The organism is Actinomadura spongiicola, from assembly GCF_003432485.1.
In the GTDB taxonomy this organism is placed as follows: domain Bacteria; phylum Actinomycetota; class Actinomycetes; order Streptosporangiales; family Streptosporangiaceae; genus Spirillospora; species Spirillospora spongiicola.
The window spans coordinates 113,772-171,442 of sequence record NZ_QVNQ01000008.1 but is presented as its reverse complement, the minus strand read 5'-3'; the positions used below and the strand labels follow the sequence as shown (position 1 = coordinate 171,442).

Below are 57,671 nucleotides of genomic sequence, written 5' to 3'. Positions count from 1 at the left end.
CGCGCTCGCCAGGCTGGACCCGCACGTCCGCGTCGCCTACGTCCTGCGCCATGTCGAGGGCCTGCCCCGGTACGCCGTCCGCGACCAGCTGATCGAGCTGCGCGTCCGCGACCCGTGGCCGGTGATCCGCGCCGCCGACGCCGCCACGCTCCCGTCCGCGCGGCGCCCCGAGCGGTTCGAGCCGGTGCTGCCGCGTCCGGTCCGGACCCGGTCGGCGGCGCCGCTGGTGCTCGCGACCTTCCTCACCGGGGTCCTGGCCGCCGTGCTGGTGATGACCGAGCACGACGAGCCGGGGGCGGACGCCCCACGCCTGGTGTTCGCCGAGCCGGACGCCTGGACCCGCGCCCGCACGCTCGACGCCTGGCCGGTGCGCGGCGACCTCGCCCGCGACCGGACCTTCACCGGCCGCGCCGCCGCCGCGTGGCCGGGCTCCCGACGCTCCGGCGGCGCGCCGCAGCTCCTCTACGCGGGCCGTGTCGACGGCGTGCCCGTCGCCGTGCTGCGGCGCGGCGACCGGCTCGCCCGGTACTCGCCCGGCGGCCTCGTCGTCACCGCCGCGGGCGCCGACCCGTCCGCGCCGATCGCCCTGGGCGGCGGACGCTACCTCCTCGCCCCGTGGGACGCGCCGCCGCAGACCCTCGAAGGCGGCCCGCTCGCCACGTCGGACGGCGTGACCGCCCCGATCCGGGGCCGCGCCGGCTGCGGCCGGGGCCCGCTCTTCCACCTCGGCACGAGAACGGTCGGCGACCTCGGCGGCCCGCGCGCCGCCGTCCTCACCTACCACTCGCCCGCCTACCGCCCGGACGGGACGGACCGGCTCGACCGCCTGGGCCCGGAGGGGCGCAGGATCTGGGACCGCCTGGCCTGCGTCGCCCCGTCGCCGCGGCCGGTGTCGGAGGCGATGGCGTGGCGCTTCTGGTCGGGCCGCCTCCCGCACGGCGGCGGCCGGGCCGACTGGGTCTGCACCCGCCTCACGCACGCCGCCGGCACCATCGCCCGCGCCACGCTGCTCGCCGCGAAGGACCAGGCCACGGGACACTGCGACGCCCGTCGCCCGGCCAGCGGGACGTGGTGGCGGGCGCCGTCCGACCGCTGGTACTACCTGGCGGCCGCCGGACGCGGACTCGTCCCGCACGTGACCGGCGTCGACCGTTCGACCACGGAGGACCGCCTGCTCGTCGCGCCCGGCCCCCGGACCACCCCGCTCGCCGTCACCGCCCGCTGAGCCGCCCGGATCGGGCACACTGGGGGACCGAACGACATTCAGGGAGTCGCGGATGGGCAGCGGGCCACTCTCCGGAACACGGGTCATCGAGCTGGCCGGGATCGGGCCCGGACCGTTCGCCGCGATGCTGCTGGCCGACCTCGGCGCCGACGTCGTCCGCGTCGACCGCGCCACGGCCGTGCGGGACGGGGAGGCCACCGGCGGGACCGACTTCACGAACCGCGGCAAACGGTCCATCGCGATCGACCTCAAGAGCGACCGCGGCCGGGACGTCGCCCTCCGCCTGGTCGAACGGGCCGACGTCCTCGTGGAGGGGTTCCGTCCCGGGGTCGCCGAACGCCTCGGCCTCGGCCCGGACGACTGCCTGGCCCGCAACCCGGCGCTCGTCTACGGGCGCATGACCGGCTGGGGTCAGGAGGGGCGCCTCTCCCACACCGCCGGGCACGACATCGCCTACCTCGCCGTCACCGGCGCCCTGCACGCCGTCGGCCGCGCCGACGGCCCGCCGCAGGTCCCGGTTAACCTGCTCGGCGACTTCGCGGGCGGCAGCATGTACCTCGTCGTCGGCGTCCTGTCGGCGCTCCTCGCGGCGCGGACCTCCGGGCGCGGGCAGGTCGTGGACGCCGCCATCGTGGACGGCGCCGCGCATCTGTCCACGTTCGTCCACGGCCTCCTCGCGGGCGGCCTCTGGGAGGACCGTCGCGGCGTCAACCTGCTCGACACCGGCGCCCCCTGGTACGACGTCTACGAGACCTCCGACGACCGGCACATGGCCGTGGGCGCCCTCGAACCGCGCTTCTACGCCGAGCTCCTCCGCCTCCTCGGCCTCGCCGACGAGGACCTGCCCGCCCGGCACGACCGCGCGGGCTGGCCCACGTTGCGCGCCCGGTTCGCCGCCGTCTTCCGCACCAGGACCCGCGACGAGTGGACGGAGATCTTCGTGCCGAGCGACGCCTGCGTGGCGCCCGTCCTCTCCCTGACCGAGGCGGCCGACCACCCCTGGAACACCTCCCGCGGCGTCTTCCCCACGCTCGCGGGCCACCGCCAGCCCGCCCCCGCTCCGCGCTTCTCCCGAACCCCCGCGCGCACCGACGGCGTCCCCGTCCTCCCCGGCGGCCAGTCCCGCGCCGTCCTGGACGACCTCGGCTTCCCCGACACCGAAAGCCTTCTCAGGGACGGCACCGTCACACAGGCCTAATCCGCCGGTTCACCGGGGCGGACGTCGGGACGTCAGCCGACGGCGTCCGCGACCGCGCCCGACCACAGGGTGAGCGCGTCGTCGACCTGCTCCGCGGTGACGATCAGCGGCGGGATCATCCGGACGACGTTGCCGTGCGCGCCGCAGGTCAGCAGCAGCAGCCCGCGTTCGGCGGCGGCCCGCTGCGCCCGCTGGGCGGCGGTCGTGTCGGGTTCGCCGTCCGGCGTGGTGAACTCGCTGGCCTGCATCAGCCCGAGGCCGCGCACGTCGCCGATCGCCGGATGGTCGGCGGCGACCTTGCGGAGGCCGTCGGCGAGCCGCGCGCCCTGCCGGGCGGCGTTGGCGACGAGGTCCTCGTCCCGGATGACCTCCAGCGTCGCGAGCGCGGCGGCGCAGGACACCGCGTTGCCGCCGTACGTGCCGCCCTGCGAGCCCGCCCAGGCCCGCTCCATCAGCGAGGTCGGCGCGGCGATCGCCGACAGCGGGAACCCGCTGGCCAGGCCCTTGGCGGTGATGAGGACGTCGGGCCGCGCCGCCGCGTGCTCGTGCCCCCAGAACCGGCCGGTGCGGCCGAACCCGGTCTGCACCTCGTCCATGATCAGCAGGATGCCGTGCCGGTCGGCGCGCTCGCGCAGACCCTCCAGAAACGCGGGCGGCGCGGGGATGTAGCCGCCCTCGCCGAGCACGGGCTCGACCATGAACGCCGCCGTGTCGGACGCGGGGCTCGCCGTGGCGAGCAGGTAGTCCAGCTCGCGCAGCGCGAACCGCGTCGCCTCCTCCTCGGGCCACCCGTACCGGTACGCCTGCGGGAACGGCGCGATCGCGACGCCCGGCATCAGCGGGCCGATCCCGGCGCGGAACTTCGTGCCCGCCGTCGTGAGCGCGGCGGCGCCCATCGTCCGGCCGTGGAAGGAGCCGTGGAACACCACGATGTTCTGGCGGCCGGTGGCGTGCCGGGCCAGCCGGATGGACGCCTCGACGGCCTCGCTGCCGCTGTTGAGGAAGAACAGCGAGTCGAGACCGTCCGGGAGCACCTCGCCGAGCGCGTCGGTGAGCCGCAGCAGCGGCTCGTGCATGACCGTCGTGTACTGCCCGTGGATCAGCGTGCCGACCTGCCGGCGCGCCGCCTCGACCACGCGCGGGTGGCAGTGGCCGGTGTTCGTGACGCCGATGCCCGCGGTGAAGTCCAGATGGCGTCCGCCGTCGGTGTCGTAGAGGTAGACGCCCTCGCCGCGCTCGGCCAGGACGGGAGTGGCCTGCTTGAGCAGGGGTGACAGCGTTGCCATGGCGGCCCTCCGGTAGATTGTCGACAATCTGCAATGTAGGTGGGGCGGTCTCCGATGTCCAGCGCGGTGGCCGGTGCGGTGGCCGGTGCGGTGGCCGGTGCGGTCAGGTGGCGCGGAGACGGTCGATGGAGTCGGTCATGTGCTCCTCGATGAGGGTCAGCAGCCGCTCCTCCTCGCCATCGCCGATCGCGTCGACCAGCCGCCGGTGCTCCTCGACCAGCTCGGACGGCTCCGGGTAGGTGTCCTGGAGGGCGTTCAGGCACATGCGGGTCTCCACCAGCAGCGTGTGCGCCATCCGCTCCAGCCGGGGGCTGCCGGACGAGCTGACCAGCACCTCGTGGAACGCCTGGTCGGCGTCGCTCATCGCCACCCGGTCGCGTTGCTCGGCCGCGTCGACCAGCGCCTCCAGGGCCTCGGTGAGCCGGGCCACCGCCTCGCCGCGGTTGCGTTCCATGATGAGCCGGCAGGCCTCGCGCTCGATCGCGAGGCGGGCGAGGTAGACGTCCTCGACGTCGCCCTCGTCCAGCGTGCGGACGAACAGCCCGCGGTGCGGCTCGCTGACCAGCAGCCCCTCCTGGACGAGCCGCTGCATCGCCTCGCGCAACGGGCCACGGCTGATGCCGAGCCGGGCGGCCAGCTCGGCCTCGCCGAGCTGCGCGCCGGGTTCCAGCGAGCCGTACATGATCGCCGAGCGCAGCTCGTCAGAGACGATCTCGACGGTCGACTTGCGGGGGACGGGTTCCAGCTCACCCAAACGGCCCATGCCGCGGGCCCCTTTCGTTATTCCGTTATGGCTGCCAGGCATGTCGTCCCGGCCCGGCGGGGACGGCGGCGGGCGCGGCGAACAGCCGGCCCAGCCCGGGGCGCGGTGCGAGCCCCCCGGTGCCGGACGCGAGCCGCAGCCCCTCCCACACGCTCACCTGGTTGGCGGTCAGCACCGGCTTGCCGACGACCGCCTCCAGCTCGTCGAGCCAGGACACGGTGTGCAGCGCGGTGTCGGGCACCAGCACCGCCTCGGCGTCCGGATGGTCGTTGGCCGCGACGAACGCGAGCACCTCCTCGCGGCCGAGGGTGCCGACCTCGGCGGCGGTGACGATGCCCCGGCAGGACAGCGCCACCACCTCGACGCCGGCCCGGCCGAGGAACGCGACGAACCGCTCGGCGACGTCGGACGGGTAGGTCGCGGCGACCGCGACCCTGGTCAGGCCGAGCGCGCGGGCCGCGTGCACGAACGCGAACGATGTACTGGACGCCGGCACGCCCGCCGCCGCCGCGACGCCCTCCACCTGCCGTTGGGCGCCGTCCCAGCCGAACACGAAGCTGCCGCTGGTGCAGGCCCACACGGCGGACCTGACGCCCATCTCCCGCAGCGTCCGGGCGCCGTCGGCGAGGACGTCGGCGCCGCCGATGTCCAGCAGCGCGTCGACGCGGTGGGCGTCCTCGCGCATCAGCGTGTGCACGACCGGCAGGCGCACCCCGCCGAGGGCGCGCTCGATGGCCGGGTAGTCGTCCTCGGCGCTGTGCCCGGGGTACAGGAAACCGGCGCTCAACCCGTTCTGGTGCATGGAGTCGACAATCCTAACGCTCGGGGCGATCATGCCGCCGTGGACGGGGCCAGCGCGACCAGCGACTGCCCGGGACCGGCCGCGGACCGGCCCATCGCGCGCAGCGCCGAGCACATCGTGACCTGGTTGGCGGTGAGGACCGGCTTGCCGATCATCTGCTCCAGCGGCGCGATGATGTCGTAGGTGGGCACGTTGGTGCAGCTGATGAAGACCGCCTCGGCCTCCGGGCCGTCCACCGTCGACACCGCCGACACGATCTCGCCGTATCCGACCTTCCAGATGTGGCTGAGCAGCCCCATCCCGACGGACGACACGACCTCGATGCCGTACTCGCCGAGGAACGACACCAGCCGCTCGGTGACCGCGTCGATGTACGGGGTGACGACCGCGATGCGGCTGACGTTCAGCAGCCGCAGCGACTCCACCAGCGCGCCGGACGTCGTGGTGGACACCGGCGCGCCCGCCGACAGCATCGACTGGTGCAGTTGCAGCTCGCCCGCCTTGCCGCCGATGAAGCTGCCCGAGGCGCAGGCGTAGGCGACGGCGAGCGGTTCGGGGGCCAGCACGTCCCGGGTGGCCTGCCGGACGATCGACTGGTCCGACAGCGCGGACGCCATCTCGACCGTGACCGGCACCGGCACGTACGGGAGCCGCGTCATGAACAGCGACACGTCGTCGGGCGTCCACCGCCACAGCTCACGGTCGAGGGCGAAGTCGAACGGGGCGACCACGCCCACGCCGTGCTGGGCGAGCAGCTCGGGCCCGACGACCAGCGTGGGGTCGAATGTCATCTGCGCAGCCACCGCTCTATGACTCGGCGCGGCTGTAGAGGAGGCGCTCGCCGACCCCGCCGGAGCGCCAGACGTCGTTGCACGCCTCCGCCATCCGGTCGAGCCCGTCGACGATCGTCGCGTACACGTTGCCGGGGACCCAGCCGACGTCCCCGTTGAGCAGCAGGTTGTTGCGGCCGTAGAAGATCGCGAGATCGATGACGCCGGGCAGCGCGTGGATGCCCTTCTCCTCCTTGAACCTGCGATCCAGCATGCCGCCGGCGAACGAGAAGTAGACGACGTCACCCGGGATCGGGGTGACGGTGGGGTTCTCCAGGCCGACCTCTTCCTCGGAGAACCGCTCGACCATCGTGTACACCTCGTTGCGGGCGTACTTGGCGTGGTACGCGTCGCCGCCGAGGGGCAGGGCACGCCACACCGCCTCGCAGGTTCGCGGCGCGTCCTTTTCGAGCAGCTCCGCCACGCACGAGACGCCGCGCCGCTCCAGTGTGATGGTCATCAGCTTGGGCATGCTGGACCTCCCCGCGAACAGGGGTGAGCGAGAGCGTCGCCACCCGAAGGACTCTCCATGTTTGTGGGGGGAACACCCCCACACCCCTCGGAAGGGGTGCAGTCAGAGCGCTCTGGGATCCGTCCTGGCCTTGCGTGGGCAGCGGTTGCGACGGTCTTGCAGCACACAGATTCCCAGTGCGGTTCCCCGGGCCGAGCGAACCGCGCTGATTGTTGACAATCCTACGAACCCTTCCTAGCGTGTCAATGCCTCCTTGAGTTGCCTTCACGTAAACTCCGAACTCCCTGAAAGTGGCGCCGATGGAGCCTGTTCCGCCCGCACCCGGCGGGCCGCCCGACGTGGTGGTTCTGACGGGGGACGTCCCGCCGTCCGGCATGGCCGCCGCGGAGCGCCTCGCCCGCGTCCGCCACGTCGGCGAATCCGGGCTTGCGGAGGCCCTTCCGGACGCCGACGTCCTGTTCGTGTGGGACTTCCTGACCGACGCGCTCGCCGACGCGTGGCCCTCCCGCGGCGGGCCCCGTTGGGTGCACATCGCGAGCGCGGGCGTCGACCGGCTGATGTTCCCGGAACTGGTGCGGGGCGACACGGTCGTCACGAACTCGCGGGGGGTCTTCGACGAGCCGATCGCCGAGTACGTCCTCGGGCTGGTGCTCGCCTTCGCCAAGGACCTGCACACGACGATCCGGCTCCAGGGCGCGCGGCGCTGGCGGCACCGCGAGACCGAGCGGATCACCGGCGCCCGCGCGCTGGTCGTCGGCACGGGGCCGATCGGCCGGGCGATCGGCCGCCGGCTGACCGCCGCGGGCCTGGAGGTGTCCGGCGCCGGGCGCACCGCCCGCGACGCCGACCCCGACCTCGGCACCGTCCATCCGATGGAGCGGCTGGACGGGGCGCTCGCCGCCGCCGACTACGTCGTGCTGGCGGCGCCGCTCACGCCCCGGACCCGCGGCATGATCGACGCGGCGGCGCTGGACCGGATGCGGCCGTCGGCGCGGCTGATCAACATCGGGCGCGGCGCGCTGGTCGCCGAGGCCGACCTCGTCAAGGCGCTGCGCGACGGCCGGATCGCGGGCGCGGCGCTCGACGTGTTCGAGGACGAGCCGCTGCCGGAGTCCTCGCCGCTCTGGGACCTGCCGAACGTCGTCGTCTCGCCGCACATGTCGGGCGACGTGGTCGGCTGGCGCGACGAGCTCGTCCGCGTGTTCGTCGACAACCTCGACCGTTACGTGTCCGGCCGCCCGCTGCGCAACGTCGTCGACAAGCGGCTCGGCTACGTCGGCTCCGACCAGAGGGGGTAGCCATGTCCGATGCGGCCGACCTGACCGCGACCGAACTCCTGGCGGCGTACGAGGCCGGGACGCTGTCCCCGGTCGAGGCGACCGAGGCCGTCCTCGCCCGGATCGGCCGGGACGACCCCGCCCTCAACGCGTTCTGCCTCGTCGACGAGGAGACCACCCTCGACATGGCCCGCGCCGCGACCGACCGGCGGCGGCGCGGCGCGACGCTCGGGCCGCTGGACGGCGTGCCCGTCTCCATCAAGGACATCCTGCTCACCCGGGGCTGGCCGACGCTGCGCGGTTCCGCGACGTCCGACCCGGCGGGCCCGTGGGACGAGGACTCCCCGGCCGTCGCCCGCCTCCGCGAACAGGGCGCGGTGTTCGTCGGGAAGACGACCACCCCGGAGTTCGCGTGGAAGGGCGTGACCGACAACCCGGTCGACGGCGTCACCCGCAACCCGTGGGACATGACCCGCACGCCCGGCGGGTCGAGCGGCGGCGCGGCCGCGGCCGTCGCGGCGGGCATGGCGCCGCTCGCGCTCGGCACCGACGGCGGCGGCTCGGTCCGCATCCCCGCCGCGTTCACCGGGATCTTCACCCTCAAGCCGACCTACGGCCGCGTCCCGCACTATCCGGCGAGCGCGTTCGGGACGCTCGCGCACACCGGCCCGATGACGAACACGGTCGCGGACGCGGCGCTGCTGCTCGACGCGGTCTGCGGCGCCGACGGCCGCGACTGGTCGTCGCTGCCCCCGCCGGACACCGCGTTCACCGAGCCCGGACCGGACGACCTGACCGGCCTGCGGGTCGCGTTCAGCCCCGACCTCGGGTACGCGCGGGTCGATCCGGAGATCGCGGCGTCCGTCGCGGCCGCCGCCGAGGCGTTCGCCGAGCTCGGCGCGAAGGTCGAGCAGGTCGACCCGGGATTCGGGGACCCGGTGGAGGAGTTCGAGGTCCTGTGGTTCGCGGGCGCCGCCAAGGTCGTGGAGCGGCTCTCACCGCAGGAACGAGCCCGCCTCGACCCGGGGTTGCGGGAGATCTGCGACCAGGGGGCCCGGTACTCGGCGGTCGAGTACCTCACCGCGACGGCCCGCCGCATGGAGCTGGGCCGTCTCATGGGCGTGTTCCACGAGCAGTACGACCTGTTGCTGACCCCGACGATGCCCATCGCCGCGTTCGAGGCGGGCGTGGAGGTCCCGCCGGGGTCGGCGTCCCGCCGCTGGACGAGCTGGACCCCGTTCACGTATCCGTTCAACATGACGCAGCAGCCCGCCGCGAACCTGCCGTGCGGTCTCACCTCCGAGGGCCTGCCCATCGGCCTCCAGGTCATCGGCGCCCGCCATGCCGACGCCCTGGTGATGGCCGCCTGCGCCGCCTACGAGAAGGCACGGCCCTGGAAGCGGCTCATGGGGAAGCGGCCCACGGGAAGGTGAGCGTCGAGGGCCGCTAGTCGGAGTCGGGCCGCTCCAGCTCCTTGCCGTGCCCCTTCCGGCGGCTCGGCCGGCGGCGCTTCACCCCGACCCCGCCCCAGAACGCCAGGCCCTTGACCACGACCGTCGGGGCGCCGGGCACGCCGGGCCCGCTCGCCCCATGGTCGAACCCGCCCATGATGCCGAGGCCCTTGACGTGGACGGTGAGGTCGTCCGGCACGATGACCTCGAACCCGCCCATCACGGCGAGCGCCCGGATCGTCGTCACCGGCTCCTCGAACCGCGCCTCACGCAAGTCGATCTTGCCGCCGCCCCAGAACGCGAACGCGCGGAACCTGCGAGGGACGTTCCACACGCCGGTCCGCCGGAACCCGCTCATGATGCCGATACCGGTCTTCCACGACGGCGCGGCCTCGACCGGGCTCCAATCCCTCCCGGTCGTCGGAGACGGCGGCGTCGCACCCGGCGACGGCAGGTCACGGGTGATCGGCTCCAGCTCCGCGTACGTCTTGGCCGCGTACACCGCGTCCAACCGCTCGTCGAGCTCCGCCAGCGTCAACCGCCCCTCCCCGGCCGCCTCGCGCAGGATGTGCGCGACCCGTTCGCGGTCCGCGTCACCGGCCCGCATCTCCGGCGTTCCGGAACGCTCCGGGAGGTTCGTCATGGCCCAAGCCTAGAACCTGTTCCGAACTGGCCCCAGCCCCACGCGCGAACGCGTAACCGCCCGGTGCAGCGACGCCGAAGGCGAGCGGATCGCGAAGCGATGCGCGTTCGCACGGGAACGGTCACGCAGCGAGCCGCCGGGCGAGTGGAGTGGGCCGGTCCTGCAATCAACACAGCGACCTCAGCCCGCACGCGAACGCGTTACCCGTCCGGTGCAGCGAAGCCGGAGGCGAGCGGAGCCGGGCGGATCGCGAAGCGATGCGCGTTCGCCCAGACACGGTCACGCAGCGAGCCGCAAGGCGAGCGAAGTGGGCCGGGTCTTTACAACACAGCCTCTAGGCGGACGACGACCGACTTGGACGTCGGCGTGTTGCTGATCTCGGCGGTGCTGTCGAGCGGGACGAGGACGTTCGTCTCCGGGAAGTACGCCGCCACGCAGCCCCGCGCGGTCGGGTAGGACACGATCCGGAAGGACGGCGCCCGCCGCTCCACCGTGCCGGTCGACGGCCCGGCGGACGGGTCCGGCCACTCCGAGACCAGGTCGACCACGGCGCCGTCGCGCAGCCCGAGGGCGGTCAGGTCGGCGGGGTTGACGAACACGACGCGGCGCCCGGCCTTGATGCCCCGGTAGCGGTCGTCCAGGCCGTAGATCGTGGTGTTGTACTGGTCGTGGCTGCGGACGGTCTGGAGCAGCAGCCGCCCCTCCGGGACCCGCAGGACCTCCAGCTCGTTCACCGTCAGGTTCGCCTTGCCGGTCGCGGTCGGGAACCGGCGCTCGTCGCGCGGCGCGTGCGGCAGCGTGAACCCGCCGGAGCCGCGGATCCGGGCGTTGTAGTCGTCGAAGCCGGGCACGACCCGGGAGACATGGTCGCGGATCACGTCGTAGTCGCGCTCCATCGCGTCCCAGCCGATGCCCGAGCCGGGCAGCGTCGCCTTCGCGAGACGGCAGACGATCGACACCTCCGACAGCAGGTGCGGCGACGCGGGCGCGAGGCGGCCCCGGGACGCGTGCACCATGCCCATCGAGTCCTCGACGGAGACGAACTGCGGGCCGGAGTCCTGGACGTCGCGTTCGGTGCGGCCGAGCGTCGGCAGGATCAGCGCGGTCTCGCCCGTGACCGCGTGCGAGCGGTTGAGCTTCGTCGACACCTGCGCGGTCAGGCGGCAGCCCCGCAGCGCCGCCTCGGTCACCGCGGAGTCGGGGGTCGCCCGGACGAAGTTGCCGCCCATCCCGAGGAACACCTTCGCGCGGCCGTCCCGCATGGCGCGGATCGCGTCCACGGTGTCCAGGCCGTGCTCGCGGGGCGGCTCGAAGCCGAACTCGGCGGCGAGGGCGTCGAGGAACTCCGGTTTCGGCTTCTCCCAGATGCCCATCGTCCGGTCGCCCTGCACGTTGGAGTGGCCGCGCACCGGGCACACGCCCGCGCCGGGACGGCCGATGTTGCCGCGCAGCAGCAGGAAGTTGACGACCTCCCGGATCGTCGGGACGGAGTTGCGGTGCTGGGTGAGGCCCATCGCCCAGCAGACGATGATCTTCTTGGCGGCCAGCACGTCGCCGACCGTCGCCTCGATCTCCTCCCGGGTCAGGCCGGTCGCCTCCAGCACGTCGTCCCAGTCCAGGCCGCGGACGTGCTGCTCGAACGCCGCGAACCCGTGGGTGTGCGCGTCGAGGAACTCCCGGTCGACGGCGTCCGGCGCGTCCGATTCGAGGAGCATCCGGTTGATCGCCTGGAACAGGGCGAGGTCGCCGTTCAGCCTGATCTGGAGAAACCGGTCGGCGAGCGCCGTGCCGCGGCCCGTCATCCCGGACCGGCGCTGCGGGTTCCTGAACCGCATCAGTCCGGCCTCGGGCAGCGGGTTCACGGCGACGATCCGGGCCCCGCCCTTCTTGGCCCGTTCCAAAGCGGAGAGCATCCGCGGATGGTTGGTGCCGGGGTTCTGGCCCACGACGAAGATCAGATCGGCTTCGTGGAGGTCGTCCAGCCGCACCGAGCCCTTGCCGATGCCGATCGTCTCGACCAGCGCCGAGCCGGACGACTCGTGGCACATGTTGCTGCAGTCCGGGAGGTTGTTGGTCCCGAACGCCCGGACGAACAGCTGGTAGGCGAACGCGGCCTCGTTGCTCGTCCGGCCCGAGGTGTAGAAGACGGCCTCGTCCGGCGAGTGGAGCGCGTTGAGCTCCGCCGCCAGCAGCCCGAACGCCTCGTCCCAGGACACCGGCTCGTAGTGCTCGGACCCGGCGCGCTTCAGCATCGGCTCGGTGAGCCGTCCCTGCTGCCCGAGCCAATGGTCGGACCGCTCCGCCAGTTCGGCCACGGTGTGCCGGGCGAAGAACTCGCGGGTGACGCGCCGTGTCGTGGCCTCCTCGGCGACGGCCTTGGCGCCGTTCTCGCAGAACTCGGCGACGTGCCGGTGGTCGCCTTCCGGCCAGGCGCACCCCGGGCAGTCGAAACCCTGCTTCTGGTTGACGCGCAGCAGCGTCAGCGCGGTGCGCCGCACGCCCATCTGGTCGTAGGACTGGCGCAGCGCGGCCGTGACCCCCGGCACGCCCGCGGCCCACTCCTTCGGCTTCGACACCTTCATCCGGGCGTCATCGAAGTCGTCGGCGGGCGCTTTGCGGGTCATCGCTCACATCCTTGAAACTCGGTAGGACTTGTCCCACTGTCGCACGTGAACGGCGGTTTCACTGAGGCGGGCCCTCCACGAGCCGGATCGTCGCCCCCACGCGGGCGCCCTGCGGGGTGGTCCACTCTACGCGGACGATATCGCCCGGCCGGTGCGCCAGGACCAGCGCGGTCAGCGTGGTGGGGGAGTCCACCGCCCGGCCGCCGAGGCCCACGATGGCCGCGCCAACGGGAACGCCCGCCGTCTCGGCGGGAGCACCGTGAACGATCTCCGCGACGACCGCGCCGGGAACGCCGCCGGTGGAGCGTACCTTGACGCCGAGCATGGCCGTCGGGCCGATGTGCACGGTGGGCGACGACTCGCCGCGCTGGATCTGCCGGGCGACGGCCAGGGCGTCGTCGGACGGGATGGCGTACCCGCGGTGGTCCTTCTTCGGCGTGGCCCCGTTCATCGCGAACCCGGCGGACGCGGCGGTGTTGACGCCGATGACCCGGCCCGCGGTGTCCAGCAGCGGGCCGCCGGAGTCGCCCGGCCGGATCGGCGCGCTGGTCTCGATCAGCCCGGACAGGCGCTCGGACGTGCCGTGCGTGTCGTCGCGGGCGGTGACGGACTGCTCCAGCGCGGTGACCTCGCCGGTGACGACGGTGGGAGTGCCGCCCTTGCCGCCCGCGTTGCCGACGGCCGTGACCGTGTCGCCGACCCGCACGTCCGTCGCGGACGTGAACTCGGCGACCTTGAGCCGGGTCGCGTCGGTCAGCCGGATCACCGCGATGTCGCCCGCGCGGTCGTACCCGACGACCCGCGCGGAGTAGGTGCGGCGGTTGTCGGTGTCGGTGCCCTTGATCTCCGTCGCGCCCCGGATCACGTGGTTGTTGGTGAGGACGAGGCCGGACGGGTCGAGGACGATGCCCGTCCCGGCGGCGCGGGTGCCGTTCAGCGACTGCCGGGTCTCGATGTTGACGACTCCGGGCCGCCGCCCGCTGGGCCGGGTGTCCTCGGCGGTCGGGGTCGCCGTGACGGGCGGCGGGACGTCCCGGCCCCCGCCGACGTCGACCGCGCGGCACCCGGCGGCGAGCAGGGACAACAGCGTGACCAGAAGTATCAGGATCGCGGTACGGGCGCCGCGACGCGCGGTGTCCTCGCTCACTCGGCCTCCTAGCGCCTTCCCCCAGCGCTTTCGGCATTTGTTCCCCTTTTTCGAGGATTAGCCCGAGACGAGGGAGGCGGTGCCGCGCGACCGGGCGGCGGACGCGGTGGCGGCGACCGCGAGGAAGGCCAGGGCGGCGATCGCGAGGGCCATGGGCACGGCGGTGTCCGGCCCGGCGATCCCGGCGAGCGGCGCGGCGGCGCCGCCCAGCGCGAACTGCGACACCCCGAGCAGCGCCGAGGCGGTCCCCGCCACCTGCGGCGGGCGGCCCGACAGGGCCAGCGCGGTCGCGTTCGGCCCGATGAGGCCCTGCCCGGCCGCGACGAGGAACAGCGCGGTCAGCACCGGATAGAGGCCGCCGCCGGCGAGCACCACGGCGAGCAGCCCGATCGCGCCGGCGGCGACGATGGCGAGCCCGACGCCGAGCAGCCTGCGCAGCGCCACCCGGCCCGCGAGGACGCCGCTGACCTGCCCGGCGGCCACGATGCCGACGGAGTTGACGCCGAACACGAGGCTGAACGCCTGCGGCGACAGGCCGTAGATGTCCTGCAGGACGAACGGCGAACCGGCGATGTAGGTGAACATCGCCGCGAACGCCAGACCGCTCGCCAGCCCGTGCCCGACGAACGACCGGTCGGCCACGAGCGTGCGGAACGTCGCCGCCGTGGCCCGCAGCCCGCCCGTCTGCCGCCGTCCGGGCGGCAACGTCTCCCCGAGCCCGGCCAGCGACGCGAGGAACAGGGCGACGCCGATGCCCGCGAGGACGGCGAACACGCCCGGCCACGGCATGAGCCTGAGCAGCTGCCCGCCGACCGCGGGCGCGAGGATCGGCGCCAGCCCGTTGACCAGCATCAGCAACGCGAAGAACTTGGCGGCCGCGACGCCGTCGTACAGGTCCTGGACGATCGCTCGGGCGATCACGATCCCGGCGGCGCCGGTGGCGCCCTGCACCAGGCGCAGCGCGATGAGCGTCTCCACGGTCGGCGCGGCCACGCACAGCAGCGAGGCCACGGCGTACGCGGCCATCCCGATCAGCAGCGGCCGGCGCCGGCCGAACGCGTCGCTCAGCGGGCCCGCCACGCCCTGCCCGATGGCCAGACCGACGATGCACGCCGTCAACGTGAGCTGCGTCTGCACCGGGCCCGTCCCCAGGTCCTCGGCGAGGCTGGGCAGCGCGGGCAGGTACATGTCGATGGACAGCGGGGCGACGGCCGTCAGCGCCCCGAGCACCATGATCATCCAGAGTCGTCGGCGGCCCGGATCGTCCTTCGCGGTCGCGGCTGCCGATGGTGCCGTCTGTGTCATGGGGGTCTCTCCGTACGGGCGCGGGGGCTGGAGCGGGGCGTCCTGAAGAGATAAAGGTTGTGACCGTCCGTTATCTTCCGCGTCAGGAAGTGGTGTGCGTCACACTGGTCCGGAGGGGTCAGAACGGGAGGCGGTCGGCCGCCGCGACGACCGCGCCGGTCACCGACGCGACGGTGAGGACCGACAGCCCGGCCAGCACGGCCCAGCGCCCGACCGTGTACCCGACCGGCACGCGGGACGAGCCGCGTCCCCGCACCGGCCACGGGGCGCGCAGCGGGGCCGTCCCGGGAAGCTCGGACTGCGCGTCGACCGCCGGGCCGTCGCCGTTCCCCGAGCCCGCGACCGTGAGCCCCGTCACCCAGCCGAGCAGGTCGGCGACCTGCTCCGGGTCGGTCGCGAGGCCGGACGCGAAGTACCGCACCTGCCCGGCGACCTGGTCGAGAGTCCGGACGGTGTTGCCCAGACCGACCCGGTCGAGCCAGGCGCGCAGGTCACCGTCCTCGGCCAGGCAGCGGCCGATCTCCGTGCGGGTCAGCAGATCGGTCTTGGTGACGATGACGGCGACGCGCTTCTGGCGGCCCTGGTCGGGACGGGAGCGCAGCTCGTTCAGAACTCGCTGGAGCGTGTCGGCGGGGTCCTCCTCCGACGACACGGCCGCCTGGTCGACGAACTTCCGCTCGTCCCCGGTCAGGGCCCTGCGCAGTTGGGGGAGGGCGAACGGGTCCAGGACGAACAGCAGCGCCTCGCCGTGGTCGAGGTAGCGCAGCGACTCCACCTCCGTCGCGCCCGTGTAGTGCTCGCCCGCAGGGTCGAACAGGTAGAGGATGCGGCGTGCGCGTCCGGGCAACTCCACGTCGACCATCGTGGCGAGGGGCAGTTCCGGCCCGGTCTTGGCGAGCCGCCCGCCGCGCTGGAACTCGTGGATCGCTCCCGCGTACGCCTGCGCGTGACGTTGCTCCACGAACGCGAGCCGTCCATGGACGGCGCGGGCGCGGGTGTGCAGGGCCCGTATGCCGAGGACCATGAACGTCGTCTTGCCCGCCGCCGGACCGCCGACGAACGGCAACGGCTCGACACGGACGCGCCCGATCCGTTCCGGCAACCGTCCACCGCAGTGCGGGCAGTACGCGGCGAGCCGGAAACGTCCGAGCGGCACGGTCGTCGGCAGCCGCGCCCCGCACCGGCACACGTGCCGGAACGCTCCGCCCGATCCGGGGACGAGACGCCGGTGCCGGGCGCCGCACCCCGGGCATTCGTACTCCGGCAGGCCGATCCGCTCGTAACAGAACGGATGCGGACACGTCTGAAGGATCCGCCCGTACATCATGACAACGCGTTCGACCGCGGCGAGGACCAGCACGCACAGCAGCCACACCACGAGCCCGGCCGCGGCGGCGACCCCGTACAGGACGGTCAGCGCCACCACGAACCCGGCCGCGGGCACGGCCGCGGCGACGATGCCCGCGCACAGCGCCAGCCACACCGGGAAGACGAAGAACCCCCACAGGCCGCCCAGCAGCAGCCGTGTCAGCCGGATGATCACGCCGCTGGCCGTCCGGTAGACCTGCGGGACGACGGTGCTGCTGATCGTCCACCAGTCGCGCCACACCTGGCCGAGCAGGTAGTGGCGGTACGCGATCTTCGGTTCGGCGACCGGCGACGGCCCCTCCAGCGTGGACGGCGCCAGCGCCCGGCACGCGTGCAGGCAGTACAGACCGAGCGCGGCGATCCCCGCCACGACCAGCGTCGCCGCGAACAGCACGGGGAACACGTACAGGAACCCGAGCCACATCACGGCGGCCCACGCCGCGATCAGCAGCAGCACGATGACGGGATGCACGGGCTCACCTCCCCTCGCGGGCGGACGCGTCCTCCGCGAGGAGGTCCCGGAGCACGGCCCGCAGCTCCGGGCTGCGTGACAGGCGCCCGTCGAGCTGTTTCGCGGCGAGCCACCGCCCGGCCGCCGTCCGCGCCCACGCCTCCAGGGCCGGGTCGCCGCCGCCGCGCGCCCGCAGCCGCAGCACGACCTCCACGAGGTCGTTGCGTCGCTCCAGGTCGTCGCCGCGCAGCGGGACCCGCCCGGAGCGGGCGCGGGCGGGCAGCTCGGCGGTCCACCGCGCGCCGAGGCGGGCCCGCGCGCCGGTGGGCAGGCCCGCCAGCAGCTCCGCCCGGTACGCCGGGGGCCGCCGGGCGAGCCGCCGCGCGGCCCCGGCGAACGCCTCGCCCGCGAGCTGCGGGGTCGCCCCGTCCGCGGCGGCGATCTCAGCGACGGCGCGTGCGGCGTCCGGCGGACCGGCCGTGATCGCCTTCGCGTACGCCTGGACGAGGGCGGCGTCGCGTCCGGACCGCCCGTCCGGCACGAGGTCGCGGACCCGCCCGGCGAGGCGCAGCGTCTCCGCGTCGGCGAGGCGGTCGCCGCCGGGGAACGCGAGCCGCGTCAGCGTCCGGGACGGGAGCGCGGCCAGCGCCGGACGATCCGCCACGGACGTTCCGTGCGCGTCCAGCAGCTCCGCGCACTCGGCGACCGTCGGCGGCGTGGCCCACACCTCCCGCAAGGCCGTGTCGAGGACGTCGGGGTCGCAGCCGTCCAGCCGGAGCAGGTCGCCGGTGACCGCGATCCGGCGGCCCGGACCGCGCCGCCCGACCGACGCCAGCACGGCGCACGCGACGGCGGGCGCGGTCCGCAGCCGCTCGGCGTGCGCGTACAGCAGGTCGCAGGCGGCGGGCGTGAGCGCCGCCGTCCGTTCCGCCTCGCCGCTCTCCGCCAGCCCGCCGACCACACCGTCGAACAGCGCGTCACGGAGCGCGGTCGGGCAGCCGGAGAGCGCGTCGGCGACGTCACCCGCCCCGGCCCGCGCGCACCGCGCCGCCGCCTCCGCGACCCGCGCCGGATCGGGCGAGACGCCCGCCCGCTCGGCGACCCCGGCCGCCGCCACGACCGCGACCAGGCCGGACGCCCGCGCCATCGCCTCGGCGACCCGGTCGGCGACACGGCGCGCGCACTGCCGCGCCACCTCGGCCGCGCCCGCGTCCCGTGCCCGCTCGTGCACGGCGAGCGCCAGGTCGAGACCCATCGACGGGACGCCGGGAACGAGATCGCGCCACACCCACTCGGGGATGCCGGACCCGTGCCGCGACAGCAGCTCCGCCGCCGCGCCCTCCTCGTCCACGGTGACGGTCGTGTCGCCCCGGCACAACGCCAGCAGCGCCGCCGCGCCCTCCCGCGCCGGATCGTCGAGGGGTGCCAGCTCGGCGAGGGCGTCCAGGCCGCCGAAGTCGCCGTCGCGCCAGCAGGCCGCGACCGTCCGGGCGAAGCGGCTCGCCGTGCCTGCCGCGGTGCCGCTCCCCGTGCCGCCGCGCAGGTCGAACGCCTGGGCGTGCGAGGCGTGGTGCTGCGCCGCTGCCCAGATCGCGGGCGTCGTGCCGACGAGGCGCTGCGCGGCGCCGCCCGGATCGCCGGTGTAGGTGACGAACGACAGCCGCGCCGCCGCCTCCACCGGCACCGAGTACGACACCACGGCGATCCACCGCGCGATCAGCTCGACGTCGTCGGCGACCAGCACCACCCGGCCGTGGCCCCGGTCGAGGACGTCCGCGACGGCGTCCACCAGCCGGCCGAGCAGCGCGTACGGGTCGTCCGGGCCGCGACCGGCGAGCCACGCGGCGAGCGCCTCCGGGTCGAGCGCCGCGCCGGGCGTGAGCTCGTCCAACCGGTCGAGCGCGGGGTCGGGCGCGGGATCGTGCGTCCAGTGCGGAGCGTGCCACAGCTCGGCGGGACGCAGACCCTCCAGATCCTCCGGCTCCGCCACCACCGCGTGGGCGAAGAAGTTGCCGTAGCGGCCCGAGTAGTCGCGGCCGAGGTAGCGGCAGCGCAGCAGCAGCGGCCGCCCGTCCACCCGGTCGTAGAGCAGCGACAGGGGGAACGCGGCCAGCTCCGCGTCGTCGGGGGACAGCGGCGCGTCCGGCGGCGGACGGTACGACAGGTACGGCGTCACGCCCGCCCTGACCCCGTCCGGCAGGCCGGGCGTCTCGGCGACGAACTGGAACCCGGCCCGGCCCGTGGGCCCGCGCCGCGCCGACGTGTAGTGCAGTTGCCACGCCACGGCTAGCCTCCGCTCCGCGACTCGGGACGGACGCCGTCGAGCATCCCGAACCGGTACAGCAGCCACAGCAGCGGGTCCTCGGCCCGGTAGGGCCGGACGCCGCCCGCGCCGACCCGCCCGTCGTCCGGGACGGCGCCGAGCGCCGACAGCCCGAACAGCGCGTGGTCGGCGTACTGCTGCCCGAGATAGGTGTCGAGCTGCCCCGCCCGCCAGTCGTGCAGCAGCGCGCGGACCTGCTCGTCGACCGCGTCCCTGTCGTCCAGGTCGAGGACGCCCGTCCCCGACCGGGAACGGTGCAGCGCGGACTGGCTCAGCAGCCCCGGCCGCAGCACGTCGATCTTGGTAAGCGCGACCGCGACGGGAACGGGCAGCGGTTCGCCGGGCCGGGTCCCGTGCCGCAGCCGCAGCGCCTCGGTGACACGCGCGATGACGTTCAGCGGCTCGCTGTCGGGATCGTCGCCGGCGCCGGGCGGGGCCGCGACGGCGTCCCGCAGGCCCGTCCGCGCGCCGGGCAACTCCAGCGGATCGACCAGGAAGATGATCGCGTCGGCCGCCTCCAGGTACCGCAGATGCAGGTCGGTGACCTCGCGGCTGCGCAGGTCCTCACCTGCGGTGTCGAACAGCACCAGCGCGAGGGAGTCGTTGCGGGCCCGCGAGAAACGCCCCCGCCGCGTTCGCGTGAGCAGGTACACCAGGGGTTCGCGGGGGGCGGTCGCGGCGCTCGCCGTCGTCGGCAGCAGCCGCCGCTCCTCCAGCAGAGGGCGCGCGAAGTCGCGTTTGTACCGTTCGATCGTGCGGTCGTCGCACGCCACCAGCGACGCGTCCAGCTCCGTCCCGACGCGGTTCATCAGCTCGTGCAGCAGGACGGCGATGTAGGTGCTCTTGCCGGCGTTCTTCGCGCCGACCAGCGCGACGATCCGGCCCGGCGAGTCGCAGTACGCGGACGGCAGCGGGTTGTGGCATTCCGGACAGGCCCGGTTGCCGGTGGGGAGGTCACAGTCGGGGCAGTCGGCGCGCCCCTTGCGGCCCGACGCGGCGAACACCGGCGGCAGCGACGCGCCCGCCGTCGACCCGGTGTACGCGGCGAGCGCCTTGTCCAGGACGGGCGCGCAGCCCTGCCGCCGCCCCGCCTGCCCGCGGCACCGGAACAGGATCCGCTGCGGCGCGACCGACGCGAAGCAGTACGGGCAGGTGACCCCCCGGGATCTGGTCATCGCGTGACCTGGAGAGTGCGGACGGGCGGATCGGCCAGCTCCACGACGTCGTCGTCGGCGAAGCAGCGCAGCCAGTACGGCCTGGACGCGTCCGGCACGGCCAGGGACAGTTCACCGGGAACGGGCACCTGTTCCCACGCGCCGAGCGTCTCGCCGTCCGCGGCGCGGTGCGGCATGACCCGCCCGGCGCGCAGCACCAGCGACAGCCGCGCCACCCGCAACGGCCGCGACGACGTCAGCCGGATCGTCAGCGACCGCCGCCACGGCGGGCCGGACCGGAGCACGTCGTAGCGGACCACGGCCCGAGCCGCGACCCGCGCGGTGACCGGCGGACCCGTGACCCGGGAACCGCCGACGGTCCCGGCCGCCGCGACCGACAGCGCGACCGGCTCGTCCTCGGGGACGGGCAGCCGGATCCCGCCCTGGGTGTCGTAGGCGGCGCGGGTCACGGTCCGCGTCGACGACGACTCGCTGCCATGGAGCGCGTCCCCTCCGACCTGGTAGACGACGTCGACCTCCGCGACGTCCGGCGGCCAGTCGAACCCGACGTGGACGTGGTCGCCGCGCCGGTCGGCGACGAGGCGGCGCGGCGGCGGCAGGTTCACGTGCCGGTGGTAGGCGCCGATCGCGGCGCCGCCCTCCGCGACCGACACCGCGAGCAGCCAGCCGCCCGCCCCCGGCCGCACCTCCAGCCCGCCCGGCACCGGCGCGCACGCCAGCCGCCGCGTCTCCCGCCGCACCTCCTCCAGCGGGACCAGCGCGCTGCGCGGCCACGGCGGCGGGCCCGGCGACAGCACCAGCTCGACCGCCCCGTTCCCGGGCGGGTCGAACCGGACCCGGACCAGCCCCGGGTCGTCTCCGTCGACCTCCGCGTCCAGCTCGTACACCGGCTCGGGCGGCGCGCTCGGCGTGACCGACGTCCGCACCCCGTCCGTCTCGACCTCCCGGCCGGACGGGTCGAGGTAAACGGCGGCGACCCGGTAATGGTGCGTCCGCCCGTTCGGGACGCGTTCGCGGAACCCGTCGCGTCCCGCCGGGACCGGCGCGCCGTCCCGGACGACGACGACCCGCGCCGCCTCCGCCGGGCACCGCCACCGCCCCGTCACCTGACCGTCCCCGGCCACCAGTTCGACCTCGGCGGGCTCGGGCCGCACCACCACCGGCCCCACCACGGCGGGCGCGGCGGCCGCGTCGCCCCGCACCGCGAACACGCCGTAGTACACCGGCGCGTTCACGGGCGGACGCTCGTCCACCGCCCCCTCCACCGCGTGCCCGTCCGTGGGCGTTCGCGGCGCCCGCGCCGCCCGCCGCACGACCCGGTAGGTCACCTCGCCCGCGGTCGACGGCGACGGATCCCACGACACACGCACCACGGCACCGCCGTCCCCGCCACCGTCGACGTCGGCGCGGACGGCCGGGACCGGGCGCGGCGGCAGGCGACGCTGCTGGTTCAGCGCGCCGGGAAGGTCGCGGACGAGCCGGAGCGCGTCGTCGAGGAGGCGATGGGCGCGGTCCGGGTCGGGTTCGGCGGCGGCGGTCTCGCGCAGCCGCAGCGCCGTGTCGAGCCGGTGCCGGGCCTCGGCGGCGAGGACCTCCTCCTCCGCCGGCTCCCCGCCGGCGGGCGGCGGGGGCACGGTCGCGGCGTCCGCCAGCTCCGCCGCCGCGAACACCTCGCCCGCGTCGAGCAGCGCGCGGAGCCGTCCGGCGAGGCCGCCGCCGCCCGGTCCCGTCTCACGGACCACCGAGAACACCAGGCGGCGGGCGTCGCGCCGGTCGACGCCGAGGTCGTCCACCGCGTACCGCAGCAGGGCCTGTTCGGACGCCCGCTGCCGCAGCCGCTCACGGAGCCGGTCCGCCACGTCGAACAGCAACAGCTCGGGCAGCGGCGCGTCCGACCGCAGCGCGGCAAGGATCGTGTCGGCGTGGGTGGTGCTGGTGTCGCGACCGCGCCGCGCCCACCCGGCGGCGGCCGTCGCCACCGCGTCCCGGTCGAGGCTCAGGTTCCCGCCGGGCGCGGCGAACCCGTCCAGGATCCGGAACGGGCCGACGAGCCGTTCGCCGAACACGAAGTCGGCGAGGTGCCGGTGGCCGAGGACGTCCAGCGACTCCTGGACCTTCCGGTACGCCGGGTAGGGCGCGGTGGACGGCAGCGGGTCGGGCTCGCGGATCTCGACGCCGTCCGCGGCGGCGGCCCGCTCCAGCTCGGCGCGGGTCACACCGCCCGCGCGGGCGATCCCGTCGACCTCGGCGGGCGTCGCCATCCGCAGCGTCCCGGCGGCGTCGGCGAGCCGGGCGCGGGCGTCGTCGCGGCGCCGCTCGGTGCGTTCCCGCCCGCCGCGCAGCCGCGCGTCCAGGGGACGCGGGTCGCCGCGTTCGGCGGCGGCGAACAGCGGCGCCAGCTCCCGGTGCTCGGCCTCCAGCCGGTCGATCAGCTTGCGGTACTTCAGCTGTCCCCGGGCCCGCCGCCAGCACTGCCGGACCTGCTTGACCCGCGCCGCGACCACCGCCCCGGTGAGCGGCTCCGCGAGCGGGCCGGTGAGCGCGTACCGGACGCGCAGGTCCTCGGGAGGCCGGTCGCCCGCCGCGCGTGCGGGCTCCAGCACCTCCCGCCGGTAGTCGTCGTCGAACGCCACGGGCGCCTCCCCGGTCAGCTCACCCGGACCCGGGAGAGGGCCTTCCGGGAGCGCTCGACCTCCTCCTCGGTCATCCCGCCGACATCCACCTTCAGCTCCAGCCGCTCGCCCGTCTCCTTCTCCACGGCCGTGACGTTCAGCAGCCCGGACGCGTCGAGCGCGAACGTGACGCCGATCGGCCAGCCCGCCTTCTTGCCCGGCGGAACGCGGATCTCCCCGGTCGCGATCTCGGTGTTGTCGATCAGGTCGGTGGACTCCACGACCCCGGCCTGCTCCATCACCCGGATGTCGGCGGACGTCTGGTCGTCGTACACGGTGAAGAAGTCCTCGGTCGGCGCGGCGGGCAGCTCGTCGTTGGCGTGGACGAGGTGCGCGACGCTCTCCGCGCCCGTGTCGCGGTCGACGACGACGATTCCGAACGCGTGCGACGCGACCGTTCTGATCTGCCGTCCGGCGATCTGCTCGCGCTGCTCGGTGGACAGGCCCGCGCGGTTCGCCATCTCCTCGGCGCGATCCTCGGCGCCCTCCCGGACCAGCCGCCGGTACGTCTCCTCGAACGCGTACAGCGCCGCCCCCTTGGCGACCGCGAGATCGGGGTCCTGGAGGCGGGGCGGCAGGCCCAGCTCGGTCGCCAACCGCGCCGCGACGACCGGCATCTTCGTCGACCCGCCGACGAGCACGAGGTCGTCGTAGTCGTGCACGCCCCGCTCCGCGGCCGTCGACAGCGTCCGGCCGGTGATCTCCACGGTCCGGTCGAGGAGGTCCTTGGTCAGCTCCTCCAGCTTCTCCCGCGTGATCTCGACCGTCGCGACCCGTCCGTCGTGCATGACGCGGACGGTGTGCGCGGTCCGGGTCGTGAGGGCCTTCTTGGCGTCCTCGGCGTCGCGGCGGAGCTGCTGCTCGGTCTGCTTGTCGTCGAGGGGGTCGACGGCGTCCGGGTGCTCGGCGCGGAACCGTTCGGCGAGGTACTCGACGAGCCGCGCGTCCCAGTCGGCGCCGCCGAGCTCGTGGTCGCCGTCGGTGCACACCACCTCGATGTGCCCGCCGCGCAGCGTGATCACGGTGGTGTCGAACGTTCCGCCGCCGAGGTCGTACACCAGGATCGTGCGGTCCTGCTCGGGGTTCAGGACGCCGTAGGTGATCGCGGCGGCGATCGGCTCGGACACGATGTCGATGACGTTCAGGCCCGCGATCCGGCCCGCCTTGCGGGTCGCGTCGCGTTCGGCGGCGCCGAAGTAGGCCGGGACGGTGATGACGACGTCGCGGGCCTCGTCGCCGGTCGTGGTCCGCGCGTCCGTCGCCAGCTTCAGCAGGATGAACGCCGACAGCTCCTCCGGCGTGAAGTCGATGCCGTGGATGGGACGGGACACGTCCCGGCCCATGTCCCGCTTGATCAGGCTGACGACGTTGTCGGGCTCCAGCACCGCGGTGTCCTTGGCGGTGGCGCCGACGACGACGTTCTCGCCGCTCTCGAAGTAGACGACGGACGGGGTGGTGTCGGTGCCCTCCAGGTTCCGCAGGACCGCCGGCCGCCCCACGTCGTCGATGGAGGCAATGCAGGAGTACGTGGTTCCCAGGTCGATCCCGTAGACAGCCATGTCCCTCTCACCCATCGGTGCCGAGTCCGGTATTCCCTTGCGAGTCTGTTGTGTTCTGCGTGACTGACGCGTTCTGCGTGCCTTGTTCGTTTTCTGTGTCCGATGTGTTCTTTGTCGCGGATGTTTTTCGCGTGCCGGACGTATCCGACGTGTCGGACGTGACGGCGGGCCCGGCGCCGTTGGACTCGGCGCCCGCGCGCCCCGAGTCCTCCCGCTCCGAGCCCGCCCGCTCCGAGCCGGCCTGCTTCGACCGGGCCTGTTCCAAGTCCGCTTGAGTCGGGTCCGCTGGTGTCGGGTCTTCCTGTTCGGTGGGCTCCGCCCGCTCCGTCGCGGCCGTCCCGGCGCGCTCCGCGACGAGCCTCCCGACGCTGACGACCGCCTTCCGCAGCACCCTCCCGCCCTGCTCGAACCCGTCGGACTCGATGGCGGTCACGGTGCCGTCCCGCAGCGGGTCCTCGACGGGCGTGACCGCGACCGGACGGTGCCGGACCGCGTCGTAGGGCGTCCCCGGCTCGACCGTGAACCGTTCGACGCCGAGCCGTGCCAGGGCGTCCGCGACGTCGTCGGCCACCGCCGCCAGCAGCAGCGCCGTCCGCTTCGGGTCGGGCGGATCGGCGAGGTCGGGCGCGGCGAGGCGCGCCGACTCGCGGCGCGCCTGGTCGTGCAGCCGGTACAGCGCGGCCCGGACCGGTTCCAGCATGGCCTGCAGCTCACCGCGCCGCAGCCGCTGGTTCTCCTCGTGGAGCCGGTCGATCACGGCCTCGCGGTGCGCGGCGCGTTCGTGCTCGCGGTCCAGTCGCGCGGCGAGCCCGGCGAGGGCGGCCTCGACGTCGCACGGCGCCCGCCGCGAGCCGGCGCCCGGCTCGGGCCCCGGCTCGGTTCCGGAGTCCTCGCCGACTCGGGGTTCCCCGTCCCTCGACACGTGCAGTTACCTTAATGGTGGGCGGCATGGGGCGACAGGCCTGCTGATGACCTTCACCGGACTCTAGTTTGACCTGTGCCCGCCATTCCAGCACCGGACCCGGCAGCGTTTTCTCGCGTCGTCACTTCGGGGTAACACCAGGGAAACGTGTCTCGTCGAGACTGGGGGACGCGCAGGGAAGTGGAGGTGGCGATGTTGCTGCGGATACGCATTCGCCTGCCCGACCGTCCGGGGTCGCTGGGACAGGTGGCGCGCACGCTGGGGGCGGCGGGCGCGGACGTCGTCCAGATGGCGGTGCTGGAACGTGACAACGGCCGGGCGATGGACGATTTCACGGTCGTCTGGCCCGTGGGCGCGGGGCTGGAACGGCTGACCGAGGGGCTCGGCGCGGTGCCCGGGGTGGAGATCATCGGGGTCTGGCCGACCGTCGAGCCGCAGGGCGCGTTCCCGGACGCCGCCGTGATCGGGCAGATCGCGGCGGTTCCGGAGCGCGGCGCGGAGATCCTCGCGGACGCCGTCCCGGCCATCCTGAGCGCCGACTGGGCGGGCCTGGCCGAAGTGACCATGGACGGGGACGCGGTGCTGGTGCACGCCAGCGTCGGCGGCCATGCCGGCGCGCCGGAGGGAGCGGAGGGTCGTCTCGCGCCGGGAGGCGTGACCGCCGAACTGCCCCTGCTGGCGCCGCTGCGCCCGCGCGCCTTCACCGCGCCGGACGGGACGCGGTTCGCGGTCTGCCCGCTGGCCGGGGGCACGGTCGCGCTGATCGTCGCCCGGGTCGAGGCGCCGCCGTTCCACCGCACGGAGGTGTCCCGGCTGGAACAGCTCGCCGAGGCGGCGGACGCGGTGCTGGCCGGGGCCCGCTCCGGACGGTCGCCGGTCTGATCCGGCGGCCCCGTCAGAGGGCGTCGAGCAGGCGCAGGACCGCGTCGAGGCCGGTGAGACGGGCGTCGGAGCCGAGTCCCTGCGCGACGACCGCGGCCGCGGCCGTGCCCCAGCGCGCCGCTTCGAAGACGTCGCGTCCGTGCGCGAGGCCGGTGATGAACCCGGCGCAGTAGGCGTCGCCGCAGCCGGTGGTGTCGACGACGTCGACGGGCGGCGCGGGCAACCGCCGCACGTCCCGCCCGGTCGCGACGAGGCTGCCGTCCCTGCCGAGCGTGACGATCACCGTGTCGGGGCCCCGGGCGAGCAGCGCCTCGGCGGCCCTGGCGGGGTCGTCCTCGCCGGTCATCGTCGCGGCCTGCTCCTCGTTCGGCAGGAAGTGGTCGACGTACGGCAGGAACGCGGCGGCGGCGCCGAGCGGCTCGGGCCGGGTGGACAGCGGGTCCATGGTCACGACGGTGCCTGATCCGCGGGCGGCGTCGAGCATCTCGAAGAACGCCGGATCGTTGAGCCCGAGCGTGACGTCGGGCCCGCCGAGGTGCACCAGGCCGGCGGCGCCGAGCAGCCCCGGTCCGACCGCGCCCGGGGTGAGGGTCAGGTTGGCGCCGGGGGCGTGCAGGCCGGGGCGTCCGCCGTCCGGCCGGATCGGCAGGATGGACGCGGCCGTCTGGACCGCCGTCCGGCGGACGAGGCCGCTCACGTCCACGCCGTTCCGGGACATGATCGTGACGAGCAGGTCGCCGAGGTCGTCGTCGCCGATCGCGCCGACCGAGATCACGTCGTTGCCGAGCCTGGCCAGCGCCACCGCCGTGCCCGCGGCGGCTCCGGCGGCGGACACCCTGATCTCGTCGACGATGACGGTGTCGCGGCCGTCCGGGACGTCGGGCACGGGCCGGGCGAGCACGTCCAGGGTGTGCGCGCCCAGTGTCACCACCGTCATGACCGGACCCCTTAAAGATCGTCAGGAGCGTAGCGTAACCGTGCGAACGCTAGAACATGAAAGGTATTCGCATGCTATTGGCGGACGAAAGGGACAAACTCACGGTGATCGGCCGGTCGCTGGCCGAAACCGGTCTGGTCGGCGGAACCTCCGGCAATGTCAGCGTCCGGTCGGGCGACCTGGTCGCCGTCACACCGGCCGGAGCAAGGCTGGACCGGCTGGACCCCGCCGACTGCCCGGTCGTCACCCTCACGGGCCGTCCGGTCGACGGCGAGCGCGTCCCGTCCTCGGAGACGCCGATGCACCTCGCGCTGTACGAGGCGACCCCGGCGGCGGCGATCGTGCACACCCACTCCACCTACGGCGCCGTCGTGGCCTCCACCCTGTCGGAACTGCCCCCGATCCACTACAACATCCTTCTCCTCGGCGGCGTGGTGAGGGTCGCCGAGTACGCCACCTACGGGACGCCCGAACTGGCGCGCAACGTCCGCGCCGCGATGGCGGGCGGCAGGCGCGCCGCGCTGATGGCGAACCACGGCGGCGTCACGATCGGCCGCGACCTGGACGAGGCGTTCGAGAACGCGCGGCTCCTCGAATGGCTCTGCGGCGTGTACGTCCGGGCCAAGATGATCGGTGAACCGCGCGTGCTGACCGACGAGGAACTGGCGAAGGTGGTCGAGCGCGGCCTCACGCCACCCGACATGGCAGGCTGAGGGGGTGCCGAAGCTCTCTTCGGACGACGCGCGCCGCCTCCTCACGACGGTCCCGGTCGCGCGCCTGGCGACCGTGGGGGAGGACGCGCGCCCCCACATCGTCCCGGTGACGTTCGCCGTCCACCGGGGCGCCGTCTACACGGCGGTCGACCAGAAGCCGAAGAGCACCAGGGACCTGCGGCGCCTCGCCAACATCCGCTTCAACCCGCGCGTCGCGCTGCTGGCCGACCACTACGAGGACGACTGGGAACGGCTGTGGTGGGTCCGCGTGGACGGCCACGCGTCCATCGTCGAGGATCCGGCGCGGACGGCCGAGCCCGTCCGGCTCCTCACCGAGCGCTACGCCCAGTATCGCGACCGCCCGCCGGAAGGGCCCGTCATCGCCGTCACCATCGACACGTGGAGCGGCTGGACGGCGTCCTGACGCCCGGCCCGCTCACGCCGCGGCCCGCTCATTTCGGCGCGCTCACTTCGATGCGTCCCAGGCCCCGCCGATCCGGCGCAGCAGGTCCGCGTACTCGATGCGGCCGGACCACTCGTCCGGCCAGGCGTCCATGCCGAGCCGCGCGCCCGCGAAGGCGCCCGCCAGGCACGCGATCGAGTCGGAGTCGCCCGAGCTGACGGCGCCGCGCCGGATCGCCTCGACGGGCTCGTCCGGGAACAGCAGGAAGCACAGCAGCCCGGTGGCGAGGGCCTCCTCGGCCGTCCAGCCCGCGCCGGTGATCTCGCAGGGGTCGGCCGCGCGGTCGCCGCGTGCGAGGGCCTCGTCCAGCGCGTCGAGCCGGTCGAGGCACTCGTCCCAGCCGCGGGCGATGAACGTCTCCGGGGCGTCCACGCCGGGTCGCCGCCACAGGTCGCCGAGCCAGCGCTCGTGGTAGGCGGTCCGCTGGTCGTGGCACCGCGCCCGGAGCGCCGCGGGCAGGTCGGCCGGGTCCATGCCGTCGACCAGCCACCGGACCGCGAACGCGGTCAGCTCGCTGGCGGTCAGCCCGGTCGGATGGCCGTGGGTGAGGGCCGCCTGGAGCTGGGCCGCTCCCGCCCGAGTCTCGTCCGAGAGCCCCGGCGCGAGGCCCACCGGCGCGACCCGCATGTTCGCGCCGCAGCCCTTCGACCCCGTCACGGTGGCCTCCGGCCACGGCCTCCCCGCGGCCAGCCCCTCGCACGCCCGCAGGCACGTGCGGCCGGGCGCCCGGTCGTTGTCGGGGCTCCTCAGCCAGTCGACGAACCGCCGCCGCCACATCGGCGTGATCAGGTCGGGGGTGAACGGCGGGTTGTCCAGGGCGTCCAGCAGGGCGAGACCGACTGCTATCGCCATCTGCGTGTCGTCGGTGACGAGCGCCGGGTCGCCGGTCGGCTCCACGGGCCCGTGCTCCCCGAAACGGCGGTGAATCCGCTTCATGTCGAGGAACTCCGTCGGAGCGCCCAGGGAGTCGCCGTACGCCAACCCGAACATGACCCCGCTCGCCCGCCTCATGGACGGCATTCTTCCCTAATCGGTACAGGCTTCGCGGTAGCCGCCGGGGGTCACGCCGTAGCAGCGGACGAACCAGCGCGTCAGATGGGACTGGTCGGCGAACCCCGCCGCCGCCGCTACGTCCCCGATCGCGTCGCCCCGGGCGAGCAGCCGGCGGGCGGCGCGGAGGCGCAGCAGCCGCTGGTAGTCGCTCGGCGCCATCCCGTAGGCCCGCCGGAACCCGCGGTAGAGCGCGAACCGGCTGCACCCCGCCGCCTCGGCCAGCTCGTCCGCGCCGATGTCGTCCAGGTACGCCTCGTCGAGCCGCCGCCGTGCCCGCTCCACCGGGCCCGGCGCCGACACCGTCCGCAGACGACGCGTGGCGGCCCGGTTCACCATCGCGCCGACCGTCGCGGTGAGCAGCTCGTCCCGCCGGAGCGCGGGCGCGCCGCCGAGCAGCGCCGCGTGGAGACCGCGCAGATTCCGTGCCAGGACCGGATCGGTCACGACGGGGGAGTCGAACAACGGAAGCCCCGCCGGACGGTCCCCGATGTCGGCCAGCACCTCGGACACCAGCTCCGGTCCGAGGTGCACGATCCGGTACGTGAAGCCCAGCTCGTCGGCGGCGTGCCCGTCGTGCGGATCGTCGGGGTTGAACGCGATGACCATCCCGGCGGCGCTGGTGTGGGCGTCACCCCGGCACCGGAACGCCTGGTATCCGTCCTCGGTGACGCCGAACGAGTACGTCTCGTGGCTGTGCCGATGGTAGACGTGCCGCTCGAAATGCGCGTGCATCGCCTCCATCGGGCGGCTGGACGACCGCCAGTACCTGCTCCAGTCCACGTTCCCAGTGTGGCGCACGAGCGTTCAAGACGAATTCCCCAGGCCACGGAACGCTGGACCGCATGCGTTTCGACACCAAGATCGGCATCGTGGTCCGCGACGACCTAGCGGCGTGGCAGCGGCTCAACGTGACCGCGTTCCTGGCCAGTGGCGTCGCGGGCGGCATCCCCGCCCTCGTCGGCGAGCCCTACGAGGACGCGTCCGGCAACACGTACCTGCCGATGTTCCGCCAGCCCGTCCTCGTCTACGAGGCCGACGCCGCCACCATCCGCGACGCCCACGGCCGCGCCCTCGCCCGCGACATGCACATCGCCGTCTACATCGAGGACATGTTCAAGACGGGCCACGACGAGGCCAACCGGGAGACCGTCCGCTCCGTCACCGCCGACGACATGCCGCTCGTCGGCTTCGCCGTCCACGGCCCGAAGAACGGGGTCGACAAGGTCCTCAAGGGGCTACGGCTGCACCCCTGACCCCGACTCAGGGCGCCCAGTCATGCGGCCCGAGCACATATCCCTTGCTGGTCGAATGCAGGTGGTTGATCGACACCAGATGCCCGAGGGCGGCCCACAGGTCCTCCTCGGGCCCGTCCACGAGCCGCCCGATCGTGTCGAAGTCCGCCGCCCCACCCTCCTTGTCGATCTCGGCCACGGTCTCGTACACGGCCAGCTCGAAGTCCGACAGCTCCTGAACGTCCCCGCGCCGTGCGTCTCGCTCATCCATCCCCCACCCATGCCCACCCTCACCCGTCCAACCGCCCCGGGACACCCCGGCGCCGTAGGCTGAGACCACAAGGCTCGATCACTACGATTCGTATGCGACGGGTGGCGCTCCGCTCATAGACTCGTGCGCGAGGACAGGAGCAGGGCATGACCGTGAGGGTTGATGAGTCGCTGGCCGAGGAGGCCGACGTTCTCCTCGAAGGGTTCCTCGCCCTCGACACCCCCGAGGGCTTCCGAGCCGAACTGATCGACGGCGAGATCGTCGTGACCCCACCCCCGGTCGGCGATCACGAGCACTGTGTGGCCCCGATCATCGAGCAGATCATCCGGAACAGCGCGATCGAACTCGAATGCTCGGGCAACAAGGGCCTCCGGGTGCCGGGCGTCGACGGGCACCCGGACAACCGGGTGATCCCGGACATCACCTTCGTCTGTGCCGAGCGCGACGCCTTTCGCGGGGCACCGGCGTGGATGCCCGCCGCGGACGACACGGTGATCATGGTCGTTGAGGTGACTTCCGCCCGGCCCGAACGGGATCGTGTGGCCAAACGCAACGGGTACGCGCGGGCGGGGATCCCGTTCTACCTGCTGGTGGACCCGGAGCGAGGACAGGGTGGTCCTGTTCGGTCGGCCGGACGGAGAAGAGTACGGGCAGATCGAGCGGTTGCCCATTGGCAAGACTCTGTCCCTGCCGGAACCGTTCGAGGTGGAGTTGGACACGTCGAGGTTCGGCTGAGCCGTCGGGTGTCGGTGGAGCCCTCGTCTTGATGCACGTAGATCGCGGCGAGGGCTTTGTCGTGCCCGGGTTTCGCGGGTGGGTAGGGCGGTCGTCCGGGGCGGTCGGCGTGGCGTTGTGTGATGTTGGACACGGAGTGGAGCGGTCTTGCGGCGCCGTAGGGTGATCTTCGTACAGGGACGGAACTCCCCGCAGGAGTGATCCAACGGATCTCTCTCCGTCCGGTTCTGCGCCCACTCCTCGAACTCCTGTCTTGTTAGCAGAAGGGGAACACGGTGAGGCGTTTACGCACAGGTCTGGTCGGCATCGCCGCGCTCGCGGCACTGCTCGTCCCCGTTCAGGCGGCCGCGGCCGACCCGGGCGGTCGTGAGGCTCCGCCGCGCGGCGGTCAGCCCTTCTTCAAACTCGGCCACAGCAAGACCAAGGCATCCGCCGCCGCCCGCCGGGCGGCCGACCACACCGTCACGATCCACGGCATCGACGCCGGCGGGACGCCCGTCGCCCCGCTGGGCACCCTGATCGACCCGGCGACCGGCGTGGAGTACCCGCTCACCGAGAGCGGGGACGCGCTCACCGCCGTCGTCCCGGCCGGTACCTACAGCCTGACGAACATCGTGCTCACGGGCGCGGCCTACGACCCCAGCAACCTGGCCCTCTACGGCAACCCGGCGCTGACGGTCGACGACGACGTCGAGTTGACCCTGGACGCCAGGACGGCGACCGAGATCCAGGCGGTCAGCCCCTCGTCGACCGCCACCGAGGTCCACAGCCACGCCCAGATCGTGCAGACGATCGCCGGTCAGGACATCTCCACGATCGTGAGCGGCAGGCCCGACGTCGGCCTGCGCGCCTGGCCGTCCGCGAGCACGACCCGGCCGTACCACTTCGTGTACGCCGAGACGCAGGCCGAACCGCTGAGCACGCCACCGAACCCGCGCGTCTACAAGATGGTGTTCCCGACGGCCGGACAGGTCCCGAGCGACCTGACGTTCGAGGCCGCGCCGGAGAGCCTCGCGCTGGTGAACACCACCTACAACACGCAGGGCGTGGCGTCCACCGAGGCGGGTCCCCACTCCGTCATCGCGGACGTCCAGGGCGTCGGCGGTGAGGTGCTGGGGCTCACCCACCCCGCCGTCGCGCCCGGAACCCAGCGGGTCTACTACACCGCGAACGGGGTGAAGTGGAGGGGCAGCTTCCTCTACAAGGTGGGCACCGTCCAGGTGAACGAGCGGCAGGTCGCGCCGCGTACCTACACCGCGGGCGGCACCTATTCGGAGGCGTGGAACAAGGCCGCGTTCGGACCGACGATGAAGGTCGGGCACGGCCAGGGGCTCCTCCTCGGTCGTCCGGCGATCGCCGACACCGGGCAGCCCGGACACGAGAACTTCGGCGGCAACTACAGCGCGGGCCTCACCGGCACGCTCACCCTCTACCGGAACGGGCAGCAGGTCGGCGTGAGCACCAACCCGCTGGGCGCCGACTGGAGCGTGCCCGCCGATCCCGCGTCCTACCGGCTCGATCTGTCGCTGACTCGGAACGTCGCCTGGTCGAAGTACGTCACGAAGGTCACCGGGCGCTGGACGTTCCCGTCCACCGAAGGCCCCGATGACCCGTTCGACAACCAGCGCCACCTGCTCCAGCCTCGGGTCAGCGGCGCCTTCGACAGCCAGGGGCGCGCGCCGGTCGGCACGACGTTCCCGCTGGACGTCGTCGTCCAACGGCCCGCGGGCGGAAGCGCGGTGACGTTGACGTCGGTGGAGGCGTCCTTCAACGACGGCACCACCTGGACCACGGTGCCGGTGACCGCGTCCGGCACGGACCGCTGGACCGCCAACATCCTGCACTGGTGGCCACACAACGGTTACGTGGCCCTGAGGATCAAGGCGACCGACGGCTCCGGGAACACCGTGGAGCAGACGGTGATCCGCGCCTACGGCCTGCAGTGACCGCCGCCCCCGTGGTCCCGGGAGTTCCGGGACCACGGGGGTCGCGCCGGGGCGCGGCGGCCTACGATGGGCGGGATGACCGGCACGGACCCTCGACGTCCGCCCCCCGCCCGAGGAGTTGATCGAGTGAGCTGGTTCCGCTGCGCCGAGCACCGTCCGTGGGCGTCGACGCGGCTGTTCTGCCTGCCGCACGCGGGCGGGTCCGCGGTGTTCTACCGGTCATGGGCCAAGGAGATCGCCCCGGCCGTCGAGGTGCACGCCGTCCAGTATCCGGGCCGCGCCGACCGGCTGGCGGAACCGTACGTCACCGACGCGGAACGGCTCGCCCGGCTCATCGCCGGGGCGATGGCGGCGCTGGACGACCGTCCCGCCGCGCTGTTCGGGCACAGCATGGGTGCCGTCGTGGCGTACGAGGTGGCGCGGTTGCTCCAGGAGCGCGGCACCGCGCCGGCGCACCTGTTCGTGTCCGGTGCGCGCCCGCCGCACGACCGCGGCGACGACCGCGTCCACGAGCGGGACGACGACGGCCTGGTCGCGGAGATGCTGCGGCTCGGCGGCACCGACGGCGAGGCGCTGCGGGAGCCGGAACTGCGGGAACTGGTCCTGCCGTACGTGCGCAACGACTTCAAGCTGATCGAGACCTATGTCCACCGGCCCGGGACGCGACTGACCGTCCCCGTCACGGCGATCATCGGGGACGCCGACCCGCATGTGACCGAGGCGCAGGCCGCGGGCTGGGCGGACGTCACCGACGGGGAGTTCGCGTTGACGGTCATGCCCGGCGGCCACTTCTATCTGGCGGAACGGCAGGCGGCCCTCATCGCGGAGGTCGTCCGCGCCCTGGACGTCCCGGCCGTCTCCTGACACGCGGCGGGCCGCCTCCGCGGAGGTCGATGCGGAGGCGGCCCTACAGCCGACGGTCGGTACTGACGGCGGGTACCAGAGGATCAGTAGACCTGGACGCCGTACACCTGCATCGCCTCGGTGACGGGCTGGAAGTACGTCGTGCCGCCCGACCGGCAGTTGCCGCTGCCGCCCGAGGTCAGACCGAGCGCGGTGGACCCGGCGAACAGCGAGCCGCCGCTGTCGCCCGGCTCGGCGCACACGTTGGTGCGGATGAGGCCGGTGACGCTGCCCTCCCGGTAGTTCACCGTCGCGTTGAGCGCGTTGACGCTGCCGTCGTGGAGCTGGGTCGTGCTTCCGCTGCGCTGGACGCGCTGGCCGACGGTGGCGTTACCGGCGCCGGTGATGTCCTGGGTGCCCCGGCCGTAGAGGCTGACGGCGCCCCGGGTGTCCTGCGGGGTGGACGTGTACTTGACGAGGCCGTAGTCGTTGCCGGGGAAGCTGCTGCCGGCGGTGTTGCCGAGCGTCCGCCCGCTGCTGTCGGTCCAGGTACGGCTGTTGTTGGTGCAGTGCCCGGCGGTGATGAAGTAGTACTCGTTGCCCTTCTTGGCGTTGAAGCCGAGCGAGCAGCGGGACCCGCCGGTGCGGATGGCCTCGCCGCCGAGCGTGAACTTCTGGAACGTCCCGGCGACGTGCTCGATGCGGACGGCCGCGCCGTGCTTGGCCGCGGCGGCCTTGACCCGCTTCAGCTTCGCGCCGGTGACCGTGCTGTCCACGGAGAGCAGCACCTGGTTGGTGTCGGGGTCGACGGCCCAGGCGGTGCCGGGGATCGTCGCGTCCCGCTGGAGCGTGTCCTCGACCTTCTTCAGGTACGAGCCGCTGCGGGAGACCGTCTCCGGCACGGCGCCCGCGGCCCGCACGGTCCGCGCGGCCTCGGCGTCGGTGACCGTGACGACCAGCTGGCCGCCCTTCAGGTAGGAGCCGGCGGACCGGCCGCCGAGCTGCTGGGCGAGTTTGGTCGACAGGTCGCCGGGGCCCGCGGGAGCGGCGGCGGCGACGGGAGCGGCCGAGCCGGAGGTGGCGGACACGGAGGGAGCGATGGCGAGGGCGCCCGCCACCATGCCGGCCGACGCCGTGGTGACGCCGACGGCGAGCACACGCCTCTTGGTGATCTTCACTGCACAAGCCTCCACGGGGGGTTGGGTGCGCCCTGCTGGCACACCGGAGGTCCTGCACATGGTGTGGGAACCGTCAAGGCAGGCGTAAGACGCAGAAGGTGACCAATTCGGAACAGAGCGATTGTCACCCTGACGATGGATCCGTGGTCAGACCGGGAGGGGACACGGCCATCGGACCCGTGGAACGTGATGGGAATTCGGTTCAGTAGATCGTCACGCCCTCCCTCTGGAGCACCTCGTCGACGGGTTGAAAGAACGTCGTGCTCGCGGAGGAATTGCAGTGGCCCACGCCGCCCGATGCCAGACCGACCGCGAGGTTTCCGAGGAAGAGCGGGCCGCCGCTGTCGCCCTCCTTGGAGCAGATGTCGGTACCGATCAGATCGCGGACGGCGCCCTGCTGGTAGTTGACGGTGTAGCCATAGCCTTTGATCCTTCCGGTCTGGACACCGGAGGCCTGGCCCACGAGCGTCACCGTCTGCCCGACCGGGGGTCTTCCGGCGCCGACGATGTCCTGGTACTGGTCGCCCGCGCGGACGCCGCCCTGGAGGTCCCCGGGCGTGGACGAGTACTTGCCCTTGACGACGCCGTAGTCGTCGCCGGGGAAGCTGAAGGAGGAGGTGGTGCCGAGCAGCTTGGTCAGTTCCGGGTCGGAGTACCAGGAGGTGACCCCCTTGGCGCAGTGGCCCGCCGTGAGGAAGAAGTAGTCGGATCCTCGTTTGACGTTGAAGCCCAGCGTGCAGCGGACGCCTCCGGCGGCGTAGATGGGTTCGCCGCCCGCGGTGAGCGGACGGAGCGTCCCGGCCACGCGTTCGACGTGGACGGCCGTGCCGTGCTTGGCCACGGCGGCCTTCACCCTCTTCAGTTTCGCGCCGGTGACCGTGGAGTCCAGGATCACGGAGACCTTGCCGGTGGCGGAGTCCACGCCCCAGGCGGTGCCGGGGACGGTGGCGTCGCGCGTGAGCGCGGCCATGATCTTCGCGGGATCGGCGCCGCCTCTTCCGGCGGGAGCCGTGCTCGCGGTGGCCGTGGTGCCGAGGACGGACGCCACCAGGCCGGAGGCCGCGACGGCGGCGGTGACGCCGCGGATGCGCGGAGGACGGATGCTCATGAAGCGCCTCCTGTGGGAGCGGGCGCGCCCGGACGGCGCGCCGGAGGTCACCGCACATGCTGAAAGAACGCTGAACGCGACGTAAGGGAAAAAGGTGACCAATTGCCCGAATGCGAATTGTCACCCCGGCGCGCGGGTCGATCATCACCTGCGGGATGAGGCGTTCGCCGACGTCATGATGATCAGTGAGCCGGTGGTGACGCCGCCGCGCCGAGGCGGGAGAATAGTCCGGTGACGTTGCTTTTGACCCGTTCGGATCTGGAGATGTCGCTGGACCCGGCCCGGTGCCTGGACGCGCTGCGCCGCGGCTTCACGTCCGAGGAGTACGAGGTCCCCGCGCGGCGGGTGATCGGACGGCTGCCCGGCCAGGGCTCCGCGACCGCGTTGCTGCCCGGCCTGGTCCGGGGCGTGCCCGCCTACACGGTCAAGGTCAACGCCAAGTTCCCGGGCAGCAGGCCCGCGCTGCGCGGCGTCGTCTGCCTGCACGACCTCGGCACCGGCGAGCTGCTGGCACAGTTGGACTCGGCCACCGTGACCGCCTGGCGCACCGGGCTCGCCGCCGCGCTCGGCACCCACGCGCTGGCCCGTCCGGACGCGCACACGGTCGCGGTCGTCGGCGCGGGGGCACAGGCGGAGCTGGTGATGCGGGGGCTGCCGGAGCTGCGGGAGGTGCGCGGCCTCACCGTCTGCGACCTGGACGCCGGTCGCGCCGCCCGCTTCGCCGAGCGGCACGGAACCCGGCTCGGGATCCCGGCGGACGTCGAGCCAGACCCGCGCGCCGCCGTCGCGGACGCCGGCATCGTCGTCATGGCGACCTGGGCGCGCCGCCCCATCCTGCACGCCAGGGACGTGCCGCGCGGCACGCACATCACCTCGCTCGGCGCCGACGAGCCCGGCAAGGCCGAGTTGGGCGCCGATCTCTTGGAGGGCGCCCGGGTCGTCGTCGACGACGTGCCCCTCGCCGTCGAGATGGGCGTGCTGGCCGAGGCGGGCCTGGACGTCAAGCACGCGGCCGGGACGCTCCGCGACCTGCTGTGCGGGCAGGTGCCCGGACGGGTGCGGGGCGGCGAGATCACGGTGTACGCGCCGGTCGGCCTGCCCTGGCAGGATCTCGCGGTGAGCTGGGTGGCGTACCAGACGGCTCGTGCGTCCGGCACCGGAATCGAGTTCGATTTTTTGGCGTGAGTACAGGTAACGGGCTTTTCGGGAGATAAGGGCATCCGAATTGTCCGTTTGTTTCGGTCTTTACAATGACGCCATGCATAGTGTTGACTCCGGGCGGTAGATCCTCCGCCTGACCCAGCCGTCCAGGTGGCCCATGGAAGCTCGTTGTCGTCCCGCCCCGACCGGGCGCTCCTTCCCGGTCCCCGCCTTAGCCCCGAGGCCGGAATGCGGTTCGGTAATGGCGTTCCCGCGCGCCGCCGGGGGCGGCAGCGCCACGGTTCACGCCAGGAGACGAAAATGATTCGGATTCTTCTCGCCGAGGGGGCGCCTCTCCTCCGTGGCGGGCTCGCCGCCCTGTTCGACGGGATGAAGGACCTCGACGTCGTCGCCGCGATCGGCTCAGGTGAGCAGATGCTGCGGACCGCGCGCAGCCAGCGGCCCGATGTCGCGCTGATCGACGTCGGGCTGCCCGGCATGGACGGCTTCGCCGCGGCGCGCAAGCTTCGCGAGGCCGTGCCCGAATGCAGCACGGTCCTCATGGCGGGCCGATGTCGCAACGGCGACCTGCGGCGCGCGGTGGCGGCGCGCGCCTCCGGCTTCGTGCTGAAGGACACCTCTCCCGGCGACCTCGTCGACGCGATCCGCCGTGCCGCGAACGGCGCGCGGGTCGTCGACCCGGACGTGGCGTTCCAGGAGCTCTCCTCGGCGAAGAGCCCGCTCACCGAACGGGAGTCGGAGGTCCTGTCCCTCGCGTCACGGGGCGCTTCCGCGGCCCAGATCGCCGAGGACCTCTTCCTCACGATCGGCACCGTCCGCAACCATCTGTCCCGCATCAACCGCAAGGTCGGGGCGCAGAACCGTATCCAGGCCATCCGGATCGCCGAGGAGGCGGGCTGGCTCTGAACCCGTCTCCCAGTGCCCGATGAGGTCGCGGTAGAGCGGCGACACCGCGGGCAGGTCGATGTGCCGTCCGATCTGCGCGCGGGTCCCGTCCAGCACCAGGACGCGCCGCGCCCGCGCCGCCGAGCTGATCCGGTGCGCGATGACGATCAGCGTGCCGGGGCGCCGCGCGAACGCCTCCTCCGCCCGCGCCTCGGCCGCCGCGTCCAGCCGGTACGCGGCCTCGTCCAGGACGACGACCGGCTGCGGCGCCAGGTAGGCCCGGCACAGCGCGATGAGCTGCCGGTCCGCCTCCGACAGGTCCGCCGGGACGATCCGCGCGTCGTATCCGCCGAGGTCCCGGACGAGACGCGCCAGCCCCACCGCCTCCACGGCCCGCTCCACCCGGTCCGGCGCGGCGTCCGGCGCGTAGTAGGTCAGGTTGTCGCGCAGGGAGCCGGAGAACACGTACGCCTCCTGCGGGATGAGCACCCGCCGGTCGGGCGGGCCCGGCGGCAGGCCGTCCACCAGCACCTCGCCGGCGGTGGGGTCCACCAGGCCCGCGATGAGGGCCGCGAGGGTCGACTTCCCGATGCCGCTGGGGCCCACCACCGCGAGATGGTCGCCGCGCGGGACGACGAGGTCCAGATCCTCGATCACCGGCCGCGCGCCCTGACCGTAGGCGAACGAGACCCCGCGCAGCTCGACGGCCGGGGCGTCCGGGACGGCCCGCGCCGTCTCCGGCCGCGCGGGCCGCGCGGGCGCGCTCGTCTCCAGGATGCGGCCCAGCGTCACCACCAGGCGCAGCCCGCTGCCGCCCATGCCGTGCAGCAGCGTCCGCAGCGCGGGCTGCAACCCGTGCAGGACATAGGTCAGCGCGCCGATCAGCGTGCCCGGCGTGGCGCCGCGCCGCATCAGCCACGGCGCGGCGGCGAGGACGAGCAGCAGCGGCAGCCAACCGCCGACCGCGAGCGCCACGGCCCGCAACGCCGCGAACCGCGCCACCGCGCGACCGGCCGCCGCCTGCGCCTCCACCGCGGCGCCGAACCCGGCCCGCAGCGTGTGCTCGCCGCCGCACGCGACGGCGTCCCGCAGCCCCTCGGTCAGCGCCGTGGTCCGCTCGGCGATGTCCTCCTCGCCGACGACCAGGTCCCGCTGCCGGACGGCCGCCGCGCCGAACATCGCGCCGAACAGCAGCAGCCCGAGCAGCAGCGGCGGCACCACCAGCAGCGCCAGCTCCGGCATCAGGGTGAGCAGGCCGAGCAGCGCCGCGCCGGTGGCGAACAGGAAACCGCGCACGATGACGAGCAGGCCGCCGAACGTGTCCCGGACGATCTCCACCTGGTGGGTGAGCCGCGCGACCGCGCCGGTGTCGGGCCTGCCGCGCATCGACCGGCGCAGCGCCCCGTCCGTGACCCGCCGGACGAGGTCGTCGCGGAACGGCTCCACGATCGCGGCCAGCGCGGGATACAGCCGGCGGCTGCCGAACGCCCCCGCGAACGCGGCGACGGTGAGCAGCCCGAGCCAGCTCGCCGCGTCGACCGTCCGCCCGGTGCGGAACGCGTCGGTCGCCCCGGCGACGGCGCGCCCGAACAGCGCGGTCGGCACCGCCTCGACCAGCGACCACGCGGCGGCCCGCGCGACGGCGCGCGGGCGGGCCCGGACCGCCTCCCCGACCGTCCGGCGCAGCACCGCCCTGTTCGGGGGTGCCGTCTCGCGTCCGCTCCTCATGCCGCACCCCGGAACAGCGCGCGGTAGTCGGGGTCGTCCCAGAGCGTCGCGTGCGGGGCGAGCGCGCGGACGCGGCCGTCCTCCAGCCAGGCGACGAGGTCGGCGCGGGCGGCGGTGGACGCCCGGAGCGTGACGATCAGGCGGGTGCGCCCGGCGAGCCGGTTCAGCAGCGCGTCGGTGATCTGGAGTTCGGTGACGGTGTCGAGGCTGGAGGTCGCGTCGTCCAGGACGAGGACGCGCCCGGCGTGCGCGAACGCCCGCGCGAGCCCCATGCGCTGCAACTCCCCGCCCGACATCGGCGCGTCGGGGAGCGGGGTGGCGTAGCCGTCCGGCAGGCGCCGGATGAAGTCGTCGGCGCGCGCCGCCCGCGCCGACTCGCGCAGCCGCGCGTCGGGAGGCCGCGCCGGGCCGAACGCGAGCGCGTCGAGGACGGTGTCGCCGAACAGCGCGGGCCGCGCGAAGGCGTACCCGATCTCGCGGCGCAGTGCCGTCCGGGAGAGGCGGGGGAGCGGCGTCCCGTCCAGCAGCACCTCGCCGCGGTCGGGGTCGGTGAGGCGTCCGGCGAGCGCGGCGAGCTCGGAGGCGCCGGTGCGTCCGGTGACGGCGACGGCGAGACCGCCGGGGACGGCCAGATCCAGCCCGTCCAACACGCCCCCGGCGGCGCTGACCCCGCGGAATTCCAGGTGGCCGGGGCCGGACGAAACGGGCTCCGCGCCATAGACGGGCGCGGGAAGCGCGAGGACCTCGGCGGCGCGTGCGGCCCCGGCGCGGGCGCGGCCGAGGCGCAGCAGCTGCGTGAGGACGGGCCCGAACCCCGCGGCGAGCCCCGCGTACTGGACGGTCGCGACCAGCTCACCGGGGGTGATCCGGCCCGCCGCCAGCTCCGCGCCCGCGACCGCCACGGCCGCGATCTGCAGGAGCAGCAGCGCCAGCAGCCCGCGCGCCGTGATGCCGCCCTGGACGCGCCACATCCGCTCGCCCTCGCCGCGCAGTTCCGGCAGCGGCTCCAGCACGCGGACGGTCTCGCGGTCCGCGGTGCCGGCCGCGGCGATCGTCCGGCATCCGGCGAGGGCCTCGCCGAGCCGTCCCGCGATCGTGCCCTGGATGTCGAGGTAGCGGTGCACGGTCGCGCTGATGTCGCGGACGAACGCGCGCATCAGCAGCGCGATCACCGGCAGCGCCACCGCGATCGCCGCGGCGACCCGCCAGTCGATGAGGACCAGCGCGACCAGCGCTCCCACGGCGGGCAGCAGTCCCACGGCGGCCTCCGGCGCGGCGGCGGGCGCCACCCCGGCCTCGGCGGCACCGCCCACGACCCGGCCCGCGACGTCGCCCGGCGGAATCCGCAGTGCCGGGCCGACCGCGAGGACGTGCCGGACCAGCGTGTGCCGCAGCCATGCCGTCGCCCGCGCCGCCGCGCAGCCGGTCGCGAGTTCCGTCAGCACCTCCGCCACGGCCGACGCCACGACGAGCGCGACGCACGGCCACACCGCCGCGGCGGCGGGAGCGCCACCCGGCGGGACCGCGTCGATCGCGCGGGCCAGCGCGTAGGGGAGCAGCACCGCCGCGACCGCGTCCGCCAGCGCGGCGGCGGCCACGAGGGCGGTCCAGCCCCGGGCGCGCCCGGCGGCCCGCAGCAGCAGCCGGTTCGCGCCGGCCGTGACAGGTTGGGTGGTCATCGGTTCTCCAGAACGACGACGGCCATGGCTCCGAGCCCCCGGAGCCATGGCCGCCCACCATCGTTACAGGCAGATGGTCTGGCTGTGCGAGCTGTGGCCGCACAGCACGCTGAGGCTGCTGTTGCCGCCGCCGCCGTTCTCGCTGGTCATCCCCTGAAGGTCGAGAAGCGCCATGTTCTTCACCTCCTTTCGGGCTGGATAGAGGTGGCCGCCGTGAGGGTTCCCACGGGGAGCTCATCGGGTCCGGCGGAGCCTGTCCGGGACTGGGGGGCGTCGTCTCCCCACTCGAGTCCGGTGGTCCGCAGGAAGGGAAGCGTGGGGGCCGGGTCGTGCAGGGCCGCGCCGAGCGCGAGGAGCACGCCGGCCGTGCCGGTCGCCAGGTCCATCGACAGCCGGTACATGTGCTCGCCCGGGAAGGCCAGCCCGCCGGCGTACGGCAGGGCGTGCCACGCCAGGTCGCGGAGGTGTCCCGCCACCCGGTCGCCGTCACGATCGTGGCGGGCCAGGTAGAGCAGCATTCCGGCGCGTCCGTTGAACAGGCTCGGCTGCGCGTAGTACCGGGACATCGCGGCGACGCGGATCGCCCGCCGTGCCTCCTCGAACTCCTCGTCCGGACGGACCGCGAGGTACTCGTCCAGGACGAGGCCGATGCCGACGCTGCCGCGCCCGAGGTAGGGCAGCATCCGGACGTCCTGATTAACGTGCAGGGCGCCGTTGTGGTCGGTGACGCAGGCGGCGAGGTCGCGGCGCAGCGCGTCCGCGGCGAGGTCGAGCAGCACCGGGTTCCCCGTGCGCTCGTGGAGCCGGACGAACATCAGCGCGGCTCCGGCGCCGCCGTGCATGAGACCGGGCCGGGGCGCCGGGCCGTCGGGCCGCCGGGCCGCCACGATCTCGGCGGCGCGGCGCGCCGCGTCGAGCAGGTACGTCTCACCGCTCGCGTCGGCGAGGTCGGTCAGGGCCAGCGCGACGCCGGGCAACCCGCCGTACAGGTCGTCGCCGAGCCGTTCCCACCGTTCGTTCAGACAGTGGTCCGCGGCGACGATCGCGTCGTCCGTGCGTCCGAGGCGGGCCAGGACGTGCGCGGCCCCCAGCAGCCCGTCGTACAGGCCGATGCCGGTGCCGCGTTTCGGGTCGGCGACCCGCGCGGCCAGCCATTCCTCGTACTCGGGGAACCGTCCCGCGCCCGTGGCGTGCAGCGCGTACAGGACTCCGGCGGCGCCGTGCGCCAGGCCGAGCGACGCCCCGCCGAACTGCTCGGGGTCGCCGGGGAACAGGCGGTCGGTCCGGTCGGGTGTGGCGCTCGCGAGGATCGCCCTCGCCAGGTCGTCCCGGGTGCGCTCCCAACTGTGGGCGTCCGGGACGAACCCGGGCGCGGACGTCGGCGCGGCACCCCGCGTGATCTCCCGTACCGCCTCGTCAAGGAACGACCGCGGTACAGGGAAGTTGTCGGCGATGAGGTCGGCCAGTTGCGGCGCCTTGCCCCGGTCGATGATGAACAGAATGGTCAGCGGGGCGAACAGGGCCAGGCGAAGGCACGCGAGGCTGTAGAGGTCGACCTCGGTGCCGCGCCGGTCGGGCGGGGCGAGGAACGCCGGGTTCGCGAGGGTCTGCCGGCCGCGGGCGGACGCGGGCGCCGCCGTCTCGAAGTCGATCAGCGCGGCGGAGTCGTCCGGACGGACCATGACGTTGAACATGTGCAGGTCGTTGAAGACCATTCCGCGCTCGTGAATCGCGGTGACCACCCGTTCGACGCCCGCGTACACGCGCAGCGCCCATTCGGTGTACGCGGCGGTCTTTTCCGGGTCCGGATGGGGGTCCAGCATCGGATGCCGTTCGGCGAAGAATGTGTTGAGGGTGCGTCCCTCGATGAACTCCTGGACCAGGAAATGGTGCTCGCCGAGCGTGAACCAGTCGAGCGCGGCGGGAACCCCGTCGATTCCTTCGAGCGCGCGCAGGACGTCGCGTTCCCGTTCGATGCGCTTCACCGCGTCGGCGCCGTCGGCGGCCAGACCCGCGTGGGGACGTCCTTCTTTCAGGACCACCTTGCGTCCGGAACGGGTGTCGGTCGCCTCATAGACGCCGCCGCCGTTGGAGAAATGCAGGGCCTTGGTGATCTGGTACGGCAGGTCCGTCGTCGTCGTGGCGCCGCGCGCCTGGAGGTGGGGCTCCAGGCAGGCCGGGAGGGTCACCCAGTCGGGGACGGAGAAGACGGGCTCACGCCGGTCCGGAACCAGTTCCCCGGCGCCGTTCTCCATCGCGGGGACGAGCTTGCCCTGCTCGTCCAGACATCGGCGCTCCGCGAAGCCGCCGTACCTGACGTGCAGTGGGCCGGCGCCGATGCGCAGGTCGCTGAGGATGTAGGGGCCGGGCAGGCCGTCCACGAGCGCGCCGAGCTCGTCCAGCACCCGCTCAAGTTCGCGCTCGTCCGCCGGGTAGATCGTGACGAGCTTGCCGCTCGCGCCGCGCGGGGCGTACTTGGCGTTGCGCATCCGCAGCGTGCCCGGGCCGCGCAGGTGCTTGAACTCGATGCCGTTGCCGACGCAGTAGTCCCACGTCGCGGCCAGGATCTTGTCCGCGCTCTCCGCGCATCCGGAGACGTGCACTTTCCAGCCCTGGGGCGGCGTGCGGCGTTCCGGCGGGTCGTAGATGACCCATTCGTCGCCGAAAACCATTTCCCAGCCCGCCGGAAGATCACGCTGCGTGATGTCGAAGTCGGTGCTGCGGGTGACCGGAGGCGCATCGTAGAAAAGCTGGTCGGCGAGGCAGTAAAGCTCATATCCCTTGTCCACCGCGGGATTCCCTTCTGCGAGTGCCGATCAACTTCTGCGACTGAATAAGAGAATGGCAGCTCGCCAGGAATTGAGCTAGTGCAGGACATAATGAATGACCCGTGAAGATCTACCGTATGCCGTACGCGCACATCATCGGACCGGCATTCGCCGAGGAAGAAGGTGGTGGAAGCGGGTTATTCGAGGCCCTCGCGGTGCGCGACGGCCGCCGCCTGGGTGCGGCTCGCCACGTTCAGCTTCGCCAGGATGTTGGAGACGTGGACGCTCGCCGTCTTCGGGGAGATGAACAGCCTCGACGCGATCTCCCGGTTGCCGAGCCCGTCCGCGACCAGCTTCAGGACCTCCCGCTCCCGCACGGTCAGGGAGCCGAGCGCGCCGGACGGCCCGGACTGCCGCGCGCCCGCCCCGCTCCCGCCGCCGAGCCGGGCCCGGGCGCCGAGGTCGCGCAGCGCGGCCAGGAGCGGCTCGGCGCCGAGCGCCGTGGCGCGCTCGACCGCCGCCCGCCACTCCGCCGCCGCCGCGTCCCGGTCGCCGTTCTCGGCGAGCGCCTCGGCCAGCCGCCACCGCGACCGCGCCACCTCGTACACGAACCCGCCGTCCGCGTCACCGTAGGTGAACAGGTCGGTGGCCTTCCGCCACAGGTCCACGTCGTGGACGCCGTCCACGCGGCGCCGCTCGGCCTCCGCGCGGGCCAGCCAGGCGTGGCCTTCGAGGCCGAGCCAGGCGCGGGGCCGTCCGTCGGTGTGGACGGCGGCCACGGTCCGGGCCAGGCGCAACAGGCCGTCGGCCGCGTCGCCCGCCGCGCGGACGGCGGCCTGGTCACCGGTCGCCCGGGCCCGCGCCGCGAGTTCGGCGTGGGCCCACAGGCCCGTCGCGGAGAGGCGGAGCGCGCCTTCGGCCTCGCCGTAGGGCGTGGCGAGGACGTTCTCGACGTGCGCGACCGCGCCGCGTGGATCGTCCCGCCACAGGGCGCGCTCGGCGGCGAGGCCCCGCGCGAGGTAGTTGAGGTACAGGTGCTGCGCCCACAGCGGCTCGATCCACCGCAGGCGCTCGCCGGCGCTGGGTGAGCCCTGCGCCACATCGACGAACAACGCGTAGGCGGAGATCTGCGCCTCGGCGGTCCGGACGACCCGCACGGGGAACTCCTCTGCGAGCCGGTTCGCCTCGGCCCAGTCCCCGACCGTGTAGTGCACCAGGTACTGCAAGGACCGCAGGATGATGCCGTAGGTGTGCCAGCGGAGCCCGTTGTCCAGGACGAACCGCACGCCCTCGTCGGCGGCCCGCGCCGCGCCCGCGAGGTCGCCGCGGTCGAACTTCGCGCGGGCGTGGTGGAACCTGACGCGGACCGCCTGCGTGTGGTCGCCCGCCGCGTCGGCGAGCTCCTCGGCCCGCTCGAACAGCTCGGGCACCCGCGGGTCGGCCTCCCGGGACTCCCGGTACAGCCCGAGCGTGACCAGCAGCGCGGCCTCGGCGCCGGTGGCCCCGGCGGCGCGGGCCTCCGCGACGGCCTTCTCCGCGAACTCCGGCATCTCCTCGTCGTCGTCCCGGTAGAGCAGCGACCGGGCGTAGGTGGCGAGGGCCCCGGCGCGTTCGACGGTCGGCGGGCCGTCCGCCAGCATCGCCACCGCCTCCCGCGCGGTCGCCTGCGACTCCTCCATCTCGTCGATGTCGTTCAGGTACGACGCCAGATGATCGCGGATCTCGGCGCCGAGCGGCAGGTCCGCCGGGTCGGCGAGGCCGACCAGCCGCCGGAGCCGGTGCACGGCGCGCCGCAGTTCCCCGGCCCGCGCCGCCTCCTTCGCGGCGGTGAGCGACAGCCGCACCCGGTCGGTGCCCGCGGCGGCCTCGGCCCCCGGGACGGCGTCCCACAGTTCCAGCGCCCGCTCGTAGTGCTCGAACGCCTCGGCGGGCGCGCCTAGCCTGGCCGCCTCGCGTCCCGCCCGGACGGACGCGGCGAACGCGACGGGCAGGTCGTGCGCGGCGCGGCTGTGGTGGGCGAGTTCGGCGGCGGCCCCGCGCGTCCCCTCCGGGAGGGCGGCGAGCAGCCGGGCGTAGTCGGCGTGCAGCCGGGTCCGCTCGCCGGGCAGCAGGTCGGCGTAGACGGCCTCGCGCAACAGCGCGTGCCGGAACGTGTACCCGGTGGCGGACGGGACGAGCACCTGGTGCGACACGACCTCGCGCAGCGCCTCACCGGCCGCCGCCTCGTCCAGCCCCGACAGGCGGCGGATCGGTTCGTCGTCGATGCGGCGCCCGGCCACCGCCGCGACCCGCACGACCCGCTGCCCGGCGTCCGACAGCCGCTCCATCCGCGACAGCAGCAGGTCCGCGAGCCCGGCGGGCAGGTCGGCGGCCTCGTCAGGGCAGGGGGCGTCGAGCCCCGCGGAGTACAGTTCGGCGGCGTAGAACGGGTTGCCCTCGGAACGCCGGTGCACCCGCTCGACGGCCTCCGCGGTGACCGGCGCGGACCCGTGGGACAGCTCCGCGAGGTAGGCGGCGGTCTCGCCGGGCCCGAACGGGGAGACCACGACGCCGGTCACGTTCGGCAGCCGGAGCAGTTCGGCCATCACGGGCCGCAGCGGATGCCGCCGGTGCAGGTCGTCGGACCGGTACGTGCCGACGAGGCAGACCCGTTCGCGTTGCAGGACGCGGCAGAGGAACGTCAGCAGATGCCGGGTGGAACGGTCCGCCCAGTGGAGGTCCTCCAGGACGAGCAGGACGGGCCGTTCCCGCCCGAGCTCCCCGAGCAGGCCGAGCACCGCCCCGAACAGTTGCTGCTGCCCGAGTTCGGCGGCGGAGCCCGGGTCGGCGTCGCCGTCGGGGAGGAGCCGTCCCAGCACGGGCCGGGCGTCGAGCACGGCGCGGACCGCGTCCGCCTCGGCGGAGCCGGCGTTCGCGGCCGACCACAGCGCGTCGGCGAGCGGCAGGTAGGGCACGCTCTCGCCCAGCTCCGCGCACTGCCCGACGAGGACGGCGCACCCGTCGTCGCGGGCGGCGCGCACCAGCGCGTTCACCAGATGCGTCTTGCCGACGCCCGCGTCGCCGCTGACGAGCACGGCTCCGGCGTGGCCCGCGGACGCCCGCGCGAGCGCGGCGGTCAGCTCCGCGAACTCGGCGGCCCTGCCGATCAGCACCAACGGCCCCCTTCGGTCATCCCGCCCAGTATCCCACCCGGTGGGCACCGGGGGGCCGGACGTGAACGGGCCCCGGATCCGGGGAGGGATCCGGGGCCCGCGAGGGCGGTGCGTCTCAGCCGGCCAGGGCGGGGGTTCGGCCGGTGTCGTGCTCCGCCTCGTCCAGTGCGGCGATCAGATCGATGTCCGGCTCCGGCTCGACCTCCTCGGCGGGCAGCACCCGCTGGTAGGCGCGGAGCGTCTCGGCGGCGGTCCGCTCCAGCGAGTACCGGGAGCGGGCGCGGTCGGCGGCGGCGATCGAGTAGCCGTGCAGGGTGGTCTCCTCGTTGAGCAGGTGCCGGATCATCCGGCCGATCACGACGGGGCGCCCCGCGGGGACGTGCACGCCGGTGATGTGGTCGAGCACCTCGTCGGCGTTGCCGCCCACCGGGGTCGCGACGACGGGGACGCCGCAGGCCATCGCCTCCAGCGGCGCCGCCGGGCACGGCCGGTGCGGGGACAGGCACAGCGCGAGGCTCGCCGTCCGCAGCAGCTTCGGCAGCGACTTGCGGGGCACCCGCCCGAGGAAGATCACTCGATCGTTGACGTGCAGTTCCTTGGCGAGCAGCACGAGCCGGTGCACGACCGGGTCGTTCTCCAGGTCCTCCCGGGCCGGGCCGCCCGCGACGGTCAGCTCGGCGTTCGGGACGTGCACCAGGGCGCGCAGCGCGGTCGCGACGTCCCCGGCCTCCAGGTCGTCGCACACCATCACCAGGCGGCGCCGGTCGCCGCGCGGCATCGCCGGGCCGATCTGGGTGAACAGTTCACCGTCCACGCCGTAGGGGACGACGCGGATTCGCGGCCGCGGCACGCCCAACCGGACGAGCGCGCTCGCCTCCTCGGCGTGCCCGGCGATCACGAGGTCGGCGTCCCGCGCGATGGCCTTCTCCAGCCGGTCGCGGTGCGGGTGGACGGGCTGCCCGGCGTGCCGTTCGGCGGCGGCGACGCCGTGGTGGCTCTGCACGAAGGGGATGTCGAGTTCGCGGGCGACGGCGCAGGCGGCGAGTCCGCCGATCCAGCCGTGCGCGTGCACGATGTCGGGGCGACCGGACCCGCTCCAGCGGCGGCGCAGCCCGTCGGCGAACTCGCGGAGGTGCTTCAGCAGCTCGTCGTCGGGCAGCGGTCGGGCGGGCCCGGCGTCGAGGTGGACCAGTGCGGCGCCCGGCGCCAGCCGGGTCCGGGCACGCGCGGCTCGGTTCTGGCGCCGGGCGTACACCGTGACCTGGTTCGGCTCCCCTTCCGCGGAGAGCGGACGGGTCAGCGAGCGGGCGAGATCGCGCACATGGATCGCGTGGAGGTGCTCGCCGTCAAGGTCGGAGGCGGACACGAGTGCGATGTTCAACGGGCGGTGCATACGGATCCTCCGGGGCAACACAGGGGAAGCACGGAGGTATCTGCGTCGTAGACACCTGCTCGATCAGACTCTTATCCGGCCGCACCTACCGTCAAACCTCGCGAATCGGATCTCCTGCCCCGCACGGCCCGCCGAAACGCCGCCGACCAGCGGGAACATCGAACGAGATGCGCGACGGATCGGTCCGGCGTGTGATGTACGCCTCAGATCCGGCCCCTATTCGGACTCCTCGGAGACGACGGGGAGGGTGATGGCGGAGGGATGGTGGGGGGAGTGGAAGATCTCCTGGTCGGCGGTGAGCATCTCGGTGGCGCCGCCGATGGGCGCGCCGGTGCCGGGGTTGCGGGCCACGCGGGGGTAGGCGCCGCTGGCGACCTGCACGCGGACGCGGTGCCCGCGGCGGAAGCGGTGCCCGGCGGGCCACAGTTCGACGGCGATCCGCCGGACGCCGTCCGCCCCCGGGTCCGGTGAGCCGGGGACGAGGCGGCGCATCCCCTCGCACAGGTTCAGCGACGCGCCGTCGGGGGTGACGTCGCACAGCCGGACGACGAAGTCGGTGTGGTCGCGGTTCGAGCGGATGCGCAGGTCGGCGGTGACCGGGCCGATGATCTCCAGATCGTGGTCGAGGACGTCGGAGGTGTAGGTCAGCACGTCCCTGCGGCGTTCCAGGCGCCGCTGGTCGGTGGACGGGTGCGTCTCGCCGAGCAGGGTGGGCCCGCCGAGGAAGGGCGTCGGGTGGTTGGGGTCGTACCGGTAGGTGTCGGGCCGGTGGGCGTCGGGATCGGACTCGGGCGGCGGGTCGGGGGACAGGGCGCCGTCCTCGCGCAGGTGCCAGCGTTCCTCCCGCATTCCGGGGACGGGCCAGTCGGGGAACTCCCGCCACTCCTCCGCGCCGGTGACGTACAGCCGGACGGGCTGTTCCCGAAGCTGGGACGGGTCGTCCAGGAGGTGGGCCCGGAACCAGGCGATCGACTCGCCGATCGAGCCCCGCATCATCCGCTGGTCGGCGTGGAACCACGGCCCGATCGTCAGGTACGGGCGGCGGCCGGCGGCGCGGAGGGCGGCGTAGTCCTTGATCTGCCAGGGCAGGAAGATGTCGTACCAGCCGCCCGTCAGGTTGACCGGCGCCGTGACCTGGGAGACGGTCGGGCTGAAGTCGCGCCGGTCCCAGAACGGGGTGTCGGGGCCGTTGACGAGGAGGTCCTGGAAGAAGCGCTGCTGCGCGCCGGTCGCCAGCCGGTCGAGCTCGGCGAGGGGACGTCCGGACAGGGTGGCGCGGCGGGCGCGGCGCGGCGACAGCACCGCGGTCGTGATCCCGGACAGGGAGTTCTTCATCCGCGCGGTCAGGTCGACCCAGATGAGGGTCGACTCCAGCGCGAACGCGCCGCCGACGTTCACCGCGTCGCGGAACGTGGACGCGGTGACCTGCATCGACAGCGCCCGCAGCGCGGGCCCGGCCTCGGCGGCGACGGCCCACTGCACGTAGCCGAGATAGCTCGGGCCGTGCATGGCGAACGTCCCGCCGAACCAGGGCTGTGACCGGAGCCACTCGACGGTGGCGAGGCCGTCCTCCCGCTCGTCCAGCGCCTCGAACACCCCGCCGGACCCGAAGCCGCCCCGGACGCTCTGCACCACGACCTGGAACCCGTGCGACGCGAAGCCCTGCCCGCACATCAGCCCGAACGGCCCGCGCCGCCCGTAGGGGGAGCGGACGAGGACCGTCGGCGCCCGCTCGACGCCCTCGGGGGCGTAATGGTCGGCCAGCAGGGTGACGCCGTCCGCCGCGGGGACCTCCAGATCCCGCTCGACCGTGACGCGGTGGGGGCCGTTCCGCAGTCCCAGCGCCGTGACCCCGAGCCGGCGCATCATTCCCACGCCTACCACCTGATCGATCGTAACCGCCCCCCTGCTTCTCCCCGGTCCCCGGTGTCCCGGATGTGCGTCGCGCGCCCCGGGCCTTCACTACGATCGAGGACGCACAACATGGCAAATCGGGACGTGATGGGGCAGGCCGCGGGCCGTCCCGAGGGAAGGGGAGACGCACGCGTCATGGGTGACCTGAGCTGGGAGCGGATCATCGCCGCCGCGATCGTGCTGGCGGTGGCCCTGGCGATCGCGGTCGTCCTGCGGCTGCTGACCGGACGGCTGGCGAAGCGGGCGGACGGCACCCGGTGGGCCTGGGACGACATGGCCGCCCGGCTGGTCAAGGACCTGGCCGTCCCCGTCTCGGTGATCCTCGGCCTGTGGACCGCGGCGAAGGTGCTGGACCTGCCGCGCGGCACGCTGGACGTGATCGCCAACGTGCTCACCGCCGTGACGATCTTCGTGGTGTCGGTGGCGCTGGCCCGGCTGATCGCGAGCTCGGTCAGCTCGTTCGCGCTGGCCAAGCAGGGCGTCGCCGCCAATGTCACGATCTTCGCCAACATCGCCAAGGTGGTGGTGATCGGCGTCGGGCTGCTGGTGATGCTGCAGAGCCTCGGGGTCTCGATCTCGCCCCTGCTCGGCGCCCTCGGCGTCGGTGGCCTCGCGGTCGCGCTCGCCCTCCAGGACACTCTGGCGAACCTGTTCGCGGGCGTGCACGTCCTGGCGTCCAAGACGATCGAGCCCGGCGACTACATCAAGCTGGCCACCGGCCAGGAGGGGTACGTCGTCGACATCAACTGGCGCAACACGTCCATCCGGACGCTGTCGGACAACATCGAGGTCATCCCGAACCAGCGGTTCTCCGACACGATCCTCACCAACTTCCACCGTCCCGCGCAGGACATGTCGATCCTGGTCTACGCGAAGGTGGCCTACGAGGTCGACCTGGACCGGGTGGAGGAACTCCTCGTCGAGGTCGGTCAGGACGTGATGAAGGACGTCCAGGGCGGTGTCGAGGACGCGAGCGTCCTGGTCCGGTTCGACGACTTCAACGACGCGACCGTCGGCTTCCACGTCATCCTGCGGTCGACGGAGTTCGGCGACCAGTTCCTCATCAAGCACGAGTTCCTGAAGCGGCTGCACCGGACCCTCCGCGAGGAGGGCATCGCCCCGCCCTACTGGCACCACCGCGTCGTCGTCGACGCTCCCGAGAACGAACTCGCCCGCAAGGACGAACTCGCCCTCTGACCCCGGGATCCGCCGTCAGGGACGGATGATCGGGAGCAGGATCTCGTCGACGACCCACTCCAGGTAGGCGTCGGTCATCTCGCCGCCCTCGGTGAGATTGCGGTAGAAGATCACGGCCGGGCCGACGTCGGCGATCCGCCGGGTCACCGCCTCGGGGCGGGCCTCGCCACGTTCGGCCGCCTGCTCCAGCGCCTGGTACAGCACGTCCCGGACCGGCCTCGACAGGCGCTGCTGGACGACGTCGTGCAGGATGCCCTTGCCCTCCTCGGGGTCGTCCTTCAGCACCCGGAACGCCGCGCCCCGGCAGGTGAGAAGCGTGTCGCGCAGGCAGGCCAGGGCCGCCAGCATGTCCTCGCGGACGTCGCCGGTCGTGGGCGGCGCGGGCGGCTCGGGCAGGGTGTGCCGGAGCGCGTCGGCGACGAGGGCCTCCTTGGACGGCCAGCGCCGGTAGAGCGCGGCCTTGCCGGTGCGGGCGGCCCCGGCGACGCCCTCCATGGTCAGCCCGCGATAGCCGACGACCGCCAGCCGGTCGAGCACGGCGTCGAAGATCGCCGCCTCCAGGGCCCCGCCGCGGCGGCGGGTGGTGCCCGTCACGACGCACTTCCGGAAATAGTGAACGTAAGCGTTCTCTTTGGTGCGGATCGCTGATAGGTTCCCCGCATAGTGTACGTCGCCGTTCCTTAACTGTCGGAAATCCACCGGAAGGTCTGCCGTGCCCTCATCGCCCCCGTCTTCGGGGCGGACGGTCTCGACCGGGAAGCCCGCAGCTCCCGACGAGGCCGCCTCGTCCGTCCATCATCGCCCAGGATTCGTCCTCGCCGTCATCGTCGGCTGCCAGCTCCTGATCGGCGTGGACACCACCATCGTCACCGTCGCCCTCCCGCGGATCCGGGACGGGCTCGGACTGTCGACCGGAGGTCTCGCCTGGATCCAGAACTCCTACATGCTCGCATTCGGCGGGTTGCTGCTCCTCGGCGGTCGGGCCGGAGACGCCTTCGGACGCCGCCGCGTCTTCACCGCCGGGGTCGCGGTGTTCACGGCGGCGTCGCTGATCGGCGGGTTCGCCGCCGAAGGGTGGTGGCTGTTCGCCGCCCGCGCCGCCCAGGGCGTCGCCGCCGCCTTCGCGGCGCCGAGCGCGATGGCGCTGATCGCCACGCAGTTCCAGGGACAGGCGCGCGTCCGCGCGCTCAGCGTCTTCTCCGCCGTGACCGGCGCGGGCGCCGCCGTCGGCATGATCGCCGGCGGCGTGCTGACCGAGGCCGGGTCCTGGCGGTGGGTGTTCTTCGTCAACGTTCCGGCGGGCGTCGTCCTGGCGCTGCTCGCGCCCCGCGTCCTCGCCGAGACCGAACGCCGCCCCGGCCGCTTCGACATCGCGGGCGCCGCCGCGTCCACGGCCGGCATGACCGCGCTCGTCTACGCGTTGATCCGCGTCGGAGCGGACGGCTGGGACGACGGCCCGGCGCTCGCCGCGTTCGGGGCGGCGGCCGTCCTGCTCGCCGGATTCGTCGCGGTCGAGCGCCGCGCCCGGCAACCGGTCATGCCCCTGTGGCTGCTGACCGGACGCGACCGCGCCGCCTCCTACCTGACCCAGTTCCTGCTGGTCGCGGCGATGTTCGGGGCGTTGTTCTTCCTCACCCAGTACCTCCAGCAGGTCCTCGGGTACGGGCCGCTGCGGGCGGGCCTGGCCTTCCTGCCGCTCGTGGCAACGCAGTTCGTGGCCGTCCGGACCGTCCCGCGGCTGCTGCCGCGCCTCGGCGCCAGGACGCTCGTCGTCGCGGGAACGGCCGTGGTCGGCGCCGGGCTGCTGTGGCTGACGCGGCTGTCGCCCGAGGACGGCTACGCGGCCGGGCTCCTCGGCCCGTTGCTGCTCATCGGCGCCGGCGTCGGTGTCTCGATCATGCCGCTCAACGCGACGGTCCTCGCGAGCGTCGAACCGGAGAACGCGGGGGTCGCGTCCGGCGTCGCGCAGGCCATGCTGTGGTCGGGCGCGTCGGTCGGCTCGGCCGTCATGGTGACCGCGCACGGGTCGGCGGCGTCCGGGCCCCGCGACCTCGGCGACGTGCTGAGCGGGATGGACGCCGCGTACGCGGTCGGCGCGGTGTTCGCGGCGGCGGCCCTGCTGGTGGCGCTACTGGTGATGCGGGTCCCGCGCTGACCGTCCGCGCCGACCGTCGGGGCGGACCGGCTCAGGCGGGTGGGGGAGCGGCCTCGTCGAACCACGCGAGGAACTCGGTGCTGCCGAACATCCTCGCCGTGTCGACGGCGGACGGCGATCCCGCCCGGGGGTCGGCGCCCGCGTCCAGCAGCGCCCGCACCACGTCCGGCTCCCGCTTGAGGACCGCGCCCGAGAGGGGCCGCCGTCCCTCGTCGTTGGGGCGCTCGGGGTCGGCGCCGCGCGCCGCGAGCGCCCGCACGGTGTCGGCGTGGCCGTGGTACGCGGCGAGCATGAGCAGCGTGTCGCCCCCGTCGTCGGACAGGTTCGGCGGCACCCCCGCCTCGACGTAATCGACGAGTTCCGCCGTCCGCCCGGCGCGCGCCATCTCGAACAGCCGGGTCGCGAACTCGTCCATCGCCGGATCGGCCTCGGCCATGAAGGGGGCCGTGCTGTCCGCGGTGAGCAGGACGCCGAGGCTGTCCTCCCCGTACCGCAACCGCTTCTCCAGCGCGACGAGCGCACCCGCATCGGGAAGGGAGCGGAACCGGACGTCGTCCGCCAACGCCTTCATTATCAACAATCCGCGACCGCGTTCCTCGCTCGGCCCGGGGTCGGGCACGTTCGCCGCGTCGAACCCCCGACCCGAGTCGATCACCTTGATCAGGCAGCGGCGATCCTGGATCGTCGCGCGCACCGTGTAGCCGACGCCCCGTTCGGCGTGCCGGATCACGTTCGTGCACGCCTCGGTCAGCATCACTTCTATGTCACCGCGAATCTGGTCATCCACCCCGAGGGCGGTCAGCGCCGCGTCCAGCAGCCTCCGTGTCGCCGGGACGCTGGCCGCGTCCCGGGGTAGCAGGAGGTCGAGGCTGATCTCCACGTCCTCTCCGTCCTTCACCGTCCTTTCTTCGTGCCCCACCGGTCACCCTCAAACATGGACGGCCCGCCCGCCGCGGGGGAGTTCAGCCGGCGCCGTCGGAGCGGTCCTGTTCGAGGGCCCGGCGGACCGCCGGGGCCGCGGGGCCCGTCCGCGCCGTGAGCTCCGCGATCCGCCGCCGGTACCGCCGCCGGTCCGGGCCCGGCAGGACGGTCTTCAGCTCGCCCGCCGCCGCCAGCGCGACCGCGGCCGCGTCGTAGCTGTTCACATGGGCCACCGGACGTCCCCGCAGCGCGGACGACGCCCCGCCCCACAGCGTCTTCACCACCCGGGGGTCCCGCACCGTGATCTCGTGCCTCGTGAACACCCCGAGGAGCGTGCGCCGCTGCACCCGGATCCAGCCGTCGTCGGCGAGCTCGTCGCGGACCGTCCGCACGATCGCCCTGCTGTCCTTGCGCACCCAGTGCTGCCACGACCGGGGGCGCGGGGACGCCGCGATCTGCGCCAGCACCCCGTACGGATCGGCGCCGGGCGTCCCCGGGACGGGGCCGCGCCGCCCCTCACCGAGACGGCCGTCGAGGTACAGCTCCGTCAGGGCGGCCGCGCGCAGCACGTAGCCGAGCCGCGCGCCGCCTTTGGTCATCTTCTGCTTGTTCGTGTCGTAGGCCAGCAGGAACATCCGCGCCGGCAGCGTTTCCGGAACCCGGATCATGACTCGTCCTCGCCTCCGCCGCCCGGCGGGTCGTTCTCGTCCTCGGTGTCGTCCCGGCCGTCGGTGTCGGACTTGCGGGGACGGCCCCGTCCCCGCATCCGGCCCGCCGACGCGGGCATCCGGCCCGCGTCGGCGAGCGCCCGCCGCAGCAGGAACTCGATCTGCGCGTTGGTGCTGCGCAGCTCGTCCCCGGCCCACCGTGCCAGCGCGTCGTGCACCGCCGGGTCGAGCCGCAGCAGGACCTTCTTGCGCTCAGCCACGGGTAAGCGGCTCACTGGTAGAGGCTGCCGGCGTTGACCACCGGCTGGGCGTCACGGTCGGCGCACAGCACGACGAGCAGGTTGCTGACCATCGCCGCCTTGCGTTCCTCGTCCAGTTCGACCACGTTCTCCTCGTCGAGCCGTTCCAGCGCGAGCTGCACCATGCCGACCGCGCCCTCGACGATCCGCTGCCGCGCCGCCACCACGGCGCCCGCCTGCTGGCGCCGCAACATCGCCTGCGCGATCTCAGGCGCGTACGCCAGCCGCGTGATCCGCGACTCGATGATGTCGACTCCCGCTGACGCGACGCGCTGCGCCAGCTCCTCCGACAGCTGCGCGGTGATCTCGTCGGCGTTGTCGCGCAGCGAGGTGCGGTCATGGGCGTCGTAGGGGAAGCTGCCGGCGATGTGCCGGACGGCCGCCTCCGTCTGGAACGCCACGAACTCGACGAAGTCGTCGACCTCGAACACGGCCCGCGCGGTGTCGGCGACCTGCCACACCACCACGGCCGAGATCTCGATCGGGTTCCCGTCCAGATCGTTGACCTTGGCGAGGCCCGTCTCGTGGTTGCGGATCCGGGTCGACACCCGCCGCCGGTCGGTCAGCGGGTTCACCCAGCGGAGCCCGTCGGTGCGGACCGTGCCGTAGTAGCGTCCGAGAAGTTGCAGGACCCGGGCCTCGCCGGGCGCCACCGGGGTCAGTCCGGCCGCGACGACCAGCCCGGCGAGCGCGAGCAGCACCCCCAGGACGATCCCCGCCGCGAGCGCGCCGCCGCCCGTCGCGATCCCCGCGATCACGGCCACGGCGGCCAGCAGGATCAGCAGCAGCGCCAGCCCGAGCATCGCCCAGCCGCCACGGTCGGTCGCCGGCCGCTCCTCGATCTTCGGTCGTGGCATCTCGACCTGGGTCGTCGCGTCCGCCATCCCGTCCCCCTTC

The 57,671-nt window shown here is 73.7% G+C and carries 47 protein-coding genes and 1 pseudogene (1 of these 48 only partly in view); 15 read left to right on the top strand and 33 right to left on the bottom strand.

Annotated elements, in window-relative coordinates; all coding sequences use genetic code 11:
- Positions 1–1,225 carry the 3' portion of a hypothetical protein gene (locus D0T12_RS24955; protein WP_117402118.1) on the top strand. The gene continues 233 nt to the left of window position 1, outside the view, so only the last 1,225 of its 1,458 coding nucleotides appear in the window; its start codon lies beyond the left edge, outside the window; it ends in the stop codon at positions 1,223–1,225.
- A gap of 52 nt (positions 1,226–1,277) precedes the next feature.
- Positions 1,278–2,423, top strand: a complete 1,146-nt coding sequence (locus tag D0T12_RS24950) for a CaiB/BaiF CoA transferase family protein (protein ID WP_117402117.1) — start codon at positions 1,278–1,280, stop codon at positions 2,421–2,423.
- 32 nt (positions 2,424–2,455) lie between these two features.
- On the opposite strand, the gene D0T12_RS24945 is transcribed toward D0T12_RS24950, so the two are convergent.
- The 5 genes from D0T12_RS24945 to D0T12_RS24925 all read right to left on the bottom strand — a co-directional run bounded on the left by D0T12_RS24945 (position 2,456) and on the right by D0T12_RS24925 (position 6,564).
- The gene (locus D0T12_RS24945) at positions 2,456–3,709 is read right to left on the bottom strand and encodes an aspartate aminotransferase family protein (protein ID WP_117402116.1); all 1,254 of its coding nucleotides are present in this window, start codon (positions 3,707–3,709) and stop codon (positions 2,456–2,458) included.
- A gap of 103 nt (positions 3,710–3,812) precedes the next feature.
- Positions 3,813–4,472, bottom strand: coding sequence for a GntR family transcriptional regulator (locus D0T12_RS24940; RefSeq protein ID WP_117402115.1), 660 nt, complete (start codon positions 4,470–4,472; stop codon positions 3,813–3,815).
- Between the two features lie 25 nt (positions 4,473–4,497).
- Entirely contained in the window at positions 4,498–5,274 is a 777-nt protein-coding gene (locus D0T12_RS24935; protein WP_117402114.1) for a maleate cis-trans isomerase family protein, read from the bottom strand.
- Positions 5,275–5,303: 29 nt separating this feature from the next.
- Entirely contained in the window at positions 5,304–6,065 is a 762-nt protein-coding gene (locus D0T12_RS24930) for a maleate cis-trans isomerase family protein (RefSeq protein WP_117402113.1), read from the bottom strand.
- 16 nt (positions 6,066–6,081) lie between these two features.
- Positions 6,082–6,564, bottom strand: a complete 483-nt coding sequence (locus tag D0T12_RS24925; RefSeq protein WP_199487703.1) for a DUF3830 family protein — start codon at positions 6,562–6,564, stop codon at positions 6,082–6,084.
- A gap of 311 nt (positions 6,565–6,875) precedes the next feature.
- Between D0T12_RS24925 and D0T12_RS24920 the strand changes: the two genes are divergently transcribed.
- Both D0T12_RS24920 and D0T12_RS24915 read left to right on the top strand, forming a co-directional pair.
- Positions 6,876–7,874: a D-2-hydroxyacid dehydrogenase gene (locus tag D0T12_RS24920; protein WP_117402111.1), complete on the top strand. Its 999-nt coding sequence runs from the start codon at positions 6,876–6,878 to the stop codon at positions 7,872–7,874.
- Between the two features lie 2 nt (positions 7,875–7,876).
- A complete protein-coding gene (locus D0T12_RS24915) occupies positions 7,877–9,286 on the top strand; it encodes an amidase (protein ID WP_117402110.1) in 1,410 nt (469 codons plus the stop codon).
- Between the two features lie 13 nt (positions 9,287–9,299).
- Here D0T12_RS24915 and D0T12_RS24910 read toward each other — a convergent pair whose 3' ends face one another.
- The 10 genes from D0T12_RS24910 to grpE all read right to left on the bottom strand — a co-directional run bounded on the left by D0T12_RS24910 (position 9,300) and on the right by grpE (position 25,493).
- The gene (locus D0T12_RS24910; protein ID WP_117402109.1) at positions 9,300–9,947 is read right to left on the bottom strand and encodes a DUF1707 SHOCT-like domain-containing protein; all 648 of its coding nucleotides are present in this window, start codon (positions 9,945–9,947) and stop codon (positions 9,300–9,302) included.
- 320 nt (positions 9,948–10,267) lie between these two features.
- Positions 10,268–12,571: an FdhF/YdeP family oxidoreductase gene (locus tag D0T12_RS24905; RefSeq protein WP_117402108.1), complete on the bottom strand. Its 2,304-nt coding sequence runs from the start codon at positions 12,569–12,571 to the stop codon at positions 10,268–10,270.
- 58 nt (positions 12,572–12,629) lie between these two features.
- Positions 12,630–13,718 (bottom strand): S1C family serine protease, encoded by a 1,089-nt coding sequence (locus D0T12_RS24900; protein ID WP_117402107.1) that lies wholly within the window; start codon positions 13,716–13,718, stop codon positions 12,630–12,632.
- A 57-nt stretch (positions 13,719–13,775) separates the two neighbouring features.
- On the bottom strand, positions 13,776–15,023 hold the full coding sequence (locus tag D0T12_RS24895; protein ID WP_117402106.1) for a multidrug effflux MFS transporter: 1,248 nt from the start codon (positions 15,021–15,023) through the stop codon (positions 13,776–13,778).
- Positions 15,024–15,141: 118 nt separating this feature from the next.
- The gene (locus D0T12_RS24890) at positions 15,142–16,863 is read right to left on the bottom strand and encodes a TRAFAC clade GTPase domain-containing protein (protein WP_117402105.1); all 1,722 of its coding nucleotides are present in this window, start codon (positions 16,861–16,863) and stop codon (positions 15,142–15,144) included.
- A gap of 4 nt (positions 16,864–16,867) precedes the next feature.
- Complete coding sequence (locus tag D0T12_RS24885) at positions 16,868–19,126, bottom strand: GAP1-N2 domain-containing protein (RefSeq protein WP_117402104.1); 2,259 nt, start codon at positions 19,124–19,126, stop codon at positions 16,868–16,870.
- Positions 19,127–19,128: 2 nt separating this feature from the next.
- The gene (locus tag D0T12_RS24880) at positions 19,129–20,340 is read right to left on the bottom strand and encodes a TRAFAC clade GTPase domain-containing protein (RefSeq protein ID WP_117402103.1); all 1,212 of its coding nucleotides are present in this window, start codon (positions 20,338–20,340) and stop codon (positions 19,129–19,131) included.
- Complete coding sequence (locus D0T12_RS24875) at positions 20,337–22,973, bottom strand: hypothetical protein (protein WP_117402102.1); 2,637 nt, start codon at positions 22,971–22,973, stop codon at positions 20,337–20,339. The genes D0T12_RS24880 and D0T12_RS24875 overlap by 4 nt, the downstream gene beginning before the upstream one ends.
- A 14-nt stretch (positions 22,974–22,987) precedes the next feature.
- The gene (locus tag D0T12_RS24870; protein ID WP_117402101.1) at positions 22,988–24,571 is read right to left on the bottom strand and encodes an Hsp70 family protein; all 1,584 of its coding nucleotides are present in this window, start codon (positions 24,569–24,571) and stop codon (positions 22,988–22,990) included.
- Positions 24,572–24,578: 7 nt separating this feature from the next.
- Entirely contained in the window at positions 24,579–25,493 is a 915-nt protein-coding gene (grpE, locus tag D0T12_RS35980; protein WP_233526275.1) for a nucleotide exchange factor GrpE, read from the bottom strand.
- Positions 25,494–25,685: 192 nt separating this feature from the next.
- Here grpE and D0T12_RS24860 point away from each other — a divergent pair, with 192 nt between their 5' ends.
- Positions 25,686–26,375 carry an ACT domain-containing protein gene (locus D0T12_RS24860; RefSeq protein ID WP_117402472.1) on the top strand — a complete coding sequence of 230 codons (690 nt, stop codon included), beginning with the start codon at positions 25,686–25,688 and terminating at the stop codon, positions 26,373–26,375.
- A 13-nt stretch (positions 26,376–26,388) separates the two neighbouring features.
- On the opposite strand, the gene D0T12_RS24855 is transcribed toward D0T12_RS24860, so the two are convergent.
- On the bottom strand, positions 26,389–27,312 hold the full coding sequence (locus D0T12_RS24855) for a carbohydrate kinase family protein (RefSeq protein WP_117402100.1): 924 nt from the start codon (positions 27,310–27,312) through the stop codon (positions 26,389–26,391).
- Between the two features lie 71 nt (positions 27,313–27,383).
- On the opposite strand from D0T12_RS24855, the gene D0T12_RS24850 reads away from it, so the two are divergent.
- Positions 27,384–28,025 (top strand): class II aldolase/adducin family protein, encoded by a 642-nt coding sequence (locus D0T12_RS24850; protein ID WP_117402099.1) that lies wholly within the window; start codon positions 27,384–27,386, stop codon positions 28,023–28,025.
- A 4-nt stretch (positions 28,026–28,029) separates the two neighbouring features.
- Positions 28,030–28,449 carry a TIGR03668 family PPOX class F420-dependent oxidoreductase gene (locus tag D0T12_RS24845; protein ID WP_117402098.1) on the top strand — a complete coding sequence of 140 codons (420 nt, stop codon included), beginning with the start codon at positions 28,030–28,032 and terminating at the stop codon, positions 28,447–28,449.
- 42 nt (positions 28,450–28,491) lie between these two features.
- On the opposite strand, the gene D0T12_RS24840 is transcribed toward D0T12_RS24845, so the two are convergent.
- Both D0T12_RS24840 and D0T12_RS24835 read right to left on the bottom strand, forming a co-directional pair.
- Entirely contained in the window at positions 28,492–29,499 is a 1,008-nt protein-coding gene (locus tag D0T12_RS24840) for an ADP-ribosylglycohydrolase family protein (protein ID WP_233526274.1), read from the bottom strand.
- Between the two features lie 15 nt (positions 29,500–29,514).
- Positions 29,515–30,321 (bottom strand): AraC family transcriptional regulator, encoded by an 807-nt coding sequence (locus tag D0T12_RS24835; RefSeq protein ID WP_233526273.1) that lies wholly within the window; start codon positions 30,319–30,321, stop codon positions 29,515–29,517.
- 62 nt (positions 30,322–30,383) lie between these two features.
- Between D0T12_RS24835 and D0T12_RS24830 the strand changes: the two genes are divergently transcribed.
- Complete coding sequence (locus D0T12_RS24830; RefSeq protein ID WP_117402095.1) at positions 30,384–30,794, top strand: DUF2000 domain-containing protein; 411 nt, start codon at positions 30,384–30,386, stop codon at positions 30,792–30,794.
- 7 nt (positions 30,795–30,801) lie between these two features.
- Here D0T12_RS24830 and D0T12_RS24825 read toward each other — a convergent pair whose 3' ends face one another.
- Complete coding sequence (locus D0T12_RS24825; RefSeq protein ID WP_117402094.1) at positions 30,802–31,044, bottom strand: Rossmann-fold NAD(P)-binding domain-containing protein; 243 nt, start codon at positions 31,042–31,044, stop codon at positions 30,802–30,804.
- A 146-nt stretch (positions 31,045–31,190) separates the two neighbouring features.
- On the opposite strand from D0T12_RS24825, the gene D0T12_RS24820 reads away from it, so the two are divergent.
- The 3 genes from D0T12_RS24820 to D0T12_RS24810 all read left to right on the top strand — a co-directional run bounded on the left by D0T12_RS24820 (position 31,191) and on the right by D0T12_RS24810 (position 34,589).
- Positions 31,191–31,811, top strand: a complete 621-nt coding sequence (locus tag D0T12_RS24820; protein ID WP_233526272.1) for a Uma2 family endonuclease — start codon at positions 31,191–31,193, stop codon at positions 31,809–31,811.
- 243 nt (positions 31,812–32,054) lie between these two features.
- Positions 32,055–33,725: a molybdopterin-binding protein gene (locus D0T12_RS24815; protein ID WP_117402093.1), complete on the top strand. Its 1,671-nt coding sequence runs from the start codon at positions 32,055–32,057 to the stop codon at positions 33,723–33,725.
- 126 nt (positions 33,726–33,851) lie between these two features.
- Positions 33,852–34,589 (top strand): thioesterase II family protein, encoded by a 738-nt coding sequence (locus tag D0T12_RS24810; protein WP_117402092.1) that lies wholly within the window; start codon positions 33,852–33,854, stop codon positions 34,587–34,589.
- 83 nt (positions 34,590–34,672) lie between these two features.
- Here the strand turns inward: D0T12_RS24810 and D0T12_RS24805 are convergent, their stop codons facing one another.
- Together D0T12_RS24805 and D0T12_RS24800 are read right to left on the bottom strand one after the other, a co-directional pair.
- Positions 34,673–35,746 carry a S1 family peptidase gene (locus D0T12_RS24805; protein ID WP_233526271.1) on the bottom strand — a complete coding sequence of 358 codons (1,074 nt, stop codon included), beginning with the start codon at positions 35,744–35,746 and terminating at the stop codon, positions 34,673–34,675.
- Positions 35,747–35,948: 202 nt separating this feature from the next.
- Positions 35,949–36,854, bottom strand: a complete 906-nt coding sequence (locus D0T12_RS24800; RefSeq protein WP_117402090.1) for a S1 family peptidase — start codon at positions 36,852–36,854, stop codon at positions 35,949–35,951.
- A gap of 231 nt (positions 36,855–37,085) precedes the next feature.
- On the opposite strand from D0T12_RS24800, the gene D0T12_RS24795 reads away from it, so the two are divergent.
- Together D0T12_RS24795 and D0T12_RS24790 are read left to right on the top strand one after the other, a co-directional pair.
- Positions 37,086–38,039, top strand: a complete 954-nt coding sequence (locus D0T12_RS24795; RefSeq protein ID WP_117402089.1) for an ornithine cyclodeaminase family protein — start codon at positions 37,086–37,088, stop codon at positions 38,037–38,039.
- A 276-nt stretch (positions 38,040–38,315) separates the two neighbouring features.
- Positions 38,316–38,921, top strand: coding sequence for a response regulator transcription factor (locus tag D0T12_RS24790; protein WP_117402088.1), 606 nt, complete (start codon positions 38,316–38,318; stop codon positions 38,919–38,921).
- A gap of 228 nt (positions 38,922–39,149) precedes the next feature.
- On the opposite strand, the pseudogene D0T12_RS37525 reads toward D0T12_RS24790, so the two are convergent.
- The 7 genes and pseudogenes from D0T12_RS37525 to D0T12_RS24755 form a co-directional block, all read right to left on the bottom strand.
- Positions 39,150–39,719, bottom strand: a pseudogene (locus D0T12_RS37525) (ATP-binding cassette domain-containing protein); the annotation flags it as partial.
- A gap of 905 nt (positions 39,720–40,624) precedes the next feature.
- Positions 40,625–42,307 carry an ATP-binding cassette domain-containing protein gene (locus D0T12_RS24780; protein WP_117402087.1) on the bottom strand — a complete coding sequence of 561 codons (1,683 nt, stop codon included), beginning with the start codon at positions 42,305–42,307 and terminating at the stop codon, positions 40,625–40,627.
- A 63-nt stretch (positions 42,308–42,370) separates the two neighbouring features.
- Positions 42,371–42,481, bottom strand: coding sequence for a SapB/AmfS family lanthipeptide (locus D0T12_RS24775; protein ID WP_117402471.1), 111 nt, complete (start codon positions 42,479–42,481; stop codon positions 42,371–42,373).
- Between the two features lie 5 nt (positions 42,482–42,486).
- The gene (lanKC, locus tag D0T12_RS24770; RefSeq protein ID WP_117402086.1) at positions 42,487–45,096 is read right to left on the bottom strand and encodes a class III lanthionine synthetase LanKC; all 2,610 of its coding nucleotides are present in this window, start codon (positions 45,094–45,096) and stop codon (positions 42,487–42,489) included.
- 176 nt (positions 45,097–45,272) lie between these two features.
- The gene (locus D0T12_RS37205) at positions 45,273–48,227 is read right to left on the bottom strand and encodes a helix-turn-helix transcriptional regulator (protein ID WP_325050844.1); all 2,955 of its coding nucleotides are present in this window, start codon (positions 48,225–48,227) and stop codon (positions 45,273–45,275) included.
- Between the two features lie 115 nt (positions 48,228–48,342).
- Positions 48,343–49,608: a glycosyltransferase gene (locus tag D0T12_RS24760; RefSeq protein ID WP_233526269.1), complete on the bottom strand. Its 1,266-nt coding sequence runs from the start codon at positions 49,606–49,608 to the stop codon at positions 48,343–48,345.
- Positions 49,609–49,836: 228 nt separating this feature from the next.
- A complete protein-coding gene (locus tag D0T12_RS24755; RefSeq protein ID WP_117402083.1) occupies positions 49,837–51,489 on the bottom strand; it encodes a CocE/NonD family hydrolase in 1,653 nt (550 codons plus the stop codon).
- A 114-nt stretch (positions 51,490–51,603) separates the two neighbouring features.
- Between D0T12_RS24755 and D0T12_RS24750 the strand changes: the two genes are divergently transcribed.
- On the top strand, positions 51,604–52,731 hold the full coding sequence (locus tag D0T12_RS24750; RefSeq protein ID WP_233526268.1) for a mechanosensitive ion channel family protein: 1,128 nt from the start codon (positions 51,604–51,606) through the stop codon (positions 52,729–52,731).
- Between the two features lie 15 nt (positions 52,732–52,746).
- Here D0T12_RS24750 and D0T12_RS24745 read toward each other — a convergent pair whose 3' ends face one another.
- Positions 52,747–53,325, bottom strand: coding sequence for a TetR/AcrR family transcriptional regulator (locus D0T12_RS24745; protein ID WP_199487680.1), 579 nt, complete (start codon positions 53,323–53,325; stop codon positions 52,747–52,749).
- Between the two features lie 118 nt (positions 53,326–53,443).
- Between D0T12_RS24745 and D0T12_RS24740 the strand changes: the two genes are divergently transcribed.
- Entirely contained in the window at positions 53,444–54,886 is a 1,443-nt protein-coding gene (locus D0T12_RS24740) for an MFS transporter (RefSeq protein ID WP_233526267.1), read from the top strand.
- Between the two features lie 31 nt (positions 54,887–54,917).
- Here D0T12_RS24740 and D0T12_RS37200 read toward each other — a convergent pair whose 3' ends face one another.
- The 4 genes from D0T12_RS37200 to D0T12_RS24715 form a co-directional block, all read right to left on the bottom strand.
- Positions 54,918–55,784, bottom strand: coding sequence for an ATP-binding protein (locus D0T12_RS37200; protein ID WP_325050843.1), 867 nt, complete (start codon positions 55,782–55,784; stop codon positions 54,918–54,920).
- Between the two features lie 64 nt (positions 55,785–55,848).
- Entirely contained in the window at positions 55,849–56,475 is a 627-nt protein-coding gene (locus tag D0T12_RS24725; protein WP_117402082.1) for a GOLPH3/VPS74 family protein, read from the bottom strand.
- Entirely contained in the window at positions 56,472–56,735 is a 264-nt protein-coding gene (locus D0T12_RS24720; protein WP_117402081.1) for a hypothetical protein, read from the bottom strand. Before D0T12_RS24720 ends, D0T12_RS24725 begins: the two co-directional genes overlap by 4 nt.
- Before the next feature lie 11 nt (positions 56,736–56,746).
- The gene (locus D0T12_RS24715; RefSeq protein ID WP_117402080.1) at positions 56,747–57,658 is read right to left on the bottom strand and encodes an SPFH domain-containing protein; all 912 of its coding nucleotides are present in this window, start codon (positions 57,656–57,658) and stop codon (positions 56,747–56,749) included.
- Positions 57,659–57,671 lie beyond the last annotated feature (13 nt).

Bases quoted from the DNA above. Each gene is read 5' to 3' on its own strand.
- D0T12_RS24950 (WP_117402117.1), top strand. From the start codon at position 1,278: ATGGGCAGCGGGCCACTCTCCGGAACACGGGTCATCGAGCTGGCCGGG.
- D0T12_RS24945 (WP_117402116.1), bottom strand. From the start codon at position 3,709: ATGGCAACGCTGTCACCCCTGCTCAAGCAGGCCACTCCCGTCCTGGCC.
- D0T12_RS24940 (WP_117402115.1), bottom strand. From the start codon at position 4,472: ATGGGCCGTTTGGGTGAGCTGGAACCCGTCCCCCGCAAGTCGACCGTC.
- D0T12_RS24935 (WP_117402114.1), bottom strand. From the start codon at position 5,274: ATGCACCAGAACGGGTTGAGCGCCGGTTTCCTGTACCCCGGGCACAGC.
- D0T12_RS24930 (WP_117402113.1), bottom strand. From the start codon at position 6,065: ATGACATTCGACCCCACGCTGGTCGTCGGGCCCGAGCTGCTCGCCCAG.
- D0T12_RS24925 (WP_199487703.1), bottom strand. From the start codon at position 6,564: ATGACCATCACACTGGAGCGGCGCGGCGTCTCGTGCGTGGCGGAGCTG.
- D0T12_RS24920 (WP_117402111.1), top strand. From the start codon at position 6,876: ATGGAGCCTGTTCCGCCCGCACCCGGCGGGCCGCCCGACGTGGTGGTT.
- D0T12_RS24915 (WP_117402110.1), top strand. From the start codon at position 7,877: ATGTCCGATGCGGCCGACCTGACCGCGACCGAACTCCTGGCGGCGTAC.
- D0T12_RS24910 (WP_117402109.1), bottom strand. From the start codon at position 9,947: ATGACGAACCTCCCGGAGCGTTCCGGAACGCCGGAGATGCGGGCCGGT.
- D0T12_RS24905 (WP_117402108.1), bottom strand. From the start codon at position 12,571: ATGACCCGCAAAGCGCCCGCCGACGACTTCGATGACGCCCGGATGAAG.
- D0T12_RS24895 (WP_117402106.1), bottom strand. From the start codon at position 15,023: ATGACACAGACGGCACCATCGGCAGCCGCGACCGCGAAGGACGATCCG.
- D0T12_RS24880 (WP_117402103.1), bottom strand. From the start codon at position 20,340: ATGACCAGATCCCGGGGGGTCACCTGCCCGTACTGCTTCGCGTCGGTC.
- D0T12_RS24870 (WP_117402101.1), bottom strand. From the start codon at position 24,571: ATGGCTGTCTACGGGATCGACCTGGGAACCACGTACTCCTGCATTGCC.
- D0T12_RS24860 (WP_117402472.1), top strand. From the start codon at position 25,686: ATGTTGCTGCGGATACGCATTCGCCTGCCCGACCGTCCGGGGTCGCTG.
- D0T12_RS24855 (WP_117402100.1), bottom strand. From the start codon at position 27,312: ATGACGGTGGTGACACTGGGCGCGCACACCCTGGACGTGCTCGCCCGG.
- D0T12_RS24850 (WP_117402099.1), top strand. From the start codon at position 27,384: ATGCTATTGGCGGACGAAAGGGACAAACTCACGGTGATCGGCCGGTCG.
- D0T12_RS24840 (WP_233526274.1), bottom strand. From the start codon at position 29,499: ATGAGGCGGGCGAGCGGGGTCATGTTCGGGTTGGCGTACGGCGACTCC.
- D0T12_RS24830 (WP_117402095.1), top strand. From the start codon at position 30,384: ATGCGTTTCGACACCAAGATCGGCATCGTGGTCCGCGACGACCTAGCG.
- D0T12_RS24825 (WP_117402094.1), bottom strand. From the start codon at position 31,044: ATGGATGAGCGAGACGCACGGCGCGGGGACGTTCAGGAGCTGTCGGAC.
- D0T12_RS24820 (WP_233526272.1), top strand. From the start codon at position 31,191: ATGACCGTGAGGGTTGATGAGTCGCTGGCCGAGGAGGCCGACGTTCTC.
- D0T12_RS24800 (WP_117402090.1), bottom strand. From the start codon at position 36,854: ATGAGCATCCGTCCTCCGCGCATCCGCGGCGTCACCGCCGCCGTCGCG.
- D0T12_RS24790 (WP_117402088.1), top strand. From the start codon at position 38,316: ATGATTCGGATTCTTCTCGCCGAGGGGGCGCCTCTCCTCCGTGGCGGG.
- D0T12_RS24780 (WP_117402087.1), bottom strand. From the start codon at position 42,307: ATGACCACCCAACCTGTCACGGCCGGCGCGAACCGGCTGCTGCTGCGG.
- D0T12_RS24775 (WP_117402471.1), bottom strand. From the start codon at position 42,481: ATGGCGCTTCTCGACCTTCAGGGGATGACCAGCGAGAACGGCGGCGGC.
- D0T12_RS24755 (WP_117402083.1), bottom strand. From the start codon at position 51,489: ATGATGCGCCGGCTCGGGGTCACGGCGCTGGGACTGCGGAACGGCCCC.
- D0T12_RS24750 (WP_233526268.1), top strand. From the start codon at position 51,604: ATGGCAAATCGGGACGTGATGGGGCAGGCCGCGGGCCGTCCCGAGGGA.
- D0T12_RS24725 (WP_117402082.1), bottom strand. From the start codon at position 56,475: ATGATCCGGGTTCCGGAAACGCTGCCGGCGCGGATGTTCCTGCTGGCC.
- D0T12_RS24715 (WP_117402080.1), bottom strand. From the start codon at position 57,658: ATGGCGGACGCGACGACCCAGGTCGAGATGCCACGACCGAAGATCGAG.